General features: G+C 65.4%; 57 protein-coding genes and 2 pseudogenes (1 of these 59 only partly in view). 33 read left to right on the top strand and 26 right to left on the bottom strand.

Annotated elements, in window-relative coordinates; all coding sequences use genetic code 11:
• A partial coding sequence (locus AC3A6X_RS29185; protein WP_487845437.1) for a GntR family transcriptional regulator occupies positions 1–192 on the bottom strand: 192 nt, incomplete at its 3' end.
• A 327-nt stretch (positions 193–519) separates the two neighbouring features.
• Positions 520–1128 (bottom strand): dienelactone hydrolase family protein, encoded by a 609-nt coding sequence (locus AC3A6X_RS29190; RefSeq protein WP_487845438.1) that lies wholly within the window; start codon positions 1126–1128, stop codon positions 520–522.
• Here AC3A6X_RS29190 and AC3A6X_RS29195 point away from each other — a divergent pair.
• A complete protein-coding gene (locus AC3A6X_RS29195; protein WP_487845439.1) occupies positions 1127–1654 on the top strand; it encodes a LysR substrate-binding domain-containing protein in 528 nt (175 codons plus the stop codon). The genes AC3A6X_RS29190 and AC3A6X_RS29195 overlap by 2 nt on opposite strands.
• Positions 1655–1664: 10 nt before the next feature.
• Here AC3A6X_RS29195 and AC3A6X_RS29200 read toward each other — a convergent pair whose 3' ends face one another.
• From AC3A6X_RS29200 to AC3A6X_RS29260, 13 genes and pseudogenes are all read right to left on the bottom strand, one after another.
• Positions 1665–2132 (bottom strand): cupin domain-containing protein, encoded by a 468-nt coding sequence (locus tag AC3A6X_RS29200; RefSeq protein WP_487845440.1) that lies wholly within the window; start codon positions 2130–2132, stop codon positions 1665–1667.
• A gap of 588 nt (positions 2133–2720) precedes the next feature.
• A complete protein-coding gene (locus AC3A6X_RS29205; RefSeq protein ID WP_487845441.1) occupies positions 2721–4097 on the bottom strand; it encodes an FAD-binding oxidoreductase in 1377 nt (458 codons plus the stop codon).
• Between the two features lie 88 nt (positions 4098–4185).
• Entirely contained in the window at positions 4186–4971 is a 786-nt protein-coding gene (locus AC3A6X_RS29210; RefSeq protein WP_487845442.1) for an ABC transporter permease, read from the bottom strand.
• Between the two features lie 110 nt (positions 4972–5081).
• Complete coding sequence (locus AC3A6X_RS29215; protein WP_487845443.1) at positions 5082–5918, bottom strand: ABC transporter ATP-binding protein; 837 nt, start codon at positions 5916–5918, stop codon at positions 5082–5084.
• A complete protein-coding gene (locus AC3A6X_RS29220; protein ID WP_487845575.1) occupies positions 5905–5991 on the bottom strand; it encodes an EspF repeat-containing protein in 87 nt (28 codons plus the stop codon). The genes AC3A6X_RS29215 and AC3A6X_RS29220 overlap by 14 nt, the downstream gene beginning before the upstream one ends.
• A 196-nt stretch (positions 5992–6187) precedes the next feature.
• Positions 6188–6913, bottom strand: a pseudogene (locus AC3A6X_RS29225) (ABC transporter substrate-binding protein); the annotation flags it as partial.
• Positions 6914–6976: 63 nt separating this feature from the next.
• The gene (locus AC3A6X_RS29230) at positions 6977–7840 is read right to left on the bottom strand and encodes a creatininase family protein (RefSeq protein ID WP_487845444.1); all 864 of its coding nucleotides are present in this window, start codon (positions 7838–7840) and stop codon (positions 6977–6979) included.
• Between the two features lie 50 nt (positions 7841–7890).
• Positions 7891–8361: a RidA family protein gene (locus AC3A6X_RS29235; protein WP_487845445.1), complete on the bottom strand. Its 471-nt coding sequence runs from the start codon at positions 8359–8361 to the stop codon at positions 7891–7893.
• Complete coding sequence (locus AC3A6X_RS29240) at positions 8358–9692, bottom strand: amidohydrolase family protein (protein ID WP_487845446.1); 1335 nt, start codon at positions 9690–9692, stop codon at positions 8358–8360. The genes AC3A6X_RS29235 and AC3A6X_RS29240 overlap by 4 nt, the downstream gene beginning before the upstream one ends.
• 9 nt (positions 9693–9701) lie before the next feature.
• Positions 9702–10289, bottom strand: coding sequence for an NAD(P)H-dependent oxidoreductase (locus tag AC3A6X_RS29245; protein WP_487845447.1), 588 nt, complete (start codon positions 10287–10289; stop codon positions 9702–9704).
• A gap of 21 nt (positions 10290–10310) precedes the next feature.
• Positions 10311–10613 carry a 2Fe-2S iron-sulfur cluster-binding protein gene (locus AC3A6X_RS29250; protein ID WP_487845448.1) on the bottom strand — a complete coding sequence of 101 codons (303 nt, stop codon included), beginning with the start codon at positions 10611–10613 and terminating at the stop codon, positions 10311–10313.
• A gap of 117 nt (positions 10614–10730) precedes the next feature.
• Positions 10731–11384, bottom strand: a complete 654-nt coding sequence (locus tag AC3A6X_RS29255) for a TetR family transcriptional regulator C-terminal domain-containing protein (RefSeq protein WP_487845449.1) — start codon at positions 11382–11384, stop codon at positions 10731–10733.
• 76 nt (positions 11385–11460) lie between these two features.
• The gene (locus AC3A6X_RS29260) at positions 11461–11988 is read right to left on the bottom strand and encodes a nucleoside deaminase (RefSeq protein WP_487845450.1); all 528 of its coding nucleotides are present in this window, start codon (positions 11986–11988) and stop codon (positions 11461–11463) included.
• A gap of 236 nt (positions 11989–12224) precedes the next feature.
• Here AC3A6X_RS29260 and AC3A6X_RS29265 point away from each other — a divergent pair, with 236 nt between their 5' ends.
• Entirely contained in the window at positions 12225–13217 is a 993-nt protein-coding gene (locus tag AC3A6X_RS29265) for an isopenicillin N synthase family dioxygenase (RefSeq protein WP_487845451.1), read from the top strand.
• Positions 13218–13278: 61 nt separating this feature from the next.
• Here AC3A6X_RS29265 and AC3A6X_RS29270 read toward each other — a convergent pair whose 3' ends face one another.
• Positions 13279–13731: a cytochrome P450 gene (locus tag AC3A6X_RS29270; RefSeq protein ID WP_487845452.1), complete on the bottom strand. Its 453-nt coding sequence runs from the start codon at positions 13729–13731 to the stop codon at positions 13279–13281.
• 124 nt (positions 13732–13855) lie between these two features.
• On the opposite strand from AC3A6X_RS29270, the gene AC3A6X_RS29275 reads away from it, so the two are divergent.
• The 6 genes and pseudogenes from AC3A6X_RS29275 (at position 13856) to AC3A6X_RS29300 (ending at position 21969) form a co-directional block, all read left to right on the top strand.
• Positions 13856–16042: a hypothetical protein gene (locus tag AC3A6X_RS29275; protein ID WP_487845453.1), complete on the top strand. Its 2187-nt coding sequence runs from the start codon at positions 13856–13858 to the stop codon at positions 16040–16042.
• 559 nt (positions 16043–16601) lie between these two features.
• Positions 16602–17672 carry an ArdC family protein gene (locus AC3A6X_RS29280; RefSeq protein ID WP_487845454.1) on the top strand — a complete coding sequence of 357 codons (1071 nt, stop codon included), beginning with the start codon at positions 16602–16604 and terminating at the stop codon, positions 17670–17672.
• A 95-nt stretch (positions 17673–17767) separates the two neighbouring features.
• Entirely contained in the window at positions 17768–18655 is an 888-nt protein-coding gene (locus AC3A6X_RS29285) for an H-NS histone family protein (RefSeq protein ID WP_487845455.1), read from the top strand.
• A gap of 563 nt (positions 18656–19218) precedes the next feature.
• Positions 19219–19893 (top strand): thiol:disulfide interchange protein DsbA/DsbL, encoded by a 675-nt coding sequence (locus AC3A6X_RS29290; protein WP_487845456.1) that lies wholly within the window; start codon positions 19219–19221, stop codon positions 19891–19893.
• A 520-nt stretch (positions 19894–20413) separates the two neighbouring features.
• Positions 20414–20827: an HU family DNA-binding protein gene (locus AC3A6X_RS29295; protein ID WP_487845576.1), complete on the top strand. Its 414-nt coding sequence runs from the start codon at positions 20414–20416 to the stop codon at positions 20825–20827.
• Between the two features lie 356 nt (positions 20828–21183).
• Positions 21184–21969, top strand: a pseudogene (locus AC3A6X_RS29300) (AcrVA2 family anti-CRISPR protein).
• 192 nt (positions 21970–22161) lie between these two features.
• Here the strand turns inward: AC3A6X_RS29300 and AC3A6X_RS29305 are convergent.
• A complete protein-coding gene (locus AC3A6X_RS29305) occupies positions 22162–22392 on the bottom strand; it encodes a hypothetical protein (protein ID WP_487845457.1) in 231 nt (76 codons plus the stop codon).
• A 191-nt stretch (positions 22393–22583) separates the two neighbouring features.
• Between AC3A6X_RS29305 and AC3A6X_RS29310 the strand changes: the two genes are divergently transcribed.
• From AC3A6X_RS29310 to AC3A6X_RS29320, 3 genes are all read left to right on the top strand, one after another.
• Complete coding sequence (locus AC3A6X_RS29310) at positions 22584–22934, top strand: hypothetical protein (protein WP_487845458.1); 351 nt, start codon at positions 22584–22586, stop codon at positions 22932–22934.
• 66 nt (positions 22935–23000) lie between these two features.
• The gene (locus AC3A6X_RS29315) at positions 23001–23720 is read left to right on the top strand and encodes a hypothetical protein (RefSeq protein ID WP_487845459.1); all 720 of its coding nucleotides are present in this window, start codon (positions 23001–23003) and stop codon (positions 23718–23720) included.
• A complete protein-coding gene (locus tag AC3A6X_RS29320) occupies positions 23681–23932 on the top strand; it encodes a hypothetical protein (RefSeq protein ID WP_487845460.1) in 252 nt (83 codons plus the stop codon). Before AC3A6X_RS29315 ends, AC3A6X_RS29320 begins: the two co-directional genes overlap by 40 nt.
• Positions 23933–23977: 45 nt before the next feature.
• On the opposite strand, the gene AC3A6X_RS29325 is transcribed toward AC3A6X_RS29320, so the two are convergent.
• From AC3A6X_RS29325 to AC3A6X_RS29335, 3 genes are read right to left on the bottom strand one after another with little or no spacing between them, the layout of a single operon-like run.
• Complete coding sequence (locus AC3A6X_RS29325) at positions 23978–24445, bottom strand: hypothetical protein (RefSeq protein ID WP_487845461.1); 468 nt, start codon at positions 24443–24445, stop codon at positions 23978–23980.
• The gene (stbB, locus tag AC3A6X_RS29330) at positions 24442–25209 is read right to left on the bottom strand and encodes a StbB family protein (protein WP_487845462.1); all 768 of its coding nucleotides are present in this window, start codon (positions 25207–25209) and stop codon (positions 24442–24444) included. The genes AC3A6X_RS29325 and stbB overlap by 4 nt, the downstream gene beginning before the upstream one ends.
• Positions 25206–25649 (bottom strand): hypothetical protein, encoded by a 444-nt coding sequence (locus tag AC3A6X_RS29335; RefSeq protein WP_487845463.1) that lies wholly within the window; start codon positions 25647–25649, stop codon positions 25206–25208. The genes stbB and AC3A6X_RS29335 overlap by 4 nt, the downstream gene beginning before the upstream one ends.
• A 380-nt stretch (positions 25650–26029) precedes the next feature.
• Between AC3A6X_RS29335 and AC3A6X_RS29340 the strand changes: the two genes are divergently transcribed.
• From AC3A6X_RS29340 to AC3A6X_RS29375, 8 genes are all read left to right on the top strand, one after another.
• Positions 26030–26383: a hypothetical protein gene (locus AC3A6X_RS29340; RefSeq protein ID WP_487845464.1), complete on the top strand. Its 354-nt coding sequence runs from the start codon at positions 26030–26032 to the stop codon at positions 26381–26383.
• Positions 26383–28017 (top strand): type IV secretion system DNA-binding domain-containing protein, encoded by a 1635-nt coding sequence (locus AC3A6X_RS29345; RefSeq protein ID WP_487845465.1) that lies wholly within the window; start codon positions 26383–26385, stop codon positions 28015–28017. The genes AC3A6X_RS29340 and AC3A6X_RS29345 overlap by 1 nt, the downstream gene beginning before the upstream one ends.
• A 17-nt stretch (positions 28018–28034) precedes the next feature.
• Positions 28035–31031 (top strand): MobF family relaxase, encoded by a 2997-nt coding sequence (mobF, locus tag AC3A6X_RS29350; RefSeq protein ID WP_487845466.1) that lies wholly within the window; start codon positions 28035–28037, stop codon positions 31029–31031.
• A 76-nt stretch (positions 31032–31107) separates the two neighbouring features.
• On the top strand, positions 31108–31590 hold the full coding sequence (locus tag AC3A6X_RS29355) for a putative pterin-binding protein (RefSeq protein ID WP_487845467.1): 483 nt from the start codon (positions 31108–31110) through the stop codon (positions 31588–31590).
• Positions 31580–33406: a hybrid sensor histidine kinase/response regulator gene (locus tag AC3A6X_RS29360; protein ID WP_487845468.1), complete on the top strand. Its 1827-nt coding sequence runs from the start codon at positions 31580–31582 to the stop codon at positions 33404–33406. The genes AC3A6X_RS29355 and AC3A6X_RS29360 overlap by 11 nt, the downstream gene beginning before the upstream one ends.
• Positions 33407–33840: 434 nt before the next feature.
• A complete protein-coding gene (locus AC3A6X_RS29365) occupies positions 33841–34278 on the top strand; it encodes a hypothetical protein (RefSeq protein ID WP_487845469.1) in 438 nt (145 codons plus the stop codon).
• Positions 34279–34406: 128 nt separating this feature from the next.
• Complete coding sequence (locus AC3A6X_RS29370; RefSeq protein ID WP_487845470.1) at positions 34407–34670, top strand: VF530 family protein; 264 nt, start codon at positions 34407–34409, stop codon at positions 34668–34670.
• A gap of 64 nt (positions 34671–34734) precedes the next feature.
• Complete coding sequence (locus tag AC3A6X_RS29375; RefSeq protein WP_487845471.1) at positions 34735–35106, top strand: hypothetical protein; 372 nt, start codon at positions 34735–34737, stop codon at positions 35104–35106.
• Positions 35107–35530: 424 nt separating this feature from the next.
• On the opposite strand, the gene AC3A6X_RS29380 is transcribed toward AC3A6X_RS29375, so the two are convergent.
• The gene (locus tag AC3A6X_RS29380; RefSeq protein WP_487845472.1) at positions 35531–36172 is read right to left on the bottom strand and encodes a hypothetical protein; all 642 of its coding nucleotides are present in this window, start codon (positions 36170–36172) and stop codon (positions 35531–35533) included.
• Positions 36173–36382: 210 nt separating this feature from the next.
• On the opposite strand from AC3A6X_RS29380, the gene AC3A6X_RS29385 reads away from it, so the two are divergent.
• The 3 genes from AC3A6X_RS29385 to AC3A6X_RS29395 all read left to right on the top strand — a co-directional run bounded on the left by AC3A6X_RS29385 (position 36383) and on the right by AC3A6X_RS29395 (position 41372).
• Complete coding sequence (locus tag AC3A6X_RS29385; protein ID WP_487845473.1) at positions 36383–38758, top strand: DNA polymerase II; 2376 nt, start codon at positions 36383–36385, stop codon at positions 38756–38758.
• Between the two features lie 648 nt (positions 38759–39406).
• Positions 39407–40675: a hypothetical protein gene (locus tag AC3A6X_RS29390; RefSeq protein WP_487845474.1), complete on the top strand. Its 1269-nt coding sequence runs from the start codon at positions 39407–39409 to the stop codon at positions 40673–40675.
• Between the two features lie 226 nt (positions 40676–40901).
• Positions 40902–41372: a hypothetical protein gene (locus AC3A6X_RS29395; RefSeq protein WP_487845475.1), complete on the top strand. Its 471-nt coding sequence runs from the start codon at positions 40902–40904 to the stop codon at positions 41370–41372.
• Between the two features lie 147 nt (positions 41373–41519).
• Here AC3A6X_RS29395 and AC3A6X_RS29400 read toward each other — a convergent pair whose 3' ends face one another.
• Complete coding sequence (locus tag AC3A6X_RS29400; RefSeq protein WP_487845476.1) at positions 41520–42395, bottom strand: LysR family transcriptional regulator; 876 nt, start codon at positions 42393–42395, stop codon at positions 41520–41522.
• A 175-nt stretch (positions 42396–42570) separates the two neighbouring features.
• Between AC3A6X_RS29400 and AC3A6X_RS29405 the strand changes: the two genes are divergently transcribed.
• Positions 42571–43338: an SDR family oxidoreductase gene (locus tag AC3A6X_RS29405; protein WP_487845577.1), complete on the top strand. Its 768-nt coding sequence runs from the start codon at positions 42571–42573 to the stop codon at positions 43336–43338.
• Positions 43339–43357: 19 nt separating this feature from the next.
• A complete protein-coding gene (locus AC3A6X_RS29410) occupies positions 43358–44290 on the top strand; it encodes an alpha/beta fold hydrolase (RefSeq protein ID WP_487845477.1) in 933 nt (310 codons plus the stop codon).
• A 110-nt stretch (positions 44291–44400) separates the two neighbouring features.
• On the opposite strand, the gene AC3A6X_RS29415 is transcribed toward AC3A6X_RS29410, so the two are convergent.
• Together AC3A6X_RS29415 and AC3A6X_RS29420 are read right to left on the bottom strand one after the other, a co-directional pair.
• On the bottom strand, positions 44401–45378 hold the full coding sequence (locus AC3A6X_RS29415; RefSeq protein WP_487845478.1) for an ABC transporter substrate-binding protein: 978 nt from the start codon (positions 45376–45378) through the stop codon (positions 44401–44403).
• 299 nt (positions 45379–45677) lie between these two features.
• Positions 45678–46565: an NmrA family NAD(P)-binding protein gene (locus AC3A6X_RS29420; RefSeq protein ID WP_487845479.1), complete on the bottom strand. Its 888-nt coding sequence runs from the start codon at positions 46563–46565 to the stop codon at positions 45678–45680.
• A gap of 110 nt (positions 46566–46675) precedes the next feature.
• On the opposite strand from AC3A6X_RS29420, the gene AC3A6X_RS29425 reads away from it, so the two are divergent.
• Entirely contained in the window at positions 46676–47599 is a 924-nt protein-coding gene (locus tag AC3A6X_RS29425; RefSeq protein WP_487845480.1) for a LysR family transcriptional regulator, read from the top strand.
• A 713-nt stretch (positions 47600–48312) separates the two neighbouring features.
• On the opposite strand, the gene AC3A6X_RS29430 is transcribed toward AC3A6X_RS29425, so the two are convergent.
• Positions 48313–49254: a LysR family transcriptional regulator gene (locus tag AC3A6X_RS29430; RefSeq protein WP_487845481.1), complete on the bottom strand. Its 942-nt coding sequence runs from the start codon at positions 49252–49254 to the stop codon at positions 48313–48315.
• 201 nt (positions 49255–49455) lie between these two features.
• Here AC3A6X_RS29430 and AC3A6X_RS29435 point away from each other — a divergent pair, with 201 nt between their 5' ends.
• Genes AC3A6X_RS29435 through AC3A6X_RS29460 form a run of 6 tightly spaced genes read left to right on the top strand, consistent with a single transcriptional unit; the run spans position 49456 to position 52369 of the window.
• On the top strand, positions 49456–50046 hold the full coding sequence (locus AC3A6X_RS29435) for an NADPH-dependent FMN reductase (protein ID WP_487845482.1): 591 nt from the start codon (positions 49456–49458) through the stop codon (positions 50044–50046).
• 15 nt (positions 50047–50061) lie between these two features.
• Positions 50062–50766 carry a pirin family protein gene (locus AC3A6X_RS29440; protein ID WP_487845483.1) on the top strand — a complete coding sequence of 235 codons (705 nt, stop codon included), beginning with the start codon at positions 50062–50064 and terminating at the stop codon, positions 50764–50766.
• A complete protein-coding gene (locus AC3A6X_RS29445) occupies positions 50751–50939 on the top strand; it encodes a hypothetical protein (RefSeq protein WP_487845484.1) in 189 nt (62 codons plus the stop codon). Before AC3A6X_RS29440 ends, AC3A6X_RS29445 begins: the two co-directional genes overlap by 16 nt.
• A gap of 15 nt (positions 50940–50954) precedes the next feature.
• On the top strand, positions 50955–51557 hold the full coding sequence (locus AC3A6X_RS29450; protein ID WP_487845485.1) for a malonic semialdehyde reductase: 603 nt from the start codon (positions 50955–50957) through the stop codon (positions 51555–51557).
• A gap of 21 nt (positions 51558–51578) precedes the next feature.
• The gene (locus AC3A6X_RS29455) at positions 51579–52190 is read left to right on the top strand and encodes an NADPH-dependent F420 reductase (RefSeq protein ID WP_487845486.1); all 612 of its coding nucleotides are present in this window, start codon (positions 51579–51581) and stop codon (positions 52188–52190) included.
• On the top strand, positions 52187–52369 hold the full coding sequence (locus AC3A6X_RS29460) for a hypothetical protein (RefSeq protein ID WP_487845487.1): 183 nt from the start codon (positions 52187–52189) through the stop codon (positions 52367–52369). The genes AC3A6X_RS29455 and AC3A6X_RS29460 overlap by 4 nt, the downstream gene beginning before the upstream one ends.
• A gap of 252 nt (positions 52370–52621) precedes the next feature.
• On the opposite strand, the gene AC3A6X_RS29465 is transcribed toward AC3A6X_RS29460, so the two are convergent.
• A complete protein-coding gene (locus AC3A6X_RS29465) occupies positions 52622–53434 on the bottom strand; it encodes an SDR family oxidoreductase (RefSeq protein WP_487845488.1) in 813 nt (270 codons plus the stop codon).
• Between the two features lie 93 nt (positions 53435–53527).
• Here AC3A6X_RS29465 and AC3A6X_RS29470 point away from each other — a divergent pair, with 93 nt between their 5' ends.
• Entirely contained in the window at positions 53528–54547 is a 1020-nt protein-coding gene (locus AC3A6X_RS29470) for an AraC family transcriptional regulator (protein WP_487845578.1), read from the top strand.
• Positions 54540–54558: the beginning of a LysR substrate-binding domain-containing protein gene (locus tag AC3A6X_RS29475; RefSeq protein WP_487845489.1), read on the top strand. It continues 962 nt past the right edge of the window; the window shows 19 of its 981 coding nt (coding positions 1–19); the start codon lies at positions 54540–54542; the stop codon falls past the right edge of the window. Before AC3A6X_RS29470 ends, AC3A6X_RS29475 begins: the two co-directional genes overlap by 8 nt.

Raw genomic sequence — 54558 nt, forward strand, 5'->3', positions numbered from 1 at the left:
CACAACCTGCACGAAGCCGTCCCGCGCCAGCACTTTCAGGGCCTCGCGCACCGGTGTGCGGCTCATGCCCATCCGGGTCGCCAAATGCACCTCGAACAGCGGCACCCCTGGCGCGAATTCCCCCTGAAGGATCGCCTCGCGCACCTTCTGGTAGGCATGCGTCGCCAGGTCTTCGTTCTTGAGAGTCAGCATGTGTGGACTTGGTGTGGACTGTGTGTATACACGGTGTACGCATCATAAGACCGGCACGCGGCGGTACGCCAGTGCTTCTTACTAGGTGAATACCCTGGTTGCCGTCATGAGGTTGTTTGAGATCGCTAGCCGATAGGCAAGGAGCACGTGACCCATCTCGCGCCTTCTGGCCCGGATGCAGTTGGACCGACCTTCGACGCCTGGCGACGAGCCGGAGTCGGCCCGCCGGCGTGGTTCCCCTAGGCTGGCCCGTACTCGCCGCTGCATGGTCGACTACGGCCTGCTTTCGAACCGGCACTCGCGCAGCCTCCTTGGCGTGGAGCGCGATCAAACCGTAGAAGGTGAGATCGCGCCGCAAATCACTGGGATGCCTGCAGCGTTAAGCGCGCACGGTGGTAAAGGGATAGTCTGCAACTGTGAGCAAAGACGCCTCGTCGCAAGCCAGCCGCGGGATGGGCCAAGCGATTTCCTGTTGCAAAGCCCACCGCGCTTCCAGGGAGCTGTCATTCCGGTCCTGCATGAAAGCCTTGGTCCTTCTTTCGGCTGCAGTCGCGTCGTGAGGAACGCGATCAAATCGAACAACTGCAACCCCGCTGGGTCAACGTGCCCGCCCTGGTACACGGCCAGCTGTTTCTCCGGGCTCGCCAGCGCTTCGTAAATCTCCACCTGTCCGTCGGGCGTAAAGAACTCGTCGTCCTGCTTCTGCTGGAACAGGACCGGAACCGACACGCGGCGGGCGTCGTCCACCAGGCGCCGGCTGTTGACCCGGCTGGTGCCCCACATGCCCAGCACCGCGGCCCGGATGCGGGGCTCGGCTGCCACGAAGGGCAGCCTGTACGCCGTGCCCATCGAAATGCCGTACCAGCCGATCGCCGCGGAATCGACCTCGGGCATGCGGCACAGTTCGTCCAGCGTCGCGCGCCAATCGGCAACCATGGGCTCTACCGAGCCGCCCTCGGCCCAGAGCGCCCGGAATTCACCGCGAACCTCCCTCGAAGGCCTGCGCTCCAGTGCGCTGTGGAGCCAGAAGCTGACGGTGATCGCATCGGGATCCCATCCCGTGGGCGGCAGGCTGACGCTGGAGGACTTCCTGCACTGGCCCCATGCGTGCCACAAGCTCGGACGGGGCGGCTCGTCGATCGAGGCGGCCGTCGAGGCGGCGCTCGAAGAGGTGAAGCGGCAGCGCAGCGTCGGCGTCTGGCTGCCTTCGGCGATCGCGGTGCCGGCGGTAGTGTCGCGCACCGACTTCCTGGCCACGGTGCCGGAGGGGATCGCGCGGGTGTTCGCGCCTCTGTTGGGATTGAAGATGCTGCCGCCGCCGGTGCCGCTGGACGACGTCCGCATCCGCATGTACTGGCACGAGCGGATGCAGCAGAACCCCTCGCACAAGTGGCTTCGCCAGCTCGTGCGATCGGTGGCGGAGGAACTGGCCGCGGCGGGCGGTACCGCGACGGCCGGTTAGGCCAGTCGGGTCAGACCCACTCGACCTCGGCGCGGTCGCCGGACTCGATGGACTGCAGCAGTCCTTCCTCATGGCCCGCCTGGGGCTCGACGCATTCGAAGCGGCGCGGCACGAAGGGCGGCACCGAGCAGACGTCGTACTTGTCCAGCAACACCGAGTTTTCCTGGTGGCGGCCCCAGATCACCTTCCACTTGCCCTCCAGGCAGATGAATGTTTCATTGGTGTCGTGGTTGTGCAGCATGGGGCCGTTGCCGGGCACGGCCTTGATGTACGACATCTGGAAGCCCTCCGCAACCGGAATGGCCGACCATGGGTCGGTGGCGCCTTCGGCGATCAGGCCAGTGCCCACAACGAGGTAGTTCTTGCGCGCGTGTCCCGGCAGCTGGCTGTCGTGATAGCGGGTCGGCGGATACTTGAGCTTGTCGAAGCGCGCCACGCGCTTGTCCATCTGCTCGGGCGTGTAGTCGTCGATCCGCATGCGGTACTCTTTCAGTCGGTCTCCTAAGTGCAATAAGCGGAGACGATCTTAGGATTGCGCCCGCAGCGGCGCCATCCGTTGGAAGGAATGGGCACATGCGCGATCTTGATGGGCGTGGAGCCGGCAGGGCAGGCGCAGGGGCGCGCGCGAAGAGCGCATGCCTGCCGGACTCCCGATCGCCGACGTTGATGACAGCGGACATGATGCCACCCGTTATCAATGCGCCATCAGCAACGGCAGCGTCATCGGGAATCACCAGGGCCGGCTTACCGCTTTCAATCACGACAGATTCCACGAAGTCCCTCGGCACGTCCCACGTCAGCGGGTCTTCGGGGTCATGCTGGCCCAGCACCATCAGGTCGACACAGAGCGAGGCCTGCGCCGTACCCCAGACGGGCGGATCGCCCGGCACCTAGGCCCAGGTCATCGCCGGATCGCCGCAGGCCAGGGCCTCGTCGGATAGGGTGCGGATCTCGAGGTCGTGTTCGTGGGCGAGTTCCTCGAGGGCAGGTCATCCCGCCCTCGATTGTGGCGGCGCGATTGCGAGCGGCCGATGACCGCCTTCTGAGGGCCGCAGGACGTACTCGGCTACGCAGTCTGGGCTACAGATTCTGCTGTCGTGGCAGGGGGCACCCAGCTGCGCAGCTTTCCAGGGTTGAGCAGGCCCAGAGGATCGAAGCGGCGCTTGACGCGCACCACGGCGGGATCCAGGTTGTTCTGCTTGCCGTCTTCCACGATGTACACGTGGGGGTTGTTGATCTGCACGCCGTGGTCGCGGTAGATCTGCATGATCTGGTTCAGGCGTTCTTCCGTGGTGTAGCGGATGATCTGCAGGCCGCTGCAGTTGAACGCGCCTTCCTTGGTGCGCAGGAACTCCAGGTGCATCATCACCTCACCCTTCAGCGCGGCTTCCAGAGCCTTGGCCTGCTCGAGCTTGCGCATGGGGTCAAACCCGCTCTGGATGTAGGTGAGCCCCTTGTCCACCTTCAGCGCATGGAGCGTGGTGTGGTTCCAGGTGTATTCGATGAGCGTCTTGCGGCTTTTTTCCACCTGGTCCGCGGTCTTGCAGTAGGTGACCTGGCCACCGTGCCGGGCGACCATGTCGCGCATGCCCGCCTCGGAGTGCGGTGCCACCAGCACCATCACGGCATGGCAGCCGGGGGGCAGGTGCTCGGCCAGGCTGGTGAAGTAGTCCGGAATGGGGGCGGCGAGAAAGCAGACCTCTTTTTTCTCAAGGCCCGGCGCACTGCCGAATCGGTCGGCGAACTCCAGCGCCGCATCGAACTGCGCGAATGTGGCAATGCACTCGGTCCATGCCACGGCGGGCGTGAGTGCGACCTCCAGTTCCAGCACGATGCCGTTGGTGCCGTAGGTATGGTGCAGCAGCATGGCTTCGGGGCCGCGCAGCTCCACGATCTGGGGCTCGGCCTCCACAGTCATGGCGCGCACGGCCAGCACGTTGCCGGGGGCTGCCAGCGGTCCGTGGTTGATGGAGCCCGCGCCGCCAAAGCCGCCACCGAACAGTCCCCCCAGCGTGGCGCTGCGGTAGGTGGAGGGTAGCCAGCGCAACTCCTGGCCCAGTGGCCTGGCCTGTGCGTCGAAGTCTGCGAGCCGGATACCGGCCTGCGCACGGCCCACGCCGCCGCACACCCAGCCGAAGCCGTTGTAGCCGCTCAGGTCCAGGATGACGCCGCCGTGCAGCGGTGTGCTTTGCCCGTAGTTGCCTGTGCCGCTGCCGCGCACCGTGATGGGAATACTGGCGCGGGCGCAGGCGGCCACCACGCTGAGGATCTCGTCTTCGGTGCGCGGGCGCACGGCGATGTCACCGCGCTTGCCCGCCAGGTCGCGCTTGAGCACGGGGCTGAACCAGGCGAAGTCCTGCGAAAGCCGGCCTACGCGCAGCGGGTCGGCAATCCAGTCCAGGTCACGCAGCAGGTCGGGCAATTGGTGGGCGGTAGGGGTCATGGTGCTATCTCCTGTGGGGAGGGCGATCAAGGCGAAGGAGTCCCCCATCGGCCGCAGGCGATGTTCAGGCGTGGGGAGGGACAGGGGTCTAGTCGTGTGAGTTCTCGCTGGCATGCCAGCCGCCCAGCGCCAGCCGTGTGAGCCAGGCCATCAGCACGAACAGCGCGACACCGGTGAGCGAGATCAGCAACAGGGCGGCAAACATGCGCGGGATGTTGAGCTGGAAGCCGGCCTGCAGGATCTGGTAGGCCAGGCCTGCGCCCGTGCCACCCGTGCCTGCGACGAACTCGGCCACCACGGCGCCGATCAATGCCAGGCCACTGGAGATGCGCAGCCCGCCGAAGAAATAGGGCAGCGCGCTCGGGATGCGCAGGCGCAGCAGCGTCTGCAGCCGTGTGGCGCGGTTGAGCTTGAAATAGCTTTGCAGGTCGGGTTCCACACTGCGCAGGCCCAGCGTGGTGTTGCTGATGATGGGGAACAGGGCCACCAGCGCGGCGCAGATCACCATGGAGGCCGTCGGATCCTTGACCCAGATGATGATGAGCGGCGCCACGGCCACGATGGGCGTGACCTGCAGCAGCACGGCGTAGGGGAACAGAGCGGTCTCGATGCGCTTGCTCTGCACGAACAGGAACGAGATCAACACCCCTGCCACCGTGGCCACGCCAAAGGCCAGCACCGTGATCTTGACGGTGACCCAGAGCGAGGCGCCCAGGGCGGCCCAGTCGGTGAACAGGGTCTTCATCATCAGCAGGGGCGATGGCACCAGGTAGGGCGGCAGCTCCAGCCCGGTGACCAGCCCCTGCCACAGTGCGATCAGCACCAGGCCGACAAGCAGCGGATAGACCACGCGCTGCACGCGTGGCTGCGCCATGAGAGGTGTGCGCCGCCGTGCTACTGCCCTGGGTGCGGCCGGTGCGCGGGTGGGCTGTGCGCTGCGCGCAGCGATGGGTGCGGCCACGGGAGCGGTTGGAAATGGCGTGCTCATGCGAGGGCCTCCTCGGTGTCGGCGCTGGCGCGCAGCAGGCTGTCTTGCAGTCGCTTGGCGTAGCGGCTGAATTCGGGCGACACCATGAAGTCGGCCGTGCGGGGGTAGGGGGCGTCGATGCGGAAGTCTTCGACCACACGGCCCGGGCGTGCAGCCATCATGACCACGCGGCTGGATAGGAACACGGCCTCGTGGATCGAGTGCGTCACGAAGATCACGGTGAGCTTTTTCTTGCGCCACAGGTCGAGCAGGTCGGCATCGAGCTTGTGGCGCGTGATCTCGTCGAGTGCGCCAAAGGGCTCGTCCATGAGCAGCAAGTCGGGCTGGGTGACCAGGCCGCGCGCGATCGACACGCGCATCTGCATGCCGCCCGACAGGGCGCGTGGCAGGGCGGTCGCAAACTTCGACAGCCCCACCAACGCCAGCGCCTCTGCCACTTGCGCATCGGCCTGCCGGCGCGGAACGCCGGCCAGGTCCAGCGGGAGGCGCACATTGGTCTGCACGCTGGCCCACGGCATGAGCGTGGGCGACTGGAAGACGAAGGCCATCTTCTTGCCGCTTTCGTCCATCCGCGCCACCGGCTTGCGCCACAGGTGCAGCAGGCCGTCGGTCGGCTCCAGCAGGCCCGCCACCATCTTGAGCAAGGTGCTCTTGCCGCAGCCGGACGGGCCCAGCAGGGTGACGAACTCTCCTTCCCCGATGCTCAGGTCCACGGGCAGCAGGGCCTGCGTTCCATTGGGGTAGGTCTTCTCGGCAGACAGCACCTCCACAGCCGGTGTGGGTGATGCTGCGTGAGGGCTCGGTGCCAGGGGCGGGGTGTCAGCGGGGCTCATGGTCAAGGCAGAACCTTGAGGTCCTTGACGAAGCTGGTGGTGTAGGTGTCGGCCAGTTTGACCTTGGCGGGATCGATCAGCTTGGCCTCCACCAGGAACTCGTAGCTCGCCTTGGCGCGGGCGTCGGTCATGATGCCGATGCCCATGGTGGCGGCGTCGCCCCCGGTGGCCATGCCCATTTCCTTGAGCTTGGCCACGCTGTAGGCCAGCTGCTCGTCGGTCATGTTGGGGTTGTCCTTCTTGATGAGGGCATTGGCGGGAGCCGGGTCGGCCAGGTAGCTCTTCCAGCCTTCCATCGACGCCTTCACGAACGAGGCCACGGCGGCATTGCGCTCCTTGACGGTCTTTTCCATGCACGAGATCGTGGTGGCGTAGGCGGGGTAGCCCTGGTCGCTGAACATCAGCGTGTTGGCCTTCACGCCCGCCTTGGCAATGGCAAAGGGCTCGGACGTCAGGTAGCCCTGCTGGGCCGTGTTCTTGTCGGCCACGAAGGGCTGGATGTTGAAGGTGTAGGGGCGGGTCTGCGCATCGGTGAAGCCGTACTTGGCCTTCAGCCAGGGCCAGTAGCCGCGCTGGGCCGACGAGGCGATCAGGATGGTCTTGCCCTTGAGGTCCTCGAACTTCTTCACGTCGTCGTGGGCGATGATTACCTGCGGGTCTTTCTGGAACACGGCCGCGACGTTCACCACGGGCACGCCTCCTTCACGCATCTGGATCATCTGCAGGTCGCTGGAGCCCATCACGCACTCGGCCTGGCCGGCCGCCATCATCTGGACGATGTTGACCTGCGGGCCCCCCATCTTGATGGTCACGTCCAGGCCGTACTTCTTGTACAGGCCCGTGGCAACAGCCTGGTAGAAGCCGCCATGCTCGGCCTGTGCGTACCAGTTGGTCATGTAGGTGAACTTTTCCTGTGCGTGGGCCGCGCCCATGGCACCAAGACCGAGCAGCACGGCTGCACCAAGTTTGGAAAGGCGGGAGGCAGTCTTCATCATGGCAAGGCTCCGGTGGGGTGGTTGGAGAGGAAATGAAAGTGGCTTGCAGGCGGTGGGCAGTTTTCAGGCCAGTTCGGACGAGCGCTCGACGTGGCCCGTGTGGTTGGCACGGCCCCAGGTGGGCTCGGGGCGTGCGGCCCACTGCAGGTGGTGCAGCTCGGTGATGGCGGCGGCCCAGCTCACGGCCAGCGAATCGAGGATGGCGTGGCCCTGCTCGGCCGTGGCGGGCAGCGGGTCGCCGATGATTCCGCTCGGCCCGAAGTCGCGCGCGCTCCAGGCGCAGGCGGGCCGGCCATCGGGCGAGAGCAGGGGCGACTCGAAGACGGGCGGGTAGTTGACCACCGCGCGCTCCATGTGCACGGTGTCGGGCGCCAGCGCCAGCATCAGCGCCGTCTCGGCATGGCCTGCGTGCATGGCCAGCTTCTTTTCCTTGTCCGACAGGTATCGGCCCGCGACGTGCGGCACGCGCCAGGTGAAGCTGGGCACCACGATGAAGTCGCCATGGCGCAGGCGCAGTTCGCGGGCGCACATCTCCATCACCTGCGGCTGGCCGCCATGGCCGTTGACGAACAGCAGCTTGCGAAACCCCGCGCGGTACACGGACTCGCCCACCTCGTTCATGGTGGCCAGCAGGGTCTCGCCGCTCAGGGTGACGGTGCCCGGAAAGTGCAGGTGCTCCTCCGACTTGCCGTAGGTGATGGGGGCCATGGCAAAGGCCGGCACCTCCGCCGGCAGGCGGGCCAGCGCATGGCCCACCACGCCCGCGCTGATCACCGTGTCCACCGCGCAGGGCAGGTGAGGGCCGTGCTGCTCGGTGGCGCCGGTCGGCAACACGATGACGGTGTTCTCCTTGTCCGGCAGGTCGACGATCTCGGTCCAGCTCAGGTAGGGCAGGTAGCGGTGGGGCGGGTTGTAGCCGTGCAGCATGGGGCGGGTCTTTCTTGAAGGGGATGCGATGCGGGAAGGGGGCGGCGCGGTCAGCGCTGCGGCAGCCAGGCGGTGGCTTCCACCTCGATGAGGATGTCGGGCGTGGGCAGCATGCCGGTCACCTCCACCACGGTGGAGGCCGGTGCTTCGCCCGGAAAGAACAGCTTGCGCACCCGGCTGTACTGGGGAAAGTGGTCCAGGTTCTTGAAGTACTGCACCAGCTTGATCACGTCCGACATCTGCCCGCCAGCCGCCTCGATGGTCTGGCGGATGCGGTCCAGCACATACCAGCTCTGGGCGAGGATGGGCCCCTCCTTGATGTCGCTGCTGAACTCGCCCGTGCGGCCGATCAGCGTGGCTGCCTCGTCGGGAATGTCGGCATAGCCGCGCACGACGAGGCTGGCCGCCGGGTCGACCGCAATGATCCCGGACAGGAACACCATGTCCCCCGCGCGTCGCCACGCGGCGTAGCGGGCCAGGGGCTGGGCAATGCCCGGGGTCGTGGGTGCGAGGGTGCTCATGCGATGCTTCTTGCAGGGGTGTCGATCGGGGTGGTGGGGTGGGTGTCAGCCACGTGCCATGCAGCGCTGGCATGGCCACTGGCCACCCGGCCCTGGCGCAGCACCACGCGGGGCTGCGTGCGCGAAGGAAAGCCCCAGCCGTCCGCCTGGTTGAACACGATCAGGTCGCACGCACTGCCGGGCTGCAGCGGCAGCGCGTCCGGGCCGCGGCGCAGCCAGTCGGTGCGGCACAGCGATTCGGACCAGCGGTCGAACGGCGCTTCGAGCTGCGCGGCGAGCACGCCGCAAGCCAGGGCTTCGAGCGGATCGAAGCTGCCCACCGGGCAAAAAGGGTCCTGCACGTTGTCGCTGGCCACCAGGACCGGGATGCCACGCGCATGCGCTTCCTTGACCAGGGTGAGACCGCGCCGGCGCGGCGTTCGGCCGGTGGTGGCGTCCTGCAGCAGGAGGTTGGTGACGGGCAGGCTGACCAGGGTGATGGGGCTGCGCGCCACCGCATCGAGGGTGGCCATCGCCGTGGCCTCGTCCTGCGCGGCCAGCGCACAGGCGTGGCCGCAGACCACGTGGCCTTCGAAGCGCAGCGCCTGCAGCAGCGCGGCCGTGGTGGCCAGGCCCCGCGCGCCGGGGTGCAGTTCCTCGTCCACGTGCAGGTCCACGTTCAGGTTGTGGTGCTGCGCGGCCTCGAACAGGTGGCGCAGGGCCTGCGGGTTCCAGTTCGTCGAGTGCACGAAACCGCCCAGCAGGGCGCCGGGCCCGCTTTTTGCCACGGTGCATGCCAGGTGCATGGCGGTGCTGCGCTCGGCGTACAGGTGCAGCGGGATCAGGCCCACGCGCTCCAGCATGATGCGGCCGGTCCATTCCTGCGCGAGCTCGCGCAGTACGGTCCAGGCCAAGGGCTGGGCCTCTGGCTCCCACCAGTCGCAGTGCGTGCGCAGTTGCACCACGCCGGCGTCATAGGCCCATTGCAGTGCGCGGCTGGCGCGGGCGCGGATGTCGGCCTCCGTCCAGTCCTGGCGGTCCACCATCATGGCTTCGATGGCGCCCATCAGTCCGGGCTTCACCGTGCCCATGCGCGGCAGGGTGAAGGCCTTGTCCAGGTGCGTGTGGGCGTCCACCAGGCCCGGCAGGACCAGGGCGCCACCCACGTCCCAGGTGGCGCCCGCGGGCAGGGCGCGCGCCGGGTCGTGCGGGACCATGCCCTGCATGCGGCCCTGGGCGCTGTGCAGATCGGCCAGCGCTGGCTGGCCCCCGCTGGAGGGCCACTGCCGGGGCAGCAGCCAGCCGGGCAGGCGGGCGCGCACGATGTGCTCGGGAGCGTCGGATGCGTGCATGCCGGTTCCTCAGGCAAAGCGCGCCATGGCCTGGCCGACGCGGGCCTTGAAGGCTTGCAGGCGCGGGGGCGTGGCCACGTTCATGTGGTAGCAGGCGTGGTAGTCCACGCGGGCCTTGCCGCCCGTGAGCAGGCGCATGTAGCGCGTGACGGACTTGCGCGGCGGGTCGCCCATGAGCAGGGCCGTCCAGCGCGGGCGGCCATAGGTGACCACGGCCGAGATGCGCTTGATGTGCGTGAGCGAGGGCTTCACGTGGTGCGGGTCGCTGATGTCGAAGGCCACGCCCGGCATCAGCACGCGGTCGAAAAAGCCCTTGAGCATGGCCGGCATGCCGAAGCACCATGTAGGAAAGCAGAACACCACGGCCTCGGCGCACAGCAGGCGGTCCACATAGCCCTGGACCGGCAGCCGGTTGTTCGGCACCTCGTGGTAGCCCAGGCGCTCCTCGCGGCTCAGCACGGGGTTGAAGTCCTCGGCATACAGGTCGCAGTCGTCCACCTCATGGCCCGCCGCGCGCAGGTTGCGCACCACCTCGGCATGCAGGGCCGCGTTGTAGCTGGTCTCCACCGGGTGGCAATAGATCACGAGGATGCGCATGCGGACGCCTGCCAAACGGAGTCAGAGGTCGAGCGTGAGTGTCGGGACATGGCTGCGCGCGCAGCACACGGCCACATGGGTCAGCCGCTCGTCGGCACTCAGGCAGCTGTCGCGGTGGTCGGGCTCGCCGTCGAGCCAGCGCGTGACGCAGGTGCCGCACACGCCTTGTTCGCACAGGGTGTCGATGGCCACGCCGGCGAGTTGCAGCACGTCGGCCATGCTTTCGCCGGGCTCTACGGGCAGCCGCAGCTGGCTGCGCGCGAGCACGAGTTCAAAGGCCTGGTCGGCGGCTGGCAGTAGGGTTGTCGTGGGAGAAGTCTGCATCTTTGACCATTCGATTTGATCGATTGGTCAAACTATGCAAGGGCTGTGCCAGCGTTGCCTGGCCATGGTTTGGGTCTACGGAGGCACTTCAGGCCATCTAGAAACCGCGGGGGTGGCTTAATCTGGTGCGAGGCCGCAGCCCAGCAGCACAAAAGTGGTGAGTTCCCGCACGATGTGCTCACGGTCGATGGGTTCATCGGGCGCCAGGCCCAGCATGATGTGCACTTGCACGCCGTAGTCGGCGTAGTGCTGCGTCATGCCCCAGATCTGCATGAGCAGGACCTTGGCATCCACCGCGCGCATGCGGCCTTCGGCGATCCAGCGGTTGATCAGGTCGACCTTCTGCTGGGTGGACTTCACGGCCACCGGCCAGTACTTGCCCAGGTTGCGCCCGCCGCCCAGCACCTCGGTGGTGAAGATGCGCGACAGGCCCGGGTTGTCCAACGCGTAGTCCAGCTTCTTGCGCACGTAGCTGCTCAGCACCTTCTTTGGGTCGTCACTGTTGCTGTCGAAGATGAAGGCCCCCGACCAGCCGTTGAGCACGGAGTACAGCAGTTCTTCATAGAGCTCTTCCTTGCTGCTGATGTAGTAGTGCAACTGGGGTTTGGTCAGGCCCGCGCGTTCGGCAATGGCTTTGGTCGACGCGCCCTTGAATCCATGGCGGCTGAACTCGGCAATGGCCGCTTCCCGGATGGCGCCCAGGATGCGCTCGCGCCCCTGCTTGGCGCGACTCAGTGCGCCGGACGGGGCATCGATTTCAGATTCGGACATGGACTGGACGGGCACAGTGGTGAGGGAGACGTGAGGGAGGTTGCCGATTCTGCCGCTAGCGGCCTGGATGGGCGCCTCACACTATCCAGAATCCGACATGAGGCGCACTCGCCTCCTCGATCATCGCAGGCCCGATGCACTCGATGGGATGGGGGGATGCCGCGAATACGTCGCGGCAGGACAGCGCTGCATCGCGCTGCTCGGCCCGCTCGCCGCGGAACACGCGCAGGCGCACGGCATCGATGCCAAACACCACACGCCCGATGCCCGACCAGAAAATGGCGCCCGCACACATCACGCACGGCTCGGCCGACGAGTACAGCGTGGCCTGGGCCAGTGCTTCGCGGCCGACGCGCGGGCTGAGCTGGCGCACGGCATTGGTTTCGGCATGGCCTGTGCAGTCACCCGTTTCGGTGGTGTTGCAGTAGGCCTCGGCGAGCAATTCGCCGTCGGCGCCAATCACCACAGCGCCAAACGGACGGTTGCCGCGCGCGCGTGCCGTGCGGGACCAGGCGATGGCCTGGCGCAGGTAGGTGCCATCGGTGCCATCGACGAGCGTCGCTTCTTCGAGCGGTGCGGGGGATGCAGTCATGAGGGCGTGCATGGGGGGTCTTTGTCGGTCGTGCGATGGGCAGGTTTCGTTGTTCAACGCCAGGCGGCTGCATGCCCGCCACTGCGGATGCCGGCCGCAATGCATTTGGCATGCCCGGGCACTCTTCTTGCATTGATCTGTGGCAAGAGTAGAAGCGTTCACTGCGCAGCCTTCATGTCCTTGTGCATGGTGGCGCGGGCAGCCGGAAATTGCTCTTGAAGCCCGCACCATGACTTCAGGAGAACCGCATGACCACTGCCACCTATGACCTGACCGAGCTGCAGAAAGAAACGCGCATGGGCGCCATGGGCTCGGAAACCAGCAACCGCGAGATACGCCGCATCGACCTCTCGGACTTCGCGCAGCGCAGGACCGACATCGCCAACCAACTTTGGGATGCCGCCGTCGATGTAGGCTTCTTCCAGATCGTGAACCACGGCATGGCGCTGGCCGATGTACGCAAGGCCTTCGCCATGACCGAGCGTTTCTTTGCGCTGCCCGATGCCGTGAAGGCCCGGTACCCTTTGAAGAAGGCCCTGAACGTTGGGTGGGAGAGCCGTGCCCAGGTGCGTCCGTCTACGGGCACACCCGACCAGAAGGAGTCCTATCAGATCACCCGCCCGCACATGGAAAGCTTGTGGCCCGCCGACGAAGAACTGGCAGGGTTCAAGGCGACCATGCTGGCCTTTGAAAGACAGTGCTGGCAAGTGGCAATGCAGGTGCTGTCGTGTTTTGCATGGAAACTGGGCTTCGATGACTTCTTCTTTCAGCGTGCGCACGATCCGGCGCAGCCCAGCTACCAGAGCACCTTGCGCCTGCTGCACTACTTTGCAACGCCGCCCGAGCAGCAGGACGGCCTGGGCCTGTGGCGCGCCGGCGCGCACACCGATTTCGACTGCCTCACCCTGCTGTTCCAGCGGCAAGGGCAGGGGGGCCTGCAGGTGTGCCCGGGCAAGGAGATGGACAGCCAGGCCTGGACGTCGGTGGAGCCCGACGAGCAGGCGATCACCTGCAACATCGGCGACATGCTGATGCGCTGGAGCGATGACCAGTTGCCTTCCAACTTCCACCGCGTGAAGAACCCGCTGCCCGGTGAATACATGGGGCCGCGCTTCAGCATGGCATTCTTTGCGCAGGCCAACCGGGATGCCATCATCGAAGGCCCGGGCCGCAAATACCCGGCAATCGCAGCCGGGGACTATCTGAACCAGCGCGTGGCGGCCAATTTCAAGGCCTATTGAACAGGGGCAGGTGCTGCGGTTTCACTGCTCTGGCCCCGTGCCTTGCGCATGGGAAAGCCTGTCATTCCAAAGCTTGTGACCGTAGGCCCGGCCTCCGCATATCCGTTTCAGCATGGGGCTCGTCAAAGTGACCTGGATCCATGCCCGCTGGGCGCATCACGCAGGTGATAAATGTCCCCTTCGGAACCGCGACATCGGCAACCACCACGTTTTGATGCGCCTGGACGATATTCATCGGCGCCACAGGTTTGAGTCGCATCGCTTCGTTGGCGCAGGCCTCGAGGAAGTCGAGCTGCGACAGCTGTTCCAGCGACTGCGGGATCGATCCTTCGCCCACGATCGCGTCCGCTTCCGCTCGAGCGCTCTCCCACTCCTTCGGATGTTCGTGCAGCAACCACATCGAGCCGATCGTGTGGGCGGTCGTGTCTTCGCCCGCCAGAAGCATGCCCAGGACATTTCCGGAGAGCTCCCCGTCGGTCGAGCGATCTTGCGAATCGGCGTGTTCGGGCGGCACCGCGGGAGCGCGCGTCGTGACGAGCCCATTGCCCGCGAAGTCCAGCGGCCTCAGCTTTTTTCTTCATGGGGGTGAGGTCGCACCACGATCCTACCCTGGCCCCTTGGCAGCAACTCCCGTCGATGTGACCAATTTCTACGAGGCCTATTTCACGCAGGGCGACAGTTCGAAGCGCTCTTTGGCGCTTGCCGCGGAAGCGGCTGCAACTGACTACTTGGACGGAAAGCCGAAGCGTCGCGGAAAGCACAAGGTCACTGCCGCGCAGCGCGACGCCGACTTCTGGTCATGTGCTGCCTGGCGTGCGCTGCCGGCAGAGCTCTGGCGGTCCGATCTGATGACGCTGGCCCTGGCGCGCTACTTCGTGCAGGAGAAGATCACGAATGTCGAGCTGCTGTCGCGCATCGCGGTCGCCTGTCCGGCCGCGCTGTCCACGGCGGCTCGTCGCTCAAGACTGGCGCTGCGCCCCGCCTCGGCGCATCGTCGCGACCTCGAAAGCTTGGCTGGCCTGCACGGCGACATCGCAGAGCTGTGCCGCGTACTTCACATCTTCGGAGAAGCCCACCGCGTGCGCGTCGAGGAGGTAACGCGGCTGCAGCGCGAGCTTGCGGACGCGACGCCCTTCGACCTGCTCGTCCTGGCCAGCCTCTACGCGTTCGAGCATCTCGTGCCGGCGGGCATGTCTTCGCCACACCGTCCGGACAGCACGATCTCGGCCGAGCAGTGCGCCTGGCACGCGATCAACGATGTCCTGCTGTGGAAGCTCGGCACGGCCCGCCCGCAGGACCTGCATCTCGACCAGCGCAAGCTGGCGCGGTCGCTGGAGACGCATCTGATACCCGTCCTGAGCGAATCGAGTGTGGCGCAGGCATGGGGACAGGGCATGCGAGACGCCTTCCATGCATTGCTAGAGGCGCAGATCGAACTGAACGAGTTCTTGTCGCGGTCGGCTGACGCGTTCAGCTTCGACGCCGGCATCCGGTTCGTCCGGCGCGGCGCCGTGCTCGAGATCGAAGTCGTCGATGCCGGTCTGCGGGCCGCCTGGGAGCGCGATGGCCGCAAGCTGGCCCGCCTCCATGCGTATTGGTTCTATCGCGCCGCCGACGCGTTCATGCGTTCGCCGCAAGCCACGCGGACGATCGGACGTCCCGAGAACCATGAAGCCAACCGGCTGGCCTGCATCCGTGCCATCCGGACGCGCCTGCAACTGACCGAGGTGTACGGCGTTGCGGAAACCGTGACCACCGATGCCGGCGACGAGGTCGACCTGTTCCTGGCCTTGTTGTCGCTCGAACTCACATCGGCCTTCTTCCAGCGCGATTTCCTGGAAGCCTTCATGGCGCATCTCCGCGAGAGCGGCGACTGGAGGGTCGCCTTGCGTCGGCTCGCCGACGGCGGGATGCGCCAAGGCTTCCAGATCCGCTATCCGCTGACCTGGTCCGACCGGGCCGCCAAGATCTCGAACATCCTCGGATGGACCGTCACGCCGTCCGCGCCAGAAGGCAGCGCGTTGATGGCTGCCCGCATCCTGGACTTCTGGACCAGCGATTGGCCATCGTTGGCGGCGAAGGTGCGCGCGTCTTCAGATGACGAATCGCAACCCGAACTCTTCGAGCGTCCCTTTCTGAAGTTCGGGTCTCTCCTGGTGCAACTCCCCTGGCTCGTCGGCGTGCAGAACAACAGTACCGCGGCCATCAACAACCTGCGACGACTGGGCCAGCGGCGCGGCGAATTCAGGGCCGAGACCGAGCGCATCGAAGCCAACCTCGCGCGGGCACTGGAGGCGCGGGGTTTCTCGGTGCGTCTGAACTGGACGCCCGAGCGCACCACGCATGGCGATGCCGGAGAGGTGGACGTCGTGTGCGTTCGCGACGGCGTCGTATTGGTGATGGAGGTGAAGTCGACGTTCCTTCGGTCGTCGCAGCGGGAGGCCTGGCACCATGCGACATCGACGCTGCGGAAGGCGGGCGGGCAGCTCAAGCGCAAGGTGGATGCGGTGATGACGGATCTCGCCGGCAAACGGACGCTGGCTCAGGACCTCGGCGCGGCGCTGCCCGCCCATGTGCGCGAGGTGCACGGCTGGATCGTCGATACCTCCATCGAATGCGATCACCAAAGGTTCAGTGGCTTCCTGAAGGTCTCCCTCGAAGAGGTGCTCATCGCGCTGCGCGACGATCGCGAATGGCTTCACGACCCCGATGGCCTTCTCGGGATCGCCAAAGGGACGGACCATGCTGCGCTGTACCCCGACGGTTTTAGCTGCCACCGCTTCGTCCAGGTCATCGAAAACCAATCGGTCTGGGACGGCATCTAGCGCAGAGGGCCGGGTGACACAGCGAGCCGGAGGTCGCTGCGCACGGGGTAGGGCACACATGGTCAGCGCCCGCACCTGTCGCGACGCGTGCGCGCACCAACAGCCTGGCATCGAGAGTCTGGAGGAATCTGGGTGCGAAGGGGGAGCAGCACGAATCGCCGGCGCCCCGGGGGCGGACGTGCAACGCATCGCTGCTTCCAACATCGCTTGTGCCTGGCGGACCTTGAGGGCTGGGCGTCCACCGGCTGCACGCCGGTGCCGGGCTGCTCCAGGTTCGCGCCGTCGCGCTCATCCCCTGGCGGGGACGGGCTGCGCCCGCCTTGCGTATCCCTGACGCGGAAACTGGATCGGGCTCCTTCCGGGTGTGCTGCTGAGGGTGGGGGAGGGCTTGCCTGTGTGCCCTCACGCTACCCCACCGTTCTCCCGTTCAAGGCCCTGCGCGCGCTGCGCGTGCTCGGCGCGTGCCGCGCGCCTGCGGCGGCCTTGAGCGCTGCGCTGCGGCGGGGTGATCCGGGGTCACGCAGGCAATCCCGCCTGTGTCGACCCACAGGAGCTCATCATGAACGCATCTCTCGATCTCACCGCCCAGCAACGACCCCCCGAGGACTCACCCAAAGCAGGCCCTGTCGAAGACGAGTCGTCCGCGGCCCGAACTGGCGCACGCATGGATGTGCGGCAGCTCATCACCGACCGAATCATCGCGATGCTGGAGAAGGGCGGCAACGTTTTCCGGGAGCGCTGGACGCGGGCCGCTTCGCGCGGCATGCCGCGCAACGGCAAGACCGCTGCGCCGTACCACGGTGCCAACGTGCTGCTGCTGTGGGATGCGGCTTTCGAGCAGGGCTATGCGTCCAACGTCTGGCTGACCTACAAGCAGGCGGCGAGCCTGGGGGCTCAGGTGCGCAAGGGAGAGCGTGGCGTGATGTGCGCGCACTTTGAGCGCAGAGCGCGCAGGGATGAAGCTGCAGTTCACGCGGCGAACGTTCACGACCGCGAGGAGGAGGGCAGGGCGGAAGAGAGCAGGGACGAGGGCAAGGAACAGGGATTGGGCGGCGGTGTTCTGCTGTGCCTGCCATTCTGGGTTTTCAACGTCGCGCAGATCGATGGATTGCCGTGCGAGGTCGTCGACCTGTGCGTCGATCCGGTGAAGTCGCCGGGTGGCCCAGTGGAACGCGCCGTGCGCCTGCTGGGCGGCTGCAATGCGACCATCCGGCATGGCTATGAGCGGGCGATGTACCTGCCTGAGCCCGACGAAATCCGCCTGCCGTGGCCCATGCGCTTCACCAGCGGGGAAGCCTATTGCGCGACAGCGCTGCACGAACTGGTTCATCACAGTGGGCATCCGAGCCGGCTGAATCGAGAGTTCGGCCGACGCTTTGGAGATGCGGCGTATGCGTTCGAGGAATTGGTGGCCGAACTCGGCTGCGCCTTCTTGCTGGGGCACTGCGGCCTGGTCGATGCCACCATCGAGGGCCACGCTGCCTACCTGGACAGCTGGCTGCAAGTGCTGAAGAACGATCGCACTGCGATCTTCACGGCCGCGCGGCACGCAGGGGAAGCCTTCGAGTACATCCTGGCCAGGGAGATGCCGCTTCTGGACAGCGCGGCGCTACTGCCATCGGAAGAATGAGTCCCGGTCGATCGGCACACGCTCGGTCGGATTGCAATTGTTCGCGGCGCCGGCCGATTTGCGTCGCGAACTAATTAGACTCCAGCGTTTCCACTTTGAATTTCTACATGACTCAAACCTACGCCCGATTGGCACGCCAGATTGCTGCTCTGCAGGCCTCCGCCCAAAAGCAACTGGCGATCGAAGCCAAAGGCGCCATCGCGAAGATCAACGACCTGATCTCGACGTACGGCCTCACGGCTGGCGATCTGAAATTCGCTTCGACCGCTGCATCGGCTGTGTCGCCTTCGGCTTCGAAGAAGCTCAAAGCGACGAATGGCAAGGGTCGCGCTGCGGCCAAGGGCGCCAAGTTCAGCGATGGAAACGGCAACCAGTGGGGCGGGCGCGGGCCGAGGCCGGCCTGGCTGCGCGAGGCCATCGCTGCCGGCCGCACGCTCGAGAGTTTCGCGGTCGGTGCAGCGGCACCTGCAGCACCCGTCGCCGCGTCGCCCGCGAAGAAAGCGCCGACAAGGTCGGCTGCCTCCAGGCCAATCAAGGCGCGCGCCGGATCGGCGAAGGGCAAATCAAAGCGGGTGTCGGCGGCCGCGAAGGCGTCTCCAAGCGCTGCAGTTGTGGCGCCTGCGGACTTGGCAACGCGTCCGGCGAAGGCCTCGCGCAAGAAGGTAACTGTGAAGGCGCGTGCCGGATCTGGTGACGGTGCGGAATCCACGCAAGCGGTCAAGCCGCCGGTGAAGAAGTCGCCGGCCAGGAAGGCTCGTACGGCCACGACGGCGCCCGCTTCGAACGCATCGAAGAAAACCAGCAGTCCGAAGACACCGGTGGCGACGGCAGAGCCCGCCGTGACCGCGAAGAAGGCGGCGGCGCCCAAGGTCGCCGCGAGCCGCAAGAAGGTGAGCCCGAAAGCTGCCGCACACAAGGCGGCCGTGGTCGAGAGCCAGGCGCCTTCGGCGCCAGAAGCGGTCAGCGCGACCGCAGCTGCGTAATTCTCGTTGCCGCCCTGCCGTCACGAAGGTGGCGGCAGGCCTGGGCGGGCTTGGCCGTCCTGTTCTGCTGCGGGCGCTGCAGGTGTGTTGCTGCGACTTCTCCAGCGTCCGCGCAAGCCGAGGTCAGCTTGCTCTTTCCCCACGATGCGCCATGTCGTCGCCACGGTCGCGGCCGGCGCGAGTTCCATGGGCATCCCTCGCAGGTTCGGAGGTGCTGCGTCTACGCGCGGGTTGTCTAGTAGTCGCTAGTGTGGCGCGCTCGAAGTTCTAGACCTTATGGGGCGACGACAGTGTCGCCGTTTGCGGGTGTCGAACTTGCCCTCCCGGCTGATGAGCTGCAGTTCGCAAGGGCCGCTTTGCCGGATGCGAAATTCGTCATCGCGAGGACGCCAACCCATTGGCGGTGGCTCAGGCGATGCTGATGCGCTTTCGATACTGGATGCCATAGCCACGGGCGCACCCTATACTGCGTCGCTGTCTGGCGGAACACAGGTCTATCTGGCGGAGCCTGACCTTCGCTGCATTTCACGGTTTCCTAACCCGTCACCCATCAGGAATCGAAGGTGAAGCGTCGCGAATTCACCTTCATGTCGACCGCCGGTGCCGCCTGTCTGCTGATGACCGGTGCGCCCGCGCAGGCGCAGTCGGCGCCAGTGGAGGGTCGTCAGTACCAACGTCTGGCGACGTCGGTGCCTGGCTCGGCGCCGGGCAAGATTGAGGTGATCGAGTTCTTCTGGTATGGCTGCCCACACTGCTACGCCTTCGACCCGACGATCGAGGCCTGGGCCAAGCAATTGCCGACCGACGTGGTCTACCGCAAGGTGCACGTCGCGTTCCGCGCGAATGTCAAGATCCATCAGCAACTGTTCTACACCCTGGAAGCGATGGGCAAGGAGGCACAGGTGCGCTCGGCCATCTTCAACGCGATCCATCGCGGCGGCCAAAGCTTGGCGGATCCGAAGACGATGGCAGCCTTCCTGGCGCCGCTGGGCGTGGATCCGGCGAGGTTCGCCGAGACCTACAACTCGTTCACTGTGCAGACCAGATGCCGGCAGGCAACCAAGTTGCAGGACAGCTACAACATCGACGGCGTGCCGACCATCGCAATCGGCGGCCGCTTCCTGACCTCGCCGGGGATGGCCGGCTTCGGGCTGCGCGCCAGCGAGCAAGAGCTGGGCCAGCGCTGCATCACCGTGGCCAACTACCTGCTGCCGCTGGCACTCAAAGGCAAGGGCTGAGCGGAGCCGACTCAGCCTTACCACCCGTCTCAAACAGCTCCATGATGCTGCTCCAGATGGGGCTCGTCAGCTCGCAGTGCCGACTCGTTGCGCGCATTCTCGAGGCTCATCGCGAAAGGACAACGGGACAACGAGGGAACCTTCGCCAGTGTCGGCCTTCTGCGTATCGAGGAGTTGAACGAAGAAACGGTCTCGAACGTCAGGAATGGGTTGGCTGTTCGACACGACGCCGGAAAGATGACCATTCTTGCCAAAACTGACGCGGCAGCGGGGCCTGTCAGCGGTTGTCATTTCCAGGAGCGCCGGCTGGCCAGCGACGAGGCCCACGGGCCCCGCCAGGATAAGTACAGAACAGAGTAGCGCTCCACACTAGCGTCAGATGCTGCCTGGCTACGCCAGAATGGAGCCCCAAGGCCGACTCTTCGCCAGCCGCAGGCTGACCCATGTTTCCCGGCCAAGATGAAATCGCTGGAGGACGAGATGCCCGTGAAGGAGAGTCGACGCAGGCATTCTTGGCGAGATCGGTGCTCGAGGAGGAGATCGAAGTTGCGCAAGGTCTACCGTCTCATCGCCCCTCCAGGTTGATCTCAGCCCGCCTCCGACAAGCTCGGATGGCGATCCTGCTCATCATGTCTTCAAAAGGAATTTCACTTTGAACAAGACCGAACTAATCACCGCAATCGCTGCTGACACCCATCTCAGCAAGGCCGATGCTGGGCGCGTCCTCGATTCGGCACTCGAAAACCTGACGCGGACCCTGGCGCGGGGGGAAGCCGTGCAGCTGATCGGGTTTGGCAATTTCACCGTGGCGAGTCGTGCCGAGCGCACCGGCCGCAATCCGTCGACCGGCGAGACCATGACGATCAAGGCGAGCAAGGCGCCCAAATTTACGGCAGGCAAAGCATTGAAGGACGCCGTCAACGCGTCAGCGTAGTTTCCGAACGCCAGGCGCGGCGAATACGCGGCCAGCCAGCACTTGGCAGGAGGCTCGTGCCGATCGGATTGCGCTGAGAAAATCATCGTCGCCGCCGAGCGTTCGGCCGGCCTGGGCAAACGCAAGAAGTCCTCGTGATGACGACCACGAATGATGTCCACCCTGCGTTGCAGATGCTGGAGTTTGTCGGGCGGGAGATGCCTGGCGTGTGGACACGCATCGAAGAATTGCGCGCGGAGTTCCGCACGGTGGCTGACTGGCCAACGTGGTGTTTCGCGCCCACTGCCGTGGCTTACCCCATTTCCGGCGACCAACCCATGCTCGCCGCGAAGCTCACGGCGCTCGCCGCCTGGCGCATGACGAAGGGGATCTACCGCTTCGATCCGACACTGATGGAGGCGCTGATCGACACGCCGCTTGACGGGGATGTGCCGGTCGACGTCTTGCGTCGCCTGCCGGAGTGGTGCATCTACCTTGAACTCGATCGACTTCCCACTTGGAGAGGTGCGGCGCGAGGGGTGTGGCTCTCTCTGGAGCGAGCGGGTACGACCGATGGCGGCCCGCTCGTACTCCACCTCTTGCTCGACTCAGAGCGAGATCTGGACTCTTCGCTGAATGATCACTCGATGCTGGCGGTGGCGGTGCCGCTCGCGGGCGAATCGCTTCTCACGTCGCTTCAGCAGTGTCTCGGGAATGTCCCGGACGATCCTCTTGTCGTGCGGCTGAACGCCATCGTCCAACCCATCCTTTCATTGCTGCTCTACGTGTGTTCACAAGGCGCCGAGATGAGCCGCGGCGGCGTTGCGGCGCGGCCTTCGTTGCCGGTGCCCGTCCGCACGCGACGCAAGGGGGAACGCCTTTTTCCTGCGGCAGCGCCGGTGCGATGAGACTTGGGCGTGCGGATCGGCGCTGCACTGCGTGCAGCCCAAGCGACGTGCGAAACCTCGCCTGCGACCGGCACAGGAGCAACCGTTCTGCCTCATCTCCGGCGCGCACATTGGCACACGATACTTTCCGGGCCGCGCAAAGGTGTCCCTGCGGATTTGCGCGCGCGCGAAGTGCGCTGGATGCCCCCGATCGCCGTGAACGTCCGCGAGCTCGAGGAACTGCCAGCCGTCATCCGGCCAGTGCGCCAGGTGTGAGCGCGAACCGCTGCATCGCCGGTGGCGCGCCGCTTGGCCGAAGCCGACGTTCATGTCGCGCCCTGCTCGCCCGACGGGCATCGCCGGGTACTCCGATCCCGAAGCGCCATGCGCCTGCTTGCCGCGGTAGGTCCAGGACGCGGCCTGGTGGTGGCGTGGCACCGGCCTCGCGGCGTCGATATGGAGCGCTTCCTACTGCGCAAGCTCAGCCCGGATGTGGGTCCCTACGGCGTCCTCCGGACACCCGGCCGCGGGGTGGCCGTCGCCGATGATGGCGACCACGTTGCGGTCGAGCTTGTCGCCGGGGCGGATCATGCCGGCGTCGACGGCGGCCTCGGTGAAGCGCGCGACGGGGTCGCGCGCTCCACCGACCGGATCGGCGTCCTCGTTCTCGGCCGCGTCGATGCTGGTAAGAAAACCCATGCCCATTTGGTTGCTCCTTGCATACGCGCTCAGCTTGGCTGCGGGTCGTCCGGTCTGGCCTTGCCGGTGCGCTCTGCGAACCCCTCGCGAGTGAGACCCGGGTTGGCGGCGCGCCACAGGCGCCCGCGCACGACGAGGTAGCGCCCGTCGGGCGTGAGCAGGTATTGCTCCGCCGGGGCCGGTTTGTCGCCGTGACGGCCGAGGCCTGCAGCGCGGACAGCCGGCTCGCGCGCTTCGTCGGGCTCGACGCCTACGAAGCCGAGGGCGGCACGGTGCGACGCGACCTGTTCGCTTCCCTGGATGACCTCAGCGGCATCTACCTGGCCAACCCGCAACTGCTGCAGACGCTGGCCATCGACAAGCTGCGCGGTGTTGCCGAGGGCATCAAGGAGGAGGGCTGGTCATGGGTGGAATGCTCGCTCGACGCCGACACGACCGCGTGGCGCGTCTACGGCCGCGCGGACAAGGAGCGGCGCGAACCGAGCGCCGAAGAGGCTGCGCTGATCGAGCAACTCGCCGCCGAGCAACGCGCCCATGCATAAGCGTATGACAGGCACCAGGACGAGGGTGACCTCGACGCCGAGGAATTCGAACTCACCGAACAGCAGTTGTGCGAAGCGCTCGACACGGCCGAGCAGAAGCTGGAAGCGGCGACCGAGGTGCTGTGGCAATGGACGCCGGAACGACTCGCGATCGCGGGGGCATTGATTCGCCTCGACAGCCGTGGCGATGTCGTGATCGACCGTGGCCTCGTTCGTCCGAGCGACCGCAAGGCGGCGGCCGTCGGGACGGGCGAAAGTGTGGACGGGGAGGATGAATCGGCTCCTCGCGACCTGCCTTCGATCTCGCGTCCGGAGTTCAGCGAGAAGCTGATGCGCGACCTCACGTCGCACCGGACAGCGGCGATCCAGGCCGCGCTGGTGCAGAACCCCCACGTCGCGCTGGTGACGCTGGTGCACCGGATGACGGAGACGGTGTTCGGACTCTATGGCTCAGGCGACGACATCGTGAAGGTGTCGGTGCGTGTGACGGGCGACAGCACCTTGGCGCAGGAGGCAAGCGAGTATTCGGAGAGTCCGGCGGCGCCGGTGCTCGGCAGCGCCGAGACAGCATGGGGCGATCGGCTGCCGGGAAGCCCTGATGCTTGTTTCGATGGTTGCTGGCCCAGCCTCAAGAGACGCTGCTCGTGCTTGCGTACTGCACGGCGCGCAGCGTCAACGCCGTGGGGGGGCGCCGCCCGCGTTCCTACAACCACAGCGATGCCCTCGCCGAAGCCTTGGGCGTTGACATGGCCGACTGGTGGCTGCCGACCGAGCGCCGCTATCTGAGCAGCGTCAGCAAGGTCAAGGCGCTGGAGGCCGTCCGAGAAGCGACGGGCCTCGATCCCGCGCAGGCGACCGCTGGCATTAAGAAGGCCGAAGTGGTGACCTATTGCGCAAGCAAGCTCGAAGGGACGCGGTGGCTGCCGTCGCCGCTTCGCGCGAGCAACGCCGCCTTGAGGGAGGAGACAGCGCTGCAAGGCGACACGTCCGAGGACTGAGGCGTCCTCGGACTCGCGCCGGCGAGGCCAGCCTCGCCGGTTTTTCTATTTGCCCATGACCTCGTGCACCTTGATTCGGGTGCCCGCATCGAGCGAGGACCACGCCGACTGCAGGGCGCGGCCGATTCGGGCTTGCTCGAGGAGATCACGACCGATGAAACACAGAACGGCGGCCACGAGCGCAGCGGACAGCAAGGCGCTGCCCACCGATGCGGCCAGCACCGCCGGCCAGGAACTTGGCCTTCCGGGTTTCGCTGGCGACACGGCACCGGCTCCTCCCATCGACGCTTCAATGCGGGCGGCGGAGCCGTTCAGCTTCCGTCCCGCTTCGAGCAGCGCCGGCTGGGCATCGACGGTCCGCTGAACCAGCGCGCCGAGCGTCTCCAGATCGGCGTTGAGTTCCGCGCGCACGGCCTTCAACGTCGTGGCGACCTCGTCGGCCTGCCTCAGGAGAGGCTCGACGTCTTCCAGCAAGATCCGTAGCGCCGCGTGCTGGGCGCTGGTCGGGTTCATGCCCGTCGGGCCTTCACCGCCGCCGCTGCACTCGGAAACAGCGTGCGGTGGACCTGCGAGAGGTTCTCGTGGGCAGTCACGGCCAGGTCGTGCGTCATCTGTCGCGACATCGCGCGCTCCAGCGCCACCAGGTCGCCGGCTCGCTTCGCCTCGCCCCGTGCGGCCTTCCAGTCGGTGCCGTCCTGCGCAAGTTCCATGATGGTCTTCTTGCTGGACTTCGCCAGCTCGTAGACCTCGTTCAACGTCACGACCGCGTGCGGTTCGAACACCGCCTTGCCCTTGCCATCCGTGGCGCCGTAACCGGCGACCTGGGCGTAGACGAGCTCGATCGGCTCGAGGTCCTCGGTCGGGTACTGGTTGAAGAGCACCCGCACCTTCTGGCCATCAATGCCCAGCTTGTGCAGCCAGTCGATCGTCGCGATGGTGTCGCGCTGCTGCTTGTCGGCCGGTACGGTCGGCACCAGCACCAGGTCGAACTCGCCGACCGCGCTCTTGAAGCGCGTCATCTCGGTCATGAATGCCGCCACGTTCGAGGCGCCCACATCGACGATCACTTCGTCGTTGAGCATGATTTCCCGGAAGATTTCCTTGAACCGGCTGGCACTCAGTTCCTCGACATCCAATGCCTCCACGTCGTTGACGTTGCTGGCATTGATGGACTCGACGCTGATGATCTTGGAGCCGGGGGCGAAAGCGGCCAGCAGGTGCACCGCGAGCGTGCTCTTGCCGACATTGCCCGAGAGGTTGAGGACACAGATTTTCATGGACGAGTCTTCCGATGAAGGTCTCTGGCGACCTGTGCGTAGTCGCGCGAGGCCACTTGCATGGCCCCTGCCAGCGCGTCGAGGACGTGCGTCGGGGAGGAGAGGGCGTTTCCGGGCGTGACCGTTGCCGCGCCGTCCGGAGATCGTGAGGCTCGGCTTGGCTCAGGCGTGGGTTGCGCCTGAGGCATCGCAGACGCTCCGACGGCGTGCACGGCGCTCTTGCGAGCCCTGACCAGGCAGACCCGGTAGTTGTTCCAGCTGGTCTCGAGGCCGCCGGCCTGAAGGCGGGCGTGGATGGCTGAATGGCTATGGCCCTGCCGATGCGCTTGCGCAATCAGGTCCCGCAGGCGCGCGATCACGATTGAAGTGCTTCGCAGCTTTTCCGCCACCAGGAGCTCAGTGCTTCGCTGAACAAGATCGAGAATGTTCTGGTTCTCCATGCTGCTGGATAAACGTTGCATTCGACGATACATTGTGGCGCATAAGAAGCTGGTTGTCTTGTTAATCAGGATACACCGTGAGTACATTGAAGACGCAGCAGGAGTACATCTTGAGCACACCTTGGACGCAGTCTGCCTACGGCCCACTGTCACGCTCTCGGCCGATCCTTCGGCTCGGCCGACCCGTTTTCCTCATCGAAGTCCGCGTTTCGGCGGACGGCAGAGGGTTCGCTGACTCGCCTAGGGGCGATACACCATACGCACCTACCAGGTGCCGGCAAACCCGCATGCAGACTGGAAAGTTCGGTACGACCTCCGGTCGCCGCGGTATGACCCAGCAGGCCGGAATCCGCATGGACAGGGCGTGAGGGGGTAGGACCATGCCCAGCATCGTGTCCATCAAGTTCAACGACGAAGAGGCCGAGCTGCTGCAGCGCGCCCATGCGGCGTCCGGTGTTGCGGGGTTGAGCTCCCACATCAAGCAGGTCTACTTCGACGCCCTCAAGCTCAACGTCGGCGTGTTGCAGGAGATCCGCGGCGACCTTGACCGCATCGGCGCCGGCGTGGAGCGGCTGCGCGACAGCGACGCTGGCAAACCGGACACCGACATGCTGCTGGCCATCGCATGCGGCCTGTACGTGATGGTGCGCAAGTCGGTGGGGGAGAGCATCCGCGCCCAGGCCGACCAGGTGCTCGACGTCTCGGCCATCGAGGGCTACTTGAGGGGCCGCTGATGTTCGTCAATCACCGCACCCCCGACAACACGCTGCGCTCGTGGCTCGCGCTCGGCGTCTTCGCGGCCATCATCGGCGGGTGGATCGCCGGTGTGGCGCTCTACTACCGGCTTCCCGCATCCCTGTTCGCGCGCGGCCTCTGGTATGCGGCCAAGGAAACGCCGGGCATCCCGGCGCTTTGGCTCGGCCCTGCCGTCGGTTTGCTCCTCGGCATCCTGATGCTCGCCCTCTGCGCGAAGCGCTACGCCAACCACTTCGGCGGTGCCGTGTTCATCACGCGCCTCCGCGGCCCGAAGATGGTCAGCCAAACCCTCCTGGCCGAGCAGACCCGCAAGGGCGGCCAGCAGCTGCGCTTCGCTGGCATTCCGATTCCGAAGGAGGTCGAGAACACGCAATTCTTCGTGGGTGGATCCACCGGCACGGGTAAGAGCGTGTGCATCAGCGACTACATCGAAAGCGCGGTGGCCCGCCACGACCGCGTCATCTGCGTGGACCCGGATGGCGCGTCGATGCGCTACTTCTACGCCCCCGGCGACGTGATCCTCAACCCCTTCGACCAGCGCAGCCAAGGCTGGAGCATCTTCAACGAGATCCGCACCAGCTTCGACTGCGAGCAGTACGCGATCAGCCTGATCCCGCGCAGCCCCTCGACCGAGCAGGAAACCTGGAACAGCATGGGACGCACGATCGTGAGCGAAACGCTCACGGTCCTGCTGCGGCAGGGCGCGGGGACGACGGAGCGCCTGGTCTACTGGCTCACGACGGCCAGCAACGACGACCTTAAGGCGCTGCTGGCGGGAACGCCGGCGGCAGGGTGCTTTCACGGCGCCCCTGACACGCTCGCCAGCATCCGCACGGTGCTTACCCAGTACATCACGCCGCACAAGTACCTGCCCTCGGGCGACTTCTCCTTCCGGGATTGGCTCGACACAGGCAGGGGGAGCCTGTGGATCACCTGGCGCGAGGACATGCTGCAGGCCCTGAAGCCGCTGATCTCATGCTGGGTCGACGTCACCTGTGCAAGCGTCCTGTCGATGCCGGAAGACCCGAATCGCCGCATGCACCTGGTGTGCGACGAGCTCGATTCGCTGGAGAAGCTGAACTACATCATCGATGCGGCGACGAAGGGCCGGAAGAAGGGGCTGCGGATCATGCCGGGGGTGCAGTCGCTGGCGCAGCTCAACGACATCTACGGCAAGGACGATGCGCTCACGCTGCGCAACTGCTTCCGAAGCGCCTTCCTGTGTGGCATCGGCGAGCTCGACACCTACACCGCCGAGGAGTTCTCTCGCGGACTGGGCGAGCACACGGTGCTGCGACGTGCACCGAGCGTGTCGGTCGGCACCGCAGGGGGCAAGGGGACGATCTCGCATCGCCAGGACACCGAGCGGCTCGTCTCGCCGGCGGAGTTCCATCTGCTGCCGAATCTCACCGGCTACGTGAAGCTGGCGGGCAACTACCCCATCGCGCGCGTGACGATGAAGTACAAGGCCCGACCGCTGGTAGTCGCGCCGATGGTTATGGCGGACGGGTTTCACGATCGCCCGCAGGAAGAGAATCTGCTCTTCAGCGCGCCGACGGGGACGACGGCTGCGGCCGCTCGCGAGGGCGTCCCGGCAGCGGCAACGACCTGAGGACGGGAGGGAGCCGCATGCTGTCCTTCAAGTTCGTGACCAGCGCCTCGGGCGCGGCCCACTACTTCGAGACCTCCGACGACTATTACGGCAAGGAGGGCCATCGCGGGGAATGGATCGGGCACGGGGTGATCGACCTCGGACTGGACGGCGCACAGGCGGTCGATCGCGAGACCTTTCAGAACCTGCTCGATGGTGAGCTGCCCAACGGCAAGCGCATTCGATTGAGCCAGACCAAGGGCAGCAAGGACCGCAAGGGGATCGACTTCACCTTCAGCGCGCCGAAGTCCGTCAGTATTCAGGCGCTGGTGCAGGGGGACCAGCGCATCGTCGCTGCCCACGACGCGGCCGTGAGGAGGAGCCTCGAGCTCATGCAGGAGTTCGCCGCCACCCGCAAGAAGCAGGCAGGGCTGTCGTTCCGCGAACGCACCGGCAAGCTGGTCGCGGCGACCTTCCGCCATGAACTGTCGCGGGCGCAGGACCCGCAGCTGCACACCCATGCCATCGTCATGAACCTGACCCAACGCGCCGACGGCGAGTGGCGCGCGCTGTCCAACGAGGACCTGCTCAAGAACGTCAAGATGGTCGGCGCGTTCTACCGCGCGACGCTGGCGGCCGGGCTGAAGGCGCTGGGATTCGATCTGCGCGAGACCCGCAAGGGCGGCTGGGAGTTGGCACACATCCCGGATGCGGCCATCCAGCATTTCAGCCAGCGTAGCCAGGAAATCGAGCAGCTGCTGGCGGGGCGCGGCCAGGACCGCGACAACGCCTCGACGGCACAGAAGCAGATCATCACGCTGGCCACGCGCCGCAAGAAGACCGAGAGCGATCGGGCTTGGCTGCGCCAGCATTGGCGGCAGACGGCACGCGAGGCCGGCGTCGACCTCGGCGCACAGGATGGATTCGCGCACAGCGCGAACAAGGCGGCCAGCCGGGCCGGCGATGCCGTCGTCGAGAAGCTCACTGGCAGGAGCGCGGCACTGAAGGCAGCCGACGAGGCGATCGATTTCGCGATCGCGCATCTGGCCGAACGGCAGGGGATCTTCTCGCGCGGAGAGCTGCTGGAAGTGGCGTATGGGCGCGCGGCGATCCGGACCACGACTTCTGCCGTGGAGGCCGCGCTCCACAAGGCCGCGACCGATGGGCGCTTGCTACCGGAACTGCCGCTGTACCAGACCGCTCGCTCGCTCAACATCAGTGCCGGCGAACTGGCGAAGGACCCGCGCGCCAGCCGTTTCAAGGGCCATGACGAGTTCGAGAAGCTGACGCGGGCGTCATGGATCGCCCTGACCATGTCGGCGCGCGGTCAGACGCAGGGGCAGGCCGAAGCATCGGTCGACGCCGCGATCCGGCGCGGCGCATTGGTCTCAGCCGAGGCGCGCTTCGCAACGCCTGAAGCCAGACGCAGCGAGATCCGCCTGCTCGCGATCGAGAAGAATGGCCGGGGCAGGGTGCCGGCGGTCGCGTCACCCGAGACGGTCGCCACCCTACTGGCGTCGAGCGACCTGAATGCTGGCCAACGCGAAGCCGTGGCCATGGTGCTGACCGCGCGCGACCGGTTCGTGGGGATCCAGGGGCTGGCCGGCACCGGCAAGAGCCACATGCTGAGCAAGGCGGTGCAGGGCATCAAGGCGCAGACGGCCAAGCTCTCCGGCCGGCACGGCTACCGCGTCATCGGGCTCGCGCCCTACGCTTCGCAGAACCAGGCACTGGCGTCGCTCGGCATGGAGTCGCAGACCCTGGCCTCGTTCCTCGCGCGCACCAGCCAGCACCGCATGCTGGATCGCCACGCCATCGTGTTCCTGGACGAGGCCGGCGTCGTGCCCGCGCACCAGCTGGAGAAGCTCATGGCCCTCATCGAGAAACACGACGCGCGCCTGGTACTCACCGGCGATCGGAAGCAGACCCACGCCGTGGAAGCCGGCAAGCCCTTCGAGCAGCTGCAGGACGCCGGCATGACCAAGGCGTTCCTGACCGAGATCAAGCGCCAGAACAACGAGAGCATCCGCGCGGCCGTGGTGCACGCGGCGAATAACGAGGTACCGGCCGCGGTGTCAGTGCTCCAGAACACTGTGGTGGAGGTGAAGCAGGACGCGCGGCGGCACGCCCGCATTGCCGAGGCGTATGTCGGGCTTCCCGAGGGCGAGCGCAGGGAAACGTTGATCGTCGCGGGCACCAACGATGCGCGGCGCGCCATCAATGCGCTGGTTCGCGAGGGTCTCGCCCTGCCCAGCGGCGACAAGGTCGAGATTCTGATCAACGTCGACATGACGCGCGCGGAGCTCCGGTCGGCGCAAAGTTACGAGGCCGGGCAGGTCGTCGTGCCGCAGCGCACCTACATCGAAGAACGGGGCGAGACGTTGACCAAGGGCGAGCAACTGCAGGTCGTGAGCCACGACATCCGACGCAACGAACTGACGGTCGAGCGCGAAGGCGGGCAGCGCTTCAGCTTCGACCCTTCCCGGCAGTCGATGTTGCGGGTATACGAGCGCGAGAGCGTGGACTTGGCGCCGGGCGACTGGGTGCGCGTCAGCGCCAACGACAAGACCTTGGGGATCTGCAACGGGGGGCGCTACCAGGTTGCGGCCGTGGACGCGATGCACGTGACACTTAAGGGCGGAGACACGGACGTCCGCATCGATCGCCGCCGGCCGGTGCACCTGCAACACGGCTATGCGAGCACCATCCATTCCGCGCAGGGCCTGACCAAGAACCGGGTGCTCGTGGACGCCAACACCAAGAGCCTCACCAGCAACCGTGCAGTCTTCTACGTGGCCATTTCGCGGCCGCGCAACGAGATCACTCTGTTCACGGACGATGCGTCGAAGCTCGCGGCGGCCATGAGCCGGGAACCCAAGAAGTTCGCCGCGTTGGAACTGCGCAATCAGCGCAATGAAGCGATGGTTTTGAGAACCAAAGTTGACCGAGCAGCGCGCAGCAAGCTGGCCGCGCAAGTCAGGATCCGCCCGCCAACCGCGCGCCCTGCGATGGAAGCACTTAGAGTTCGACGTTAGCGGTGGAAGTTGCCACCCGAAGGAAAGCAAACCGTCGTGGCTCGCGAGGTCAATCATGAATGCACGGGACTCGATCATGGCTACTTCCCTGATGGTCGTCTTGGCGCTCGGTGCGCCAGCGACCGCTGCGGCGCAATGCGTGCGGGATGCGTTCCTGGCCGTGAGCGGACCGGCACCGGCCGGCATGCAACGCAGTGTCGTCGAGCTGACGGAAGCACAGCTCATGGCGCTCCCGGTCTCCACCATCACCACTGCTACCGAATGGACACCGGTCAGCCGTTTCGATGGTCCCCTGCTGAGCGATGTGCTCAAGCTCGCCGCGGTCCAGGGCCGGGTGCTTCGGGTCTTCGCGCTGGACGACTACTCGATCTCGATTCCCTGGAGCGACCTCGCGCAATACGGCGTGATCCTGGCGCACACGCGCGATGGCGAGCGCATGACGCGGCGCCGGTTCGGTCCGCTCTTCGTGATCTATCCGCGCGACAAGTTCGCCGCGCTGCAGACGCCGACCATGGGCGCGCGCTTCATCTGGCAGGTGTGTCGCATTGATGTGGAATGAGTTCACAGCGAAATGGCCCAAGCGCTGGCGTCTGTACGTCGTCCTGGCGCTGTTTCCGGTCCTGATCTTCGCGCCGATCCTGTGGTACTTCTCGCCGCGCCTGTCGTCGTGGCTCAATGAAGAACCGCTCGAGGGCTTCTATTGGTCGGCGGCGCAGTACCAGATCGCCTTCGGCAAGCTGCGCGAGCAGTTGCTGATTGCCGCGGCTGCCGGCTCGGCCCTCGAGCCCGTCGATTCCGCCGAGCTCGTGATGCGCGGCGAGGTGCTGCTCTCCAAGGGGCGGCTGCTGACCGAGCCGTCGGTGAGCCGATCGCGTCTGCAAGCAATCCCGGGCTTCGAGGAGAGTGCCACGCAAATTGCGCGCTTCGACCAGGAGGTCAGCGAGATCCTGCATCGGCCGGATCTGTCGGCCGTGGATGCCAAGGAAGCCCTGAACGAGTTCGATGCCTTGGACGCCACTGTTGTGCGCTTGGCCAATGCGGCGCGCCAGCGCGAAATCGACGGGCGGTCGTCCGTGTTCGAGGCCATCAAGCAGGACGAGCACGATGGGCTGATCCAGGCGCTGCTGGTCTGGGCGGTCTGCATGGGTTGGCTCGGCTGGATCCTGCTGGCGCACCGGCGCAAGCAGCAGCTGGCGCACGAGCGGCTGCGAGCGCTCGAAGCCGAGCGCCTGGCCAGGGAGCAGCTGGATCAGGCCATGAAGACGAAGGTGCAATTCCTGAGCATGGTGAGCCACGAGCTTCGCTCGCCCCTGCAGGCCATTGTCTCGTCGGTCGACGTGCTCAACCTGCAGATTCCGCCCTCCGAACGCCTGAGCGCGATCCAGCGCATCCGGCGCTCTGCGCTGATGCTCGGCGTGCAGCTGCGCGACCTGCTGACCATCGCACGCGGCGAGGCCGGGCGGCTGGAGATCAATCCCGAATCGTTCGAGGCTAGCGCCCTGGTCGAGGACGTGGCCGATGTGGCCGCGCATGCCGCCCGCGAAAAGGGGCTGCAGTTCCACACGCAGGTGCCTGAGGAGCCGGTGTTCGCGCGGGCCGACGTGCAGCGTATCAGCCAGGTACTGGCCAACCTGGTGAGCAACGCGGTCCGCTACACGCGCGCCGGCCAGGTCTCGTTCTCGCTGGAGACGCCCGTAGAGCAGGACGGCCGCATCGTCTTCGTGGTCTCCGACACGGGGCCAGGCCTGCCCGAGCGTGCCGTCGCCCGACTGACGGCGCCGCGCAGCAGCGATGACGAATTGCGCCCGAGGCAGGACGGTTCGGGGGTCGGACTCATGATCGTCAGGACCGTCATCGAGCACCTGGGTGGCACGATCGATGTGGCAGTTATGCCGGGCGCCGGCACGCGCATCACCGTCGCGATTCCTGTTGTGTTCGAGGATCCGGATGCGGTTCCCAACGACGCGACGGCAGACGGCCTGGTGCTGGTGGCGGAGGATCAGGCCGTGATTTCCGCCTCGGTGGTGGCGCTGGTCGAGGGGCTGGGCCACCCCTGTCATGTGGCCGACTCGGGATCTGCCGCGATGGAGCTGCTGTCCGAGCACGCCTACGAGACGGCCTTCATCGACCTGGACCTGCCGGAGATCGGCGGCGTGGAGCTGGCGAGACGCGTGCGGCGCAACCCCGGCCCCAATCAGAATGCCTACCTCGTGGCGATCACTGCGGCGCGCCCCGAGATCGAGGACGACCCGTTCGATCAGGTTCTGGTCAAGCCGGTGGAGGGGCTGCGCGTCCAGTGGCATCTAGCCCATCGGTCACGAGCGCGGAAAGAAGGAAAGGCGGCTGCATCGGTCTCTCGACCAGTTGCGCCTTGACCGACCTGCGAGCGCTGCTCAGCAAGTTGTCGCTCGACGGACCGCCATCGCACTTGGTCCCGGTTTCGGACAACGGGCGCGACCTCCAGTTCTATCTTTGATGTGCCGTCGGGCCGGACCTAGGAAGCGTTGTCGTCTACGGCCCCGGTGCTGATGGAAAGCGGCCGTCGCAGGGGTTCTTCGAGTTCGTCGAGCGAGCCGCGCGCGGCGGCATTTCCGAGCCGATACCAGCTCAGTGACACAAGCCTTTCCTACGGATGGGGTTGAGGTCCGTCGATGCCCGGGTGGTGAAAGGGAATGGCTCGGCGGGCCGCCTTGCCGAACGCCTCGCATGGTTTTTATAAAGTGACAAAGGCGCGCCGCCGCGGAGCCCTCCAGCCCCGACGTTGAGCGGCAAGCACGGCCATCAGCGGACATCGAGGAAGTGGCGCCAAATGGATGCAATGGCTAGGGTCTATCTGTCGTGGCTAGCAGGACCGCTGCTCGCCGTGACACTGGTCGCCATCGTATTCGGCGTCAACGGAGGCCCAGGGCTACTACTCCTTGCGCTGGTCGGCGGGCTGTCCGCAGCGTCTGAGGACGCTGACCTCTATCCATGGGTCTTCATCGACCCCGCGAGCGCGGTAGGCCAGCTCGCCTGGAAGGTGCGAAAGAGCGACGGCAGAAATCTTGTGCCCTTCGCGTCTGTGGGAGACGACCGCAAGGACATCGCGTGCTTCGATGGCGATGACCTGTCAGGAAACCCTGAGGTTTTGATTTTGGTTGTTGACGGCTCGCGCCGGCAATACTCGTTCTCTGACTTCGCGGCTTGGAGAACCGCCGCCGCGGAAGATGCAGACGCTTGGCGCCGCGCGCACGGCTCCTTGCGGTAGTCGCCCGCATCCGGCCAACTGCGGACCTTCGCCACCCGCTCCACGAATCGCCGGGCAGCTAATTTCCCTGTGATGGCCATGCGCCCCAGACTTTGCGCTCGCAGACAATCAAGGGGCAGAATCTCTCAATGCACGAAGCCCCGCCCGATACGCCCCAGCCGCGAAACCCGCTGCACGGCCTGACGCTAGAGACCATGGTTCGTGCACTGGAAGCTCACTATGGGTGGGCCGACCTCGCGAAGCGAATACCGGTGCGCTGCTTCTCGCACGACCCTAGCGTCCAGTCGAGCCTGAAATTTCTCCGCAGAACGCCCTGGGCACGAGAGAAGGTGGAAGGGCTCTATCTATTCATGCTGAGGGAAAAAAGGCGGATGCAGCGGCTCCCTGACTGAGAGCCGCCACAAGCGGAGTACGCAGCCATCGCCACTTCCGGTGGCCTGGTCAAAGGAGAATCTGATGGCAAAGACGCAGGTGTTGGTGATTGGGTTGGAACCGAACCTGGTCGACTTCAGCACGATGCCAGACATGAACGCCGAAAAGGTTCGGGCCGGGCTCAAGGCTGACCAAGGAAAGCTTGCCGCGCTGGGGTACGAGGCAGAACTCTGCCTGACTGACCTCGGGGACACGGCTGCAGAGGTGGTTGCTCAGAAGCTCGCTGAAAAGCCGTTCGACTGCGTGGTCATCGGTGCCGGTATCCGGACCATCCCCGCTTACTTTCTACTCTTCGAGCAGCTGGTCAACGTGGTTCACCGGGCCGCCCCCGGAGCCCGAATTTGCTTCAACACCAAGCCCAGCGACACGGCGGAAGCCGTCCAGCGTTGGGCATAGCGCTGCGTTCGCTGGCAGCGGTCGGCCAAACCAGTCGTCCATGAAGAGGAGCCACAAGCACGTGAAGACTGAAGCAGCGCCTACCCTCGCGGGCAGGAAGCCCGATGCATTCGAGATGAAGGTGCGATTTGGTTGCGGGGCACTCCTGGGCCTGGTCGTCGGCTTGGGTATGTGCGTTAGTCTGTCGCCGTTGAGCACCCTGGGCGCATGCATGCTTGTGGGGTTCGCCGTTGCCGCCTGCGGCGTCGGCGCGGCCTACTTCGGTGACAGCTTCTGGGCTAGTCTGCGTTGGCTACGGTAGCGGCCTGGACGGCGGTTGCCGGCAAGGACCGGACCTTCCCCTCTGTCCTTTCAATCCACCCATGACTCCGCACCCATGTGCAGAGCTCGGCTCGGCGTTCTTCTTTCCGACACGCCGCGGAAGCTACCTAGCCAGGGCCGCCAATCTCTTTCTAGCGCTTTGCAATAGGCCCTCGCGTTCCGCTGGAGGCTTTGCCTTGGTCTCCCCTTGGCGGATGATTTCGACCGCAGAGAGCTCAACCAGCCTCGCCCCGAGGTAGTCCCGTGGCGTGAGGGCCGCGTACTTGGCGCTTGAAATCACGTGCACCTTGAGGTGCCGGCCGATGGACACTGAGAGCTTCTGGCATGCTATGGACATTTCCGATTCATTCGGCACCAACTGCCCGTGAACCACAACAAGTTGCACTGTCGCGTCCTTGTCCTCCCCAAGCATAAAGGCGCGCAGAATTGAATCCTTGAACTTTGAGCGCAGCATCGCGCGGATGGGCTCGGCGGCGGCGAACGACTTTAGAGCGATAGACCGAAGCTCGTTGTAGAAAACGAACGACATGTTCGCCTCGACCGTCCCAGGTTTATCGGCCTCCGACTTGTGCCTGGTCAGGATGCCGCTCTTGACGAGATGCTCCTGTGTCCGCTCAACTTCGCCTGCATCCAACTTGGCCTTCTTGGCAAGCTCCGCGACGGAAAACTTGTTGGTCGGTGCTGCGAAAACGATCTTCAGCAACTTCTGGACTTCTGGCGCGAGGAGGAAATCTGCGGCACTCATTCTGGCTTGGGACAACTGCTACTGCATCATGACGACGGTCCCCTGCCGCATGCGAACACAGAGAGGTCGTCGTTAGTTTTAACATGAAGCGCGTCACAAGGCTCAAGGCCGCAACGCACCGCTCGCTCGCCTGCGAAATTCGGCGACAACCGGGCGAAAATCGGTCACGCGCAAGTCCGCCTTCCTTTGCCAACCAGTTCTTAAGCTCTCGTGCCCCCCACCGAATTCAAGGGCTTCATCCTCACTCGCCGCTCGCGTGATGTCACGGCAGGCACCGAGATCGAGTACTGGCTGGCAACAGATGCGGGGCCGAGGAAAGTGATCCTGACCTCCCAGACCTCTGTCGCATTCGTCGAAACGAAGCACAGGGCGTCGGTTGAAGCGCACCTTGCCGCCGTGCCAGGGATGGAGGTACGTGAGGTTGAGCTGAAGACATTCCATCAGACACCCGTCGTCGGTGTCTATGCGAAGCATTTCCGCCAACTGGGTCAACTGGCACGTGCCCTCCGGGCTCAGAGCGTTGCGCTGCTCGAAGCCGACGTGCGTCCGCACGACCGCTTCCTGATGGAGCGGTTCATCACCGCCGGCGTGCTGGTGGAAGGAGGGAGGGTGGACCGCTCCACTATCGTCGACTGCAAGCTGAAGCCCGCGCCCGATTTCCGGCCGGTGTTGAAAGTGGTATCGCTGGACATCGAGACGAGCCAGGACGAGGAGCTCTATTCCATTGCGCTGGACGGGACGGTTGAACGTGTCGTCTTCATGCTCGGCGAGCCACCACCTGAGTCGGGCGAGCCCTTGGACTTCTCCCTCATCTATTGCCCGACCCGCAAGGCCATGCTTGAGAAGCTCAACGATTGGTTCGAGAGGAATGACCCGGACGTCATCATCGGTTGGAGCATCATTCAGTTCGACCTGCGAGTTCTGCAGAAGGCGGCCGACAACTGCCGGGCTCAGCTCCTTCTGGGGCGTGAGCGTCGGCCCATCGATTGGCGAACCCATCCGGGAAAGCAGGGCTACCTGTTCGCGGCCACGCCCGGCCGGGTGGTCATCGACGGCATCGACGCACTGAAAGCCGCGTCGTGGAGCTTTCCGTCCTTCAGCCTTGAGGCCGTTTCACAAGAACTGCTGGGCGAGGGCAAGGCCATCGGCGATGAGTACGACAAGATGGCAGAGATTGAGCGGCGGTACCAGGAGGACAAGCCCGCGCTCGCGCTCTACAACATCCGGGACTGCGAGCTGGTTCTGCGCATCTTCGACAAAGCGAAGCTGCTGCAGTTCATGATGGAACGTGCCCAGACCACGGGCCTACAGGTGGACCACCTCGGTGGCTCCATTGCCGCGTTCAGCCACCACTATCTGCCGCGGATGCATCGCTTGGGCTACGTGGCGCCGAACGTGGGCGAGGTTCCGAGCAAGGCCTTCCCCGGTGGGTACGTGATGGACTCGAAGCCAGGGTTCTACGACTCGGTCGTGGTCCTGGACTACAAGAGCCTGTACCCCTCGATTATTCGAACGTTCCTGGTCGACCCTGTCGGCTTTGTGGAAGGCTCGAACGCCAGCGACTCGGCATCGGTCGTGAAGGGGCCGCGAGGGACGGCGTTCTCGCGCGAGAAGCATTGCCTGCCGGAAATCGTGACCACCCTCTGGCGGGCTCGGGACGAGGCCAAGCTGGTCAAGAACGGGTCGCTGTCCCAAGCCCTGAAGCTGCTCATGAACTCCTTTGCCGGCGTGCTGGGTGCGGCCAATTGCCGCTTCTTCAATCCTAAGGTCGTATCCGCCATAACCCTGCGTGGGCACGAGATGATGAAGCTCACGCGCACATTCGTGGAGAACCGGGGTTACGAGGCCATCTATGGCGACACCGACTCCATCTTCATCTGGCTCAAGCGCACCCACACCAACGAGGAGGCGCACGCCATCGCGGCAAACCTGGTGAAGGACATCAACGACTGGTGGACACGTACCCTCCGCGAGGAGCACGGCCTGGAGAACTTCCTCGAGATTGAGTTCGACACCCACTACAAGAAGTTCTTCATGCCCACCATTCGTGGCTCAGACGTCGGAAGCAAGAAGCGCTACGCGGGCCTGAGCGTGGATGCCGCGGGCAAGGAGGAGATGGTCTACCGTGGCTTGGAGATGGCCCGCAGCGACTGGACCCCGTTGGCGCGCCAGTTTCAGGAGGGCCTGCTGTCGCGCATCTTCCACGGCGACCCTTACAAGGAGTTTGTGACCGACTACGCACAGTCGACGTTGGCTGGCCGGAAGGATGACCTTCTCGTCTACCGAAAGCGCCTGCGCCATCGCCTCGATGCCTACCAGGTCAACGTGCCGCCGCAGGTTCGTGCGGCTCGCATCGCCGACGAGTACAACGGTCGGGTCAACCGACCTCAGCAGTATCAGAGGGGTGGTTGGATTCGATACGTCATGACTCAGAATGGACCAGAGCCGCTGGAAACGCGCCGTTCCCGCATCGACTACGAACACTATCTGACCAAGCAGCTCCAGCCAATTGCTGACGCCATTCTTCAGCCCATGGGGGAGAAGAATTTCATGGCGCTGACGAGCTCACAGCAAGGTCTTTTCTGAACGTCTCCCCAGGTTTTGAACCCTTCTGTCGGGAGGACAAGTCTCAGTGGCCAAGCTCAGCCTCTTGCGCTTCTCTGTGAGCGCGTGCCTTGCCGCCGCGTACTTCCGCTTCGAGCCCACGCTCCAATGAGCCGACAGGCTACTCGGCCACAACCGGTCTTTCGGCGACCGGACGCAATTCGGCCGACTTTCGCGGCGCCACACATGGGTTTCCGGATGAGCAGGGGCGCGTTGGCGGGTGTTCAGAAGATGGTCTGACGTACCGGAGCTTTCGGACCGGACCATTAAGAAGCCAATGCACTGCCTGGTAGCAAGCAAGCCGAGCGCCCGGCTGACTCTTCTTTATGTCGCCTCCGCAGGCACCGCCAACACCGCCGCGAAAACCCGCCCGTCCTGAACCGTGGCAGTGGATGCATCGTTGCATCCCCGCAACTTCAGCAGACGCAAGTCTAGTACTTTGGTCTAGCTTTCGTGGTCCAAATGTCTCACATGGTTACATTATGAAGGTCGAGTGCGAGCCAACCTGGCCCCCGTGCTGCGACACACTTCAGGAACCAAGAGATGAAATTGTGGAGCGCAGTCGCTGCGGGGGCGATGCTGATGGTGGGACTGGTCGGATGTGGAGGCGGTGGGGGTGGAGGCGGCGGCATGCTGCCTATCCTGCCGACCGCACCGACGTCGATAACCACGACGGTCAAGGTCAACGGTGCGACCGCTGCGGTTGACGCCAACGGCCAGTTTCCTGTGAAGCCGGGCGACACGGTGGAGATCGCGCCGAGCCAGGACGCCAACTGGAGCAGTGCCAGCGCTCCTGCCGACGCGGTCATGCTGCGCAATCTCAATACGACGAGCACCAAGTGGAGCGCCCAGATCGTCAACACGACGACAGATGCGGCCACTATCACGGTCACTGCCAGGGCCACTGCGAATGCTTCGGTGGCCAAGGATACCGTCCTGAAAATCGCGGCGGGCGATGCGCGCAATGCTTCTTATCGCGTTTTCTCCACCAACGGTTCGCAGCTGACGCTCGCATTGAACTTCGACACGATGAGCTACATGATGACGGATGGTGCGGGCGCGGTGGCGACCGATGCCTTCGTCGCCGATCCTCAGGTGAGCGACGGCTATGTCTTCAAGAGTTCGCGCATCTCGACGCCCGTGAACAACGCGCGTTTCCGGCTGGCGGCCAACACCGTGGTCGGCGCATTTCCGTTCGCCGTGTTGACCGCGGCGACGCCGACGTTCGCGGTGCAGCCCTTCATCGCCTCCAAAGCCCTGGTTACCTCGCAGGCCGCGTTGGCCGGCACCTACAACAGGCTGGGCATTAACCTGAACTCGAGCGGTCGCGACTCCAACATTCGTGGCGTCGAGGTCACGGCGGGCGGGGCGCAGGTGCTCATGTGCAACGAGGTCGCAATCACGCCGATCGTCAACTGTCCTCCGGCCTCCCTCCTGACGTACACGGTGAGCCCCGGCACGTCGCCATCGAGCTGGCGCATTGTGAACGTGGCGAACCCGAACGACAGCGGCGCCTTCTCGGTCGCGACCATCAACGGGCAGAACGTGTATCTCTCGGCCGGCAGCTCACCCAATGGCGACGTCGTGTTCCGCGTCGGCACGCCACAGGTCGCAGCCTGGCCTCTGACGACCGGCATCGCCTCTGACACCGACGGAACCTGGGGGCCCATAGCCCTCGATACCACCAATTTTGGCTACAACTTTGTCCGCGCGGACGCCAGCAGCGGCTCGCTCGCCTTCGGTCTCCAACTGATAGGGCAGCCCACCACGCTCAACATCCGCGCTGACACGACGGCCGGGCCGGGCCACTGGTTCGCAGTGCAAGGTGCGGGGCTCACCGCAGTCGTCGGCGCACGCGGGCCGAACGGGGGCTACATGCTGATCGGCCTAGCCAAGTGAGGCGCTAGGAGCGTCGTCGGCACCTGTGAAGGCCGCGAGGACCCCGAGGGCTTGCGGCCTTTTCGTTGAGCATACCCGCGGCTGCCTACTGGGAGCCTCAACCTACTTGAATGCTATGGACGGACGAGTCCTCGCGCCTTACGGCCAGGGAGATACTGCCCAAGGCCCCTGACGGCCGAATGGCGCGGGTCGGCCAACAGCAGACCTTCGACATGAGGCACCAAATGTGACCGGCAGCATCGGGTTCTATGCAAGTCAGGCCGACCAAGAAGCCTTGGAGAGCTTCGCCTTGTCGCTCGGCCTCCGGCTCGTCTCGCCAAAGCTCGGGCAAGCCGTGAACGCCAGCCCAGCGTTTGGGCCGTTTTGCTATCTGAGCGCCGTCGCCGAATCCGAACTGCATCCCTACGGCACGCCTCAGGTGCTTCTGACAGATGCGCGCGACCCAATGCTTACCTACATGCGGAGCTACTTCAAGAGTCCATACCTCGTATGCGGGCACATCCAACACAGTGACGACGTTCGGGCGCTTGCACAACTAACCCGGCCTTACTACTCCCAGCTGGCCCGCTGGATAAAGGCAAACTGGACCCGCTTGCCAGGCGGCAGCTACTACATCGGCGACGAGGCGCAACGTCTTGTGGCGGCCGGCGCACAAATGGTCAGTGCAATGCCTGGAACGTTCGAGTTCCAGCAATGACGCCGCGTATCGGCCATGAGCTGATGTTCAAGAAGGTCCGCTTCGCGGAGGCACTCTTGGCAAGCCGCAAGTCGTTGAATCGCCCGGATGGTGCGCGACGACCTCGCGCGGCATCGCACCGCGATGCACTGAGCCTGCCGGGCCTGCTCAGCCCACCGCATCCCAGTATGGCGGGTCGCCGAAGGCCTCGCGCAGGCAGTCGACGAGTGCGCGCAGCTTGGCCGATGCGCGACGCCCTTCCGGATGAGCGACGTAGACAAACTCCTGCGCGGCGGCCTGGCCCACTCCGACGTTAACGAGCGAACCGGCCTTCAAGGCCGCGCCGACGATGAAGGTCGGCAGCAGCGCCAGGCCCAGGCCCGCAAGCGCAGCGTCGAGCATCATGTCGCCGTTGTTGACGCGCAGTGCCGCTGCGGGGCGCACGAACTCGTCGGAGCGCACGTCGATGAAGCGCCAGTCGGCGACGCCACGGTTCAGGTAGTAGACCGCTCGATGCTGTTCAAGGTCGGCGAGCGACTTCGGCCGGCCGTTGCGCTTCAGGTATTCCGGCGAAGCGACGAGGCAGCGCCGGCTCGTGGCCAGCGTCCACGCGACCAGCCGCGTGTCCGCGATCGCGCCGTGGCGAATGACCGCGTCGAAGCCGTCTGCCGAGGCGTCGACCCGTCGGTCGTCGAGTTCCAGCGTCAGTGAGATGCTCGGGTTCTTCGCGAGGAACGGGTACAAGGCCGGTCCCAGATGCATGCGGCCGAAGGTGACACCCGCGGAGAGACGCATCGGCCCGGTGAGCTTTCCGCGACGTTCGCTCACCTCGGCCGCCGCATCGTCGACTTCGCGCACGATGCGCACCGCGCGCTCCAGGAAGGCGGCGCCGTCCTCAGTGAGGCTGAGCTTGCGCGTGGTTCGATGGAACAGCGGTGCGCCCAGGCCGCGTTCCAGTTCGGCGAGGCGCTCGCTGACGACCGACTTTGACAGGTTGAGCCGCCGCGCGGCCGCGCTGATCGAACCGACCTCCGCGATGGCCACGAAGCTCGAGATCCCATCCAGCTTGAGCATGCCTTCTCCTAGTTGCAGGCTTCAAGGCCATTGTCCGACCTTTCCGAACAAAAGAACCGAAACCTGCCGGCTTATCAAAACAACCGTCCCTGAGCACACTGAGCCCATCGATTCATCCACTCCCACCACTTCAAGGAGACTGATCATGGGCAAGAGACTCGAAGGCAAGGTTGCCATCGTTACCGGCGCAAGTTCCGGCATTGGCCGCGCCTCGGCGTTGCTGTTCGCGGCCGAAGGTGCGAAGCTGGTCGTCGGCGCGCGTCGCGCCTCCGAACTGGACAAGCTGGTCACAGAGATCAACGCCACCGGCGGCGAGGCCGTCGCGCTGGCTGGCGACGTGCGCTCGGAGGACTACGCGCGGGGGCTGGTCAACCTGGCGGTGAAGCGCTACGGCCGCCTCGACGTTGCGTTCAACAACGCCGGCACGCTCGGCGAAGGCGGCGCCAGCACCGGCGTGTCCGAGGCCGGCTGGAACGATGCGCTCGCCATCAATCTGACCGGCTCGTTCCTCGGCGCGAAGCACCAGATTGCGCAGATGCAGAAGAACGGCGGCGGCTCCGTGATTTTCACCTCGACCTTCGTCGGCTACACGGCAGCCTTCCCCGGCGTGGCGGCGTACGCGGCGAGCAAGTCCGGCCTCATCGGACTGACGCAAGCCCTGGCAGCGGAATACGGCCCCCAGGGCGTGCGCGTCAACGCGATCCTGCCCGGCGCCGTCGACACTGCGATGTACCGCGACATGAACGACACGCCGGAGTCGCAGTCGTTCATCACCAACCTGCATGCGCTCAAACGCGTCGCCAAGCCGGAAGAGCTGGCTCGATCCGTGCTGTATCTTGCGTCCGACGACGCCAGCTTCGTCACCGGCACGGCCTCGCTCGTCGATGGCGGCGTCTCGATCACCCGCACCTGAACCTAAGGAGAACCACATCATGTTCAGCCCTCTGAAACGTGCATTGGGGATCGGCCTGCTGGCGGCCACCTCCCTAGCGGCCACCCTGTCGGCGCATGCACAGCCCAAGCCCTATCCATCCAGCTTCAAGACCATGTCGGTGCAGGCCGATGGCGTGAAGTTGCATGTCCGCGTCGGTGGCAAAGGACCGGCCGTCGTGCTGATCCACGGCTTCGGCGACACCGGCGACATGTGGTCGCCACTCGCAGCGGCGCTGGCGAAGGATCACCGCGTCGTCGTTCCCGACCTGCGCGGCATGGGCCTGTCGTCCAAGCCCGAAGGCGGCTACGACAAGAAGACCCAGGCCGGCGACGTCCGTGCCGTTCTCGACCAGCTCAGCATCGACAAGGCCGACATCGTGGGCCACGACATCGGCACCATGGTGGCCTATGCGTACGCCGCGCGCTATCCCGACAAGACCACCAAGCTGGTCGTGATGGATGCGCCGGTTCCTGGCGTCCCGCCCTGGGAGCAGATCGTGCGCTCGCCCGCGCTGTGGCACTTCGATTTTGGTGGCAAGGAAGCGCTGCGCCTGGTGAAGGGACGCGAGCGCATCTACCTCGACCGCTTCTGGAACGAATTCGCCGCCGACCCCACGAAGATCGACGAAGGCACACGCGCCCATTACGCCAAGCTTTACGCCCGACCGGGTGCGATGAAGGCCGCGTTCGCGCAGTTCCTGTCGATCCGCAAAGATGCCGAAGACAATGCCGAGTCGGTCAAGACCAGGCTGACCATGCCGGTGCTTGCGATCGGCGGCGAGAAGTCGTTCGGCGCCAACGAGGCCGTGGTGATGCGCAATGCCGCGACGAAGGTGACCGAACTGGTCGTTCCAGCGTCAGGCCACTGGCTAATGGAAGAGGCGACGGACACGACGGTGAAGGCCGTGCAGGAGTTCCTGGCGTCTCCGTAAAACATCGGCTCGCCTGTCGGCTGATGGTGGAATGACAGGTCGGGGCCGGTACCGATACGACCGGCCGCTTCGCGGCGATGAGTTAAGGGGGGCGCGGTCAATCCGCTCGGCTACTGAATCGTCTCGTCCGCCAGCAGCAGCAGAGGCTGCGGGATGTTGAGTCCGAGGGCCTTGGCGGTCTTGAGGTTGATCACCAACTCGAATTTCGTGGGTTGCTCGACCGGGAGCTCCTGTGGCTTGGCTCCACTGAGTATCTTCGCGACGTAACTCGCCGCCCGCCGATAGAGATCGAGCAGGTTCGGCCCGTAAGTCATCAGCAGGCCTGCTTGCGCATAGTCCTTCAGAGCGTGAATGGCAGGCAGGCGATGCTTGAGCGCCAAATCTGCAACCTGCCGCCGGCGCTGGTAGAACAACGAGCCGAAGACGATGGCAGCACCGACCCGCTCGCCGAGCATCGCCGCGAACGCGCCATCCAGTTCATCCAGGCTGCGAACCTCGACGACGTAGAGCGTCACACCCAGTTTCCGCGCGGCGGCCTCGAGTTCGGTGAAGCCACTACTTCCGTAGTCGGCCTGCCGGAGAACTCCCACCCGGGACAGTCTGGGAACGATCTCCGTCAGCAGTCCGAGGTTCTTGCTGAATAGCTTGGCGCTCGCATCGCTCGTCAAGCCGGTCACGTTTCCACCGGGTCGCGCCAGATTCGCGATGATCCCCGCGCCCACTGGATCGATTGCGGCGATCATGATGATCGGAATTGTCGAGGTCGCGCGCTTGGCGATTGCGGCCAGCGGCGTGCTGCCGGTGACGATGACATCCACGCGCAGCCGCACCAGTTCCGCAGCAAGTTCCGGAAGCCGCTCCAGCCTGTCTGCGTTCCGGTGTTCGAAGACGATGTTGCGCCCTTCCACATAGCCGAGATCGCGCAGCCCCTCCACGAGTGCGCCGAGCAGCGGCGGCACGTCCGCCGTCCCGACCAACAGAACGCCGACTCTATAGACCTTTGCCGCCTGTCGCGCCGTCACAGCGAGCGGTTTGGCAACAACTGTCCCGGTTGCGATCAGGAAGCACCTGCGCTGCACGCTGTTCATGCTCTTTCCTCTCCGGAAACGCTGCCAAAAAGTCTACGCCTGAACGCCATGCTGCAGGGTCAAGAGTGCCGTCGAACGTCAGCTTCGGAGTGACTAGGCGCGACGTCTGGTTGTGGCCCACTACCGGTCGCTCGCCAATGTCCTCCAATTTGCTCGTAAGCAGACCTTCGAGTCGCAGGCAAGTGCAGCGCGGAAACGCAAACTTCTCCTCCAACGACCGACCAGCCCGCGTGTTGGTTTCGTTCTCGTAGTCCCATCGCGTGCCCCCGGCCAGAATCCGCGCCGCGGCTCCTGCGGCATCAGGACGAGGCGCCCGGCTGCCTTGGGGGTGTAGCCGCGAGACCGCTCAACACCGTGTCGAGTCCGGTCCTCCCCTTTCGCGTCGCGCCGGCAGCGGCCTCGAACTCGATCCAACCTTCGTTGAAGCCGTCCAGCATCCGCATGCGTGGTAGGGGGTTGGCCATGCCCTGCGAGCGAAACAGCGCTTTCCACGTCGCGCGCGGCACGGCGCGGGCGACGACTTCGCGCCCGAGCAGTCGGCCCAGCGTGGCAGCTAGCACTGATGGCGTGACCCGAACCGGCCCCTCGAGTTCGATCACCCGGGGCCCCTCCCAGCTGTCTTGCAGCATCTGCGCCGCCGTCTCAGCAACATCCGCCGTCGCGACCATGGGCACCGGCTTGTCGAGCGGCTGGAGGAAGCTCGACACTACGCCCAGCGACCGCGCGTCGTCAATATCCCAGGCGGCATTCTCCATGAACCATGCGGCGCGCAGGAAGGCGATCGGCATGGACAGTGCGGCAAACGCGCGCTCCATCATCTGCAACTGCGTCAGCAGGTTGACTTGCGCGGCCTGTGCGCCGATCGTGGACAGGGCCACCACCCGCCGGGGCCGGGCCCGCTGCAAGGCGGTGACGAGCGCAGCGACGTTCACCTGCGTTTCTGCAAAGCCCTCCGAAGGGTCGAACACCGGCGGCAACAGCACGAACACGGCTTCCGCGGCGGAAAACGCGCGAGCCAGCGCGGCCGCGTCGTCCATCGATGCGAAGGCGGTGTCGCAACCCAGGGCCCCCAAGGCCGCGGCCTTGGCCTTGTCTCGCAAGACAGCCCTGGCCGGCAAGCCTGCCGCCCGCAAGTTTCTGATGACCTGGCCGCCCACCTTGCCGGTGGCTCCCGTGACGACGAACATCTTCTTTCTCCTGCTTCGGCGCACCGCGCGCCGGTTGACGAGATTCTGCGGAGCTTGCCAGCAAAGAGCGATAGCATGAAAAGCATTTCGTTCATGCGTGGAAATCATCAATGACCCATTTCAGCGCTCAGATGCTCGAAGGCATCGATGTCCTGGCGGCCGTTGTCGACACGCGCAGCTTCGGACGCGCCGGCGAAGCGCTCGGCATGTCGCAGTCTGGCGTGAGCCGCGCCGTCGAGCGGCTGGAGGCACGGCTGGGCATCCGGGTGTTCGATCGCACCACCCGATCGGTGCGACTGACCGAAGAGGGGCGGCGCTTCTACGAGGAGGTCATGCCGCTGGTCAGCGCGCTGGCGGAAGTCACCGCCAGGGCCGCGGGTGGCGCAGCGGCCGTGCGGGGCCGCCTGCGGGTGAACATCGACCCCTTCTTTTCCAGCCTCATCCTGGCTCCGCGACTGGGGGCCTTCCTGGACAGCCACCCGGACCTGGAGATCGAATTGCGCAGCCGCGACGACCTGGGCGACATGGTGGCCGAAGGCTTCGATCTGGCGATTCGATTCGGACATCCGCGACCTTCCTCCCTGGTGGCGCGAAAGCTGCTCGACACGCGGGTGCTGACGGTGGCGTCTCCTGGCTACATCCGGCGCCACGGACACCTGTCGGAGCCGCGGGAACTCGAGACGGGGCACCACCGGTGCATCCTGTTCCGGGACTCGACCACCGGCCGGCCCTTTCCCTGGGAGTTCCATCAGCGCCGCCGCAGGCTCACGGTTGCCGTCCACGGGGCCTTGACGGTCAACGACGCCGGCACCCTCTACAGCACCTGCCTGGCCGGCCACGGGATCGCCCAGCTGTTCGAGCTGGGGGCCGAGTCTTTCATCGCCGCGAAGAAGTTGGTGCCCCTGTTCCCGGACTGGCCGGACGAGCGCTTCCCGCTGTATGCCTACCACCCCTCCCGGCACCATGTGCCGGCCAAGACACGCGCCCTGCTGGACTTCGTGGCAAGCCTCGTGAACGAAGCCGGCGAGGGATGAGGTCGCGCCAATGCGTGAGCCGGGTGCGGCCCGCTCAACGCGCCGGATGCCGACCCGTAACCTCCCGCGGCCCCGCGCTCCCTTCGCCCTGCGAAGCATCGTCCGCATTCCGGAAAGACATACTTCTGCACCAAGCGACTGAAACGCCCAATCGTGAGCCGCTGGCCAAGGCCTACGTTCTCGCGCAGAACATCGAGTTCGGCAACGCCGGCGATATGGACACCCAAAGACCGGCTGGTTTGTCGGATTCAGCGACTGGACCAAGGGGGCATCAAGCCACCCCCGCCACGCCTGCCGACGAACCTGCTGCTGGGCTATGCGTCACGTGGTTCTCTCATCCGGCAGGCAATCCAAACGGCGAATTCAAGCCGCTGAGCGAAGGGAGGACGATGTCAGTCTTGGTGAGCCCGACCAGCGAGTTCAGGATTTGAGTTCTCGGTGACCGGCGACTTCGCGTCGCAGGATGTTATGGCGCACACCCTGCGCCGCCGTGGTGACTTTGTCATTTGGCGCCCAGACCTCTCCACCGCGCCTTTGGAGTCCAGCCGGCATGCATACTCACCGTCCGCTGGTCTCCGCAGCGATAGACGGCCACCGGCCAGGAGCGGGCGCTCGAAAAGTTAAAGCCAATGCCCGTTCTGGAGCGCACACCAGGCCTTGGCTGCGGGTAGTTGCTCGCGCTGAGCAGAACGAGCTGCGAGTCTGCTGCCGTGCTAGCCAGGAGCTAGCCTTGCCTTGGAGCGCTTCTGAGAAGCGTCCTGCATTAACCCTAGTTCTTTGATCGTGCTGGCCGCGAAGTCAATGAAAGCGGATACCGCTCGAGGCAGTTGCCTGCGGCTGTGGTAGACGAGGTGCACTCCGATCGACCCAGTCGCGAAGTCCGGCAGCACCTCTTTCAATCGTCCGGCCGTCACGTGCGGCGCACTCAGCGCTGCCGGCAGCAACGCAATGCCCATCCCGGCAATCGCCCCGGCGAGTTGCGCCGAAGCCGTGTTGGCTTGGAACGGGCCGTCGACCTCGACCGGCGCTGGAGCACGCCTCGGTCCACCCAGGCGCCAGACCGCCTTGGGGCCGCCACGGGCCGGTGCGGTGATGCAGTCGTGCGCGGCGAGATCGCGCGGCAGTGCCGGCTCGCCGCGCGCTGCCAGGTAGACAGGGCTCGCGACCAGCGTAGCCTGGCTGCTTCCGAGCTTGCGCGCGATTAGAGAAGGGTCGCGGTCGGCGCCGCGCATGGCGACGTCGATGCCCTCGCCCAGCAGGTCCACGCGCGCGTCGTTCAGCTCAAACTCCAGGCGCACCTTTGGGTGCATTTCGGTGAAGCGTGCCACGGCCTCGGCCGGGAACCAGTTGAAGAAGTCGGCTGGCGCGGCCACGCGCACCCGGCCTGCCACCTCATTTGCATCGCTGGCAACCTGGCCCGCCACGCGCTGCAGGGCATCGACCTGGTCGGCAGACTGGGCGAAGAAGTTGCGCCCGGCATCCGTGAGCACGAGCCGTCTGGTGGTGCGCTGCATCAGGCGCGCACCGAGTGCGGCTTCCAGCGCCTGCACGCGCCGGCTGGCCGTGCTGGGAGGCATGCCGAGGCGGCGGCCCGCCTCGGCAAAGCTGCCGGCCCGCACCACGTTGACGAACAGGGCGATGTCGTTCAGGTCCATGCGATGGCCGCCATGAACGCATGCGCCATGGTGCAGTTGCGGCGACGCCAGGATTTGCGGGGTGGTTCAGTTGGGATTGGCATTACGCAGATTATTGAACGAGTGCATCCCGTTGCGCCATCTTTATCTGTGATTGATGCGTTTCTACAGTTGTGGCTTCAACGGCGCAATTTCACGCCGTTACCCACCCAGGAGCCCCTCATGACCATCGTTTCCATCATCGTCGGCAGCACCCGCGAAGGCCGCTTTTCCGAAGCCCCCGCGCGCTGGATCAAGAACCACCTGGACCAGCGGGCCGGCCTGACCGCGCGCGTGCTGAACCTGCGAGATTACGACCTGCCGTTCTTCGACAGCGCCATGCTCCCGGGCATTCCAGGCCGGCCGCCCTACGAGAACGAGGCCGTGCGCCGCTGGACGGAGCAGATCGGCAATTCCGACGCCTTCGTCGTCGCGACGCCCGAATACAACCATGGCGCCCCCGCCGTGCTCAAGAACGCGCTGGACTGGGTCTACCCCGAATGGCAGCGCAAGCCGATCGGCTTCGTGAGCTGGGGCAGCGTGGGCGGCGCCCGCGCGGTGCAGCAGTTGCGCGAGACGTCCATCGAACTGCAGATGGCGCCCATCCGCAACGCCGTGCACATCCCGGTCGGCGCGATCTTTGCGCACTTCCAGGGCAAGACCGACGAGATCGCTGCGGCGCTGGCGGCCCAGGACGACCAGGCCGGCAAGCTCATCGACGACCTGCTGTGGTGGGCGCATGCGCTCAAGACCGCGCGCAACGCGACCGCGTGACGGAAGGTGATCCACATGACAGCCGTCGCACAACAAGTCGCAGACAGCGCCGCGGTCCAGCCGCGCCGGATCGTCGCCCGCACCAAGGGCCGCCGCAACGGCCCTGCAGTCCGCCTCATGAGCCCGTCGGACTTCGGCCAGCTCCTAAAACCGTTCGTGTTTCTGGACTTCTTCGACATGCAGGGCCCGCCGTTCGTGGGCGCGCTGCATCCCCACTCGGGCATCGCGACGCTGTCCTACCTGATCGACGGCCGCATGGACCTGATTGATCCCGACGGCCGAACCGTGGTGTTGCCCAGTGGTGGCGTGGAATGGATGCAGGCAGGGCGCGGCATGTGGCACGGCGGCAGCGTGGGTGACAAGAACCAGGGGCGCGTGCGCGGCTTCCAGCTATGGGTGGCACTGCCGCCTGCGCTGGAACTTGGCCCGACGGTGGCCGCTTTCCAGCCGACCGAGCAGATCGTCAGCGCAGGGCCCGCACGCGTGCTGTTGGGCCACTACGGCGGTGTTGGCAGCGCCATCGAAGCTCCCTCGCCGATGAACTTCTTGGCGGTAAAGCTGGGGGCGGGTGAGCGCTGGACGTACACCCCCCACCCGGGCACAGCGTGCTCTGGTCCTCAGCGGTGGAAGGCGTTCTGCTCGCCGATGGCGTGCGCCTGCACCCCGAGGAGCTGGTCGCTTTTGAAGAGTCGCAGGAGCCCATCGTGTTCGAAGCGCTGACGGACACGCAGTTCATCCTCGGCTCCGCCCTGCCGCACCCGCACGAGCTGGCCCTGGGCTACTACTCGGTCCACACCTCGCCGCAGGCGCTGGCGGATGGCGAGGCACACATCCAGGCGGTCGGCAGCAGGCGCTTGGTCGAACAGGGTCGACTGAGCCCGCGTGCGCTTTAAAGGCGGCAGGACGCCATGACCGCTCGCCAAGCCCTTGCCCCCGCCGCGCTGTCCCAGTTGTTCACCGACGCGCGCTCGCACCACCACTGGACCGACCGAAAGGTGCCGGACGACCTGCTGCGGACCCTGTACGAGCTTGTGAAGTGGGGGCCGACCAGCGGCAACCTGCAGCCGGCACGTATCGTCTTCGTGCGGTCCGAGGACGGCAGGCGCAAGCTCTACCCGGCTCTTGAAGGCATGGGCAGGAACCCCGAGCAGGTGAGGTCGGCGCCGGTGACGGCCATCATCGCGCAGGACGCGCGCTTCTTCGACGAGGCGCCGCGGCTGTTTCCGCGCACGAACTTCAAGCCGATGTTCGAGGCGGATGCGGCCTTTGCCGAGTCCATCGCCTTTCGCAGCAGCTCGCTCACCGGTGCCTATCTCATGCTGGCAGCGCGCGGCCTGGGCCTGGACGTCTGCCCGATGTCGGGCTTCCACAACGAACTGCTGGACGCAGCCTTCTTCCAGGGCACGTCGTGGAAGACGAACTTCATCTGCTCCATCGGCCACGGCGACGACGCCAGGCTCTACCCACGCGACCCGCGGCTGAGCTTCGAGGAAGCCTGCCGGCTGGCGTGATCAAACAGAAAGACCCTTCCCATGACTAGCATCGGCATCATCGGCGCCGGGCAGATCGGCGCAGCCATCGCCCAGCAACTCGCCCGCCACGGCATCGAAGCCACCCTCTCCAACAGCCGGGAGCCACAGACCCTGCACGATCTCGTCGCACAGCTCGGACCATCGATCACGGCGGGTACGCGCGAGGAAGCGGCTGCGAAGGACATTGTGTTCGTCGCTGTCCCATGGACCCGCCTACCCGAGGCGCTTGCAGGCCTGCCGGATTTCGGTGGGCGCATCGTGGTTGATACGAACAACCCGTTGCAGAAGCAGCCACTGCCACCTATCGACATCTGCGGGCGCGCATCGACGGCGGTGGTGGCCGAGATGGTTCCGGGCGCACGCGTGGTCAAGGCCTTCAACCACAACGCGTTCTGGAACCTTGCTGCCGAGCCCGCGAGGGAGGGTGGCCAGCGCGTGCTGTTCTATGCGAGCGACGACGCGTGGGCCAAGGCGGAGGTCGCAGCCCTGATCGAACGCCTGGGATTCTTCGGCGTGGACATGGGCGACATCGAGACCGGCAGCCGGCTGTTCCAGCCACCCGGCGGGCCGCTGGCCGGACCCAACCTCGTGAAGATGGAACTGCGCGCATGAAGGAGCTCCTTGCCCCGGCGACGCTCGGCGGCCTGCGTCTGCAGACCCGCTTCATCATGGCGCCGATGACACGGGCGCGTGCCAACGCCGACGGGACGCCGGGCTCGCTGCTCCGGCTCCGGCAGAACTTTGAAAAGCCGACCGGTGCAACTTTGAAAACGGCGCTCGCAAGCGGTTGATTTCCTTGGGTAACCAGGTGAGACAACCTTGGAGGAACTCATTGAGTTCGTTCAAGGTTAGTCCGGAATTTCATCAAATTAACGGCCTAACTTTGACCGGGGCGTGCGCAAGTCGTTGATGATGAGAAATCGGCCCACGCCATGCCTGAACGCAGGCTCTGGAGCCTCGGCGGAAAAACGTGGGTAGGGCAGGGGCAACGCCTCGATCGAATGGCAGGCGCGTGCGGGCTGCCGCCAGGCAGTGACGCCCGATCACTTCCTGATGCGAAGCATCGAGCGCATTCCGGAAAGGAATTGCTCGTCGGTGCTGTTCCAGCGCGCGTTCGCCAGATGGTCGCTGTCCGGGCCGGCGGGAAAGCGCAGCTTCTCCGTCTGGTCGTTCGCCGCGGCGAACACGGCGATCGCGACCTGCTCCGGAACAGTCACGGCGCCCGCGTCCTTGAACTGGGCCATCAACTGACCGGCATAGCCTTGGTAAGGCGCAGAGATCAGGCCGCTCATGCGCTCCATGCCATTGGCGGTGAACGCGGTCCCCGGGCCGTAGCCGGGTTCGACGAGCCGCACGCGGATGCCGACCGAGTCGAGCTCATAGAACAGCGATTCGGTAAAGCCCTCGATGGCCCACTTGCTGGCAGCGTACGGCGCCACCATCGGCATGCCCGCGAAGCAAACGCTGGATGTCACGTTGATGATCGTCCCTGCGCCGCGCTCGCGCATGTGCGGAATGACGGCATGGGTCATGGCCATGGTTCCGAAGGTGTTCGTCTCGAAGACCTCGCGGATGGTCTGCCGGGGGGTGACCTCGAATGCCGAGAACAGGCCGATGCCGGCGTTGTTCACCAGGACATCGATCTTGCCGAAGGCGGCGATGCCGAGCCCGATGGCACGCTCGATGCTGGCATCGTCGGTCACGTCGAGCGGGAGCACGCGCAAGCGCTCGTGCCCTGACAGGCCGGGATCGGGGTGGCGCATCGTGGCGATGACATTCCAGCCCCGCTCGAGAAAGTGCTCCGCCGTCGCCTTGCCATAGCCTGAAGAGCAGCCTGTGATAAGCACGGTTTTCATGTTTCGATCCTTTGAAGTTAGACGACAGTCGATAGAAGCGATCGATGCTAGGCGCCTTGACCAAGACGATCAACGACGTTTAGTCTCTTGGTTATGCGAGATCGTCTAAATTCAGACCCGCTTGCCGCCATCGTCGCTTTGCTCCGTCCGCGAACCGTGTTGTCGAAGTTCGTCAGCGGAGCGGGCAGCTGGGCGGTGCAGTACCCCAACTACGGCCAGCCCAGTTTTGCCCTGATGCTGAAAGGGTCCTGCTGGCTCGCCCTGGAGTCCGCGGAACCCTTCCTGATGGAGGCGGGCGATTACGTCCTGCTCCCGGCCACGCCGGGCTTCCGGATGGGGAGCGACCTCGAAGCTTTGGCGCGGCCCACGATGCGCATCGCCGAAGCCAGCGCGGCCCGTGAGGTCCGGCACGGCACGCAGGGAGACGAGGCGGCCGTGCGAATGCTGGGAGGGTATTTCCTGTTCGACCCCACCAACGCACCTCTGCTCGTCGGCCTGCTGCCGACCGTCGTCCACATCAAGGCCGATGACCCGCGTGCAGAGCGGCTCACCTGGATTGCACGCTCCGTCGGCGACGAGAGCGCGACGCCACGGGCGGGCGGGGATGCCATCCTGACCCGGCTTGTCGAGGTCATGCTGATCGAGGCGCTGCGCTGGCGTTCCCCCGAAGAAGACGAGGTCGCGCCGCCCGCCGGCCTGCTCGCCGGGTTGGCGGATGCCCGCATGTCCAAGGCGCTGCGCCTCATTCATGAAGACATATCGCGCCGCTGGACGATCGAGAGCCTGGCCGACGAGATGGGAATGTCTCGGGCCGCGTTCGCTGCCCGCTTCATGCAGGTGCTCGGCGTGCCGCCGATGGAGTACGTCCTGCGTTGGCGCATGGCACTGGCCAAGGACATGCTGCGGCACGACGGACTCTCGCTCGGGGAAGTGGCGCATGGCGTCGGCTACCAATCGGCCAGCGCCTTCAGCGCCGCCTTCGGCCGTTCGGTTGGCGTGTCACCCGGCTCGTTTGCGCGCGCAGACCGCGCGGCCGCAGTCGGCAACGCGCCTGCCGCGATCGAGGATTCGCCGGCAACGCCAGAAACACAACGGAGCTTGAACCATGAATGAACGCCTCGACG

It is taken from the genome of Variovorax sp. Soil_C_12, assembly GCF_057657375.1.

Bases quoted from the DNA above. Each gene is read 5' to 3' on its own strand.
- AC3A6X_RS29195 (WP_487845439.1), top strand. From the start codon at position 1,127: ATGGGCTCTACCGAGCCGCCCTCGGCCCAGAGCGCCCGGAATTCACCG.
- AC3A6X_RS29190 (WP_487845438.1), bottom strand. From the start codon at position 1,128: ATGGTTGCCGATTGGCGCGCGACGCTGGACGAACTGTGCCGCATGCCC.
- AC3A6X_RS29200 (WP_487845440.1), bottom strand. From the start codon at position 2,132: ATGCGGATCGACGACTACACGCCCGAGCAGATGGACAAGCGCGTGGCG.
- AC3A6X_RS29205 (WP_487845441.1), bottom strand. From the start codon at position 4,097: ATGACCCCTACCGCCCACCAATTGCCCGACCTGCTGCGTGACCTGGAC.
- AC3A6X_RS29210 (WP_487845442.1), bottom strand. From the start codon at position 4,971: ATGGCGCAGCCACGCGTGCAGCGCGTGGTCTATCCGCTGCTTGTCGGC.
- AC3A6X_RS29215 (WP_487845443.1), bottom strand. From the start codon at position 5,918: ATGAGCCCCGCTGACACCCCGCCCCTGGCACCGAGCCCTCACGCAGCA.
- AC3A6X_RS29230 (WP_487845444.1), bottom strand. From the start codon at position 7,840: ATGCTGCACGGCTACAACCCGCCCCACCGCTACCTGCCCTACCTGAGC.
- AC3A6X_RS29235 (WP_487845445.1), bottom strand. From the start codon at position 8,361: ATGAGCACCCTCGCACCCACGACCCCGGGCATTGCCCAGCCCCTGGCC.
- AC3A6X_RS29240 (WP_487845446.1), bottom strand. From the start codon at position 9,692: ATGCACGCATCCGACGCTCCCGAGCACATCGTGCGCGCCCGCCTGCCC.
- AC3A6X_RS29245 (WP_487845447.1), bottom strand. From the start codon at position 10,289: ATGCGCATCCTCGTGATCTATTGCCACCCGGTGGAGACCAGCTACAAC.
- AC3A6X_RS29250 (WP_487845448.1), bottom strand. From the start codon at position 10,613: ATGCAGACTTCTCCCACGACAACCCTACTGCCAGCCGCCGACCAGGCC.
- AC3A6X_RS29255 (WP_487845449.1), bottom strand. From the start codon at position 11,384: ATGTCCGAATCTGAAATCGATGCCCCGTCCGGCGCACTGAGTCGCGCC.
- AC3A6X_RS29260 (WP_487845450.1), bottom strand. From the start codon at position 11,988: ATGCACGCCCTCATGACTGCATCCCCCGCACCGCTCGAAGAAGCGACG.
- AC3A6X_RS29265 (WP_487845451.1), top strand. From the start codon at position 12,225: ATGACCACTGCCACCTATGACCTGACCGAGCTGCAGAAAGAAACGCGC.
- AC3A6X_RS29280 (WP_487845454.1), top strand. From the start codon at position 16,602: ATGAACGCATCTCTCGATCTCACCGCCCAGCAACGACCCCCCGAGGAC.
- AC3A6X_RS29305 (WP_487845457.1), bottom strand. From the start codon at position 22,392: ATGGGTTTTCTTACCAGCATCGACGCGGCCGAGAACGAGGACGCCGAT.
- AC3A6X_RS29320 (WP_487845460.1), top strand. From the start codon at position 23,681: ATGGCCGACTGGTGGCTGCCGACCGAGCGCCGCTATCTGAGCAGCGTC.
- AC3A6X_RS29325 (WP_487845461.1), bottom strand. From the start codon at position 24,445: ATGAACCCGACCAGCGCCCAGCACGCGGCGCTACGGATCTTGCTGGAA.
- stbB (WP_487845462.1), bottom strand. From the start codon at position 25,209: ATGAAAATCTGTGTCCTCAACCTCTCGGGCAATGTCGGCAAGAGCACG.
- AC3A6X_RS29335 (WP_487845463.1), bottom strand. From the start codon at position 25,649: ATGGAGAACCAGAACATTCTCGATCTTGTTCAGCGAAGCACTGAGCTC.
- AC3A6X_RS29340 (WP_487845464.1), top strand. From the start codon at position 26,030: ATGCCCAGCATCGTGTCCATCAAGTTCAACGACGAAGAGGCCGAGCTG.
- AC3A6X_RS29345 (WP_487845465.1), top strand. From the start codon at position 26,383: ATGTTCGTCAATCACCGCACCCCCGACAACACGCTGCGCTCGTGGCTC.
- mobF (WP_487845466.1), top strand. From the start codon at position 28,035: ATGCTGTCCTTCAAGTTCGTGACCAGCGCCTCGGGCGCGGCCCACTAC.
- AC3A6X_RS29355 (WP_487845467.1), top strand. From the start codon at position 31,108: ATGGCTACTTCCCTGATGGTCGTCTTGGCGCTCGGTGCGCCAGCGACC.
- AC3A6X_RS29360 (WP_487845468.1), top strand. From the start codon at position 31,580: ATGTGGAATGAGTTCACAGCGAAATGGCCCAAGCGCTGGCGTCTGTAC.
- AC3A6X_RS29365 (WP_487845469.1), top strand. From the start codon at position 33,841: ATGGATGCAATGGCTAGGGTCTATCTGTCGTGGCTAGCAGGACCGCTG.
- AC3A6X_RS29370 (WP_487845470.1), top strand. From the start codon at position 34,407: ATGCACGAAGCCCCGCCCGATACGCCCCAGCCGCGAAACCCGCTGCAC.
- AC3A6X_RS29375 (WP_487845471.1), top strand. From the start codon at position 34,735: ATGGCAAAGACGCAGGTGTTGGTGATTGGGTTGGAACCGAACCTGGTC.
- AC3A6X_RS29380 (WP_487845472.1), bottom strand. From the start codon at position 36,172: ATGAGTGCCGCAGATTTCCTCCTCGCGCCAGAAGTCCAGAAGTTGCTG.
- AC3A6X_RS29390 (WP_487845474.1), top strand. From the start codon at position 39,407: ATGCTGCCTATCCTGCCGACCGCACCGACGTCGATAACCACGACGGTC.
- AC3A6X_RS29405 (WP_487845577.1), top strand. From the start codon at position 42,571: ATGGGCAAGAGACTCGAAGGCAAGGTTGCCATCGTTACCGGCGCAAGT.
- AC3A6X_RS29410 (WP_487845477.1), top strand. From the start codon at position 43,358: ATGTTCAGCCCTCTGAAACGTGCATTGGGGATCGGCCTGCTGGCGGCC.
- AC3A6X_RS29415 (WP_487845478.1), bottom strand. From the start codon at position 45,378: ATGAACAGCGTGCAGCGCAGGTGCTTCCTGATCGCAACCGGGACAGTT.
- AC3A6X_RS29420 (WP_487845479.1), bottom strand. From the start codon at position 46,565: ATGTTCGTCGTCACGGGAGCCACCGGCAAGGTGGGCGGCCAGGTCATC.
- AC3A6X_RS29425 (WP_487845480.1), top strand. From the start codon at position 46,676: ATGACCCATTTCAGCGCTCAGATGCTCGAAGGCATCGATGTCCTGGCG.
- AC3A6X_RS29430 (WP_487845481.1), bottom strand. From the start codon at position 49,254: ATGGACCTGAACGACATCGCCCTGTTCGTCAACGTGGTGCGGGCCGGC.
- AC3A6X_RS29435 (WP_487845482.1), top strand. From the start codon at position 49,456: ATGACCATCGTTTCCATCATCGTCGGCAGCACCCGCGAAGGCCGCTTT.
- AC3A6X_RS29440 (WP_487845483.1), top strand. From the start codon at position 50,062: ATGACAGCCGTCGCACAACAAGTCGCAGACAGCGCCGCGGTCCAGCCG.
- AC3A6X_RS29450 (WP_487845485.1), top strand. From the start codon at position 50,955: ATGACCGCTCGCCAAGCCCTTGCCCCCGCCGCGCTGTCCCAGTTGTTC.
- AC3A6X_RS29455 (WP_487845486.1), top strand. From the start codon at position 51,579: ATGACTAGCATCGGCATCATCGGCGCCGGGCAGATCGGCGCAGCCATC.
- AC3A6X_RS29460 (WP_487845487.1), top strand. From the start codon at position 52,187: ATGAAGGAGCTCCTTGCCCCGGCGACGCTCGGCGGCCTGCGTCTGCAG.
- AC3A6X_RS29465 (WP_487845488.1), bottom strand. From the start codon at position 53,434: ATGAAAACCGTGCTTATCACAGGCTGCTCTTCAGGCTATGGCAAGGCG.
- AC3A6X_RS29470 (WP_487845578.1), top strand. From the start codon at position 53,528: ATGCGAGATCGTCTAAATTCAGACCCGCTTGCCGCCATCGTCGCTTTG.